Consider the following 57671-nt stretch of genomic DNA (forward strand, 5'->3'; position numbering starts at 1 on the left):
CGATCCGCACCGGCGCCGATCTCGTGATCGAATATCGCGTGACCTGGCCGGATGGCTCCGAGCATTGGGTGGAAGCCCAGGCCCGGGTGCTCAATGATCGCTGGGGCAAGCCGCAAACCGTGGTCGGGGTGTCCACCGAAATCACCGAGCGCAAGTCGGCCGAAACCGAGCGCGAAAAGCTGCTCTTTGCCCTGGCCTCGGAACGCGAGCGCACCCAGGAGGCCCTGCGCGGCGAACGGGCGCTGTCCGAATTGCTGATGACCGGGGTGCCGGCGGGCATCGTCGCTTATGACACGGCGCTGCAGGTGACCATCTGGAACCCGGTGATGGAGCGCTTGTTTGGCCGCGAAGCGGCTGCTGTGCTGGGCCGGCCACTGGTGGACGCCATTGGCGGGGCCGATGATGACAGCATCGAAGCCCGGCTGCGCGAGGCCCTGGCCGGAATTGCCGGGCCGGTGGAAGAAGTGGAACTCGCCACCGCCCAGGCCGGCACGGTGGTGCTGGAAAGCCAGCACGCGCCGCTGCGTGGGGGCGATGGCAGCGTGGTGGGCGGGGCGGCGTTTTTCCGCGACATCACCGACCGCCGCCGGGCCGAGGAGCAATTGCGCCAGGCCCAGAAAATGGAAACCATCGGACAGCTCACCGGCGGCGTCGCCCACGACTTCAACAATCTGCTTGCAGCCGTGCAGGGCAATCTCGAACTCCTGCGCAAGCGCCTGCCGCCCGACCCGCAGCTGCAGCGCTTCGTTGATGGCGCCATGCAGGGCGCCCAGCGCGGCGCTTCGCTGACCTCGCGCCTCCTGGCCTTTGCCCGCCGGCAAGACCTGCGGCCCGAACCCACCGATCTTTCAGCGCTTCTCGAGAATATGCGCGGACTGATCGAGCGCTCGGTTGGACCGCTGATCACGCTCGACATGGACATCACGCCCAATCTGCCGCCCGCAAAGGTCGACGCCAACCAGCTCGAACTGGCGATTTTGAACCTGACCGTCAATGCGCGCGACGCCATGCCCGAGGGGGGCACGCTGACCATTACCCTGACCGAACGCGATGGCGCTTCGGGCACAATGGGGCTGCGCGGCTCGTTTTTGCGCCTTTGCGTGCACGATACCGGCACCGGAATGGACGCGCAGACGCTCAAGAGCGCAATTGAGCCATTTTTCTCGACTAAACAACTCGGCAAAGGTACTGGACTGGGCTTGTCGATGGTGCACGGTTTGGCCGTTCAGCTCGGCGGCGCCCTGCACCTTGCCAGCCAGCCCAATCAAGGCACCACGGCCGCGCTGTGGCTGCCTGTTTCTTCTGCACCCGTCACGGAGGTTCTCCCCTTGGAGCCTGCTAGCTTCGAAACCCCCGCATCCACCATTCTCGTGGTTGATGACGACGCGCTCATCAACATGAACACTGTCGATATGATCGAGGATCTCGGCCATACCGCGCTTGAGGCTTATTCGGGCAAGCAGGCGCTGGAGATCATCGCCAGCGGCCGCCAGATCGACGCCCTCATCACCGACTTTGCCATGCCCGGCATGACCGGGGTTGAGCTGGCCACCAAGGCGCGCGAACTGCGCCCGGACCTGCCTATCCTGTTGGCCACTGGCTATGCGGACCTGCCCAATGGCACCCCCGTGGACCTGCCCCGGCTGGCCAAGCCGTACCAGCAGTCGGACCTCGCCTCACACCTGGCGCGCCTGCTCGCCTAGCGGTCAGAGCTTGCCAAATCGGCTGGGCTGATCATTATAGCCGCGCCAAGATGCTGTTGTTGATGTCGCGGGGCTCGGCGACAGCACGAATTGGCCGGAGGCCGTGTGTTTCGCGCATCAAGTTTTGCTGGGATCGACCTGGCGGCATTGTTCAATGCCGCCCCCAACCCCTATGTTGTTCTCGACCTCGACCTGACCATTGTCGGGGCCAATGAGGCCTATCTGCGCGTCACCGGCCGCACCCGCGAGGAAATCACCGGCAAGCAGCTGTTTGACGCTTTCCCCTCCGATCCCGCTTCCCTAGGCGGGCGCCTGCTGCGCGCTTCGCTCAACAAGGTTCTCGCTGACGGGCAGCCCGATCACATGGCGCTGGTGCCCTATGATACCAGCCGCCCCGGCGAGCCCGCGCAGGTCCGCTATTGGAGCGCCACCCATACACCCATCATGGGTGAAGACGGGCGCATGGCCTTTATCCTGCAGCACACCACCGATGTGACCGAACTGGAGCGGCTGCGCCAGGGCGATGGCGCGGGCAATCAGTGGCAGGCGGGCCTGTTGGACCGAGCCGCCGCGGTGCAGGCGCAGAACGACGAATTAGCGGCGCAGGCCAGCCATGTCCGGCGCCTGTTTGAACAGGCCCCCAGCTTCATGGCGGTGGTCGGCGGGCCCGAGCATGTGTTCGAGCTGGCCAATGCCTCCTATCTGCAGCTGGTGGGCCATCGCGAACTGCTGGGCCGGCGCGTTGCCGATGCCTTGCCCGAAGTGGTGGAACAAGGCTTTCTCGAGCTGCTCGACACCGTGCGCCGCAGCGGCGAGCCCTATGTGGGGCGCGGCGTGCCGATCCGGCTGCAGAAAAGCCCGGGCGCGCCGCCTACGGAAGCCTTTCTCGACTTCATCTACCAGCCCATTCGTGGGGCGGATGGGGAAGTGGTGGGGATTTTTGCGCAAGGCCACGACATCACCGAGCTCAAGCGCGTGGAAAAGGCGCTCGAGCGCGAAACCCAATTCCTGACCCTCGCGCAGGAAGCGGGCGGCGTCGGCACTTTTGAATGGGACCTCGCCACCAATCTCGTCAGCGGCTCCCCCGCCTTTTTGCGCCTTTATGGCCTTGATCCCAACCGGCCCGAGCTGCCCATCACCGAATTTGCTGAAGTGGTGCATCCCGAGGATCGCGAACTGCTGGTGATCGAGCCGAGCCCCGGCATGGATGAGGGGTTCCGGCGCACCGAATACCGGGTGCTCACCCCAACAGGCGTGCGCTGGATTGCCCGCCAGGCCGTGGTGGTCCGCAACAAGGAGGGCGAGCCCGAGCGTGTGCTGGGTGCAGCCTTCGACCTGACCGAGCGCAAGGATGCCGAACTGCAGTTGTCGCTGATCGCCCAGGAATCAGCGCACCGGATCAAGAACATGCTGGCCATGGTGCATGCCATCGCCACCCAGACCCTGCGCACGGCGCCGTCCCTGCCCGAAGCACGCGACGCGATCGGCGCGCGGCTGGTGGCGCTGGGGCAGGCGCAGGACCTCTTGACCCATGGCAGCGTGGCCGCCGGCATTGCCGATGTGGTCGCGGCAGCAACGCAGCTGCACAGCGAAACCTTTGGGCGCTTCCGCGTCGAAGGCCCCAATCTCGAGCTGACGCCCAAGGCCGTGCTGGCCCTGGGGCTGATGCTGCATGAACTGGCCACCAACGCGCTCAAATATGGCGCGCTGAGCGTTCCGGGCGGCGGGGTCGACATCACCTGGAGTGAACGGCGCGAGGACCTTGAAACGGGGGTGGCGTTCGTTGATTGGGAATGGCGCGAATGGGGTGGCCCGCCGGTGCAGGAACCCACGCAAAAAGGCTTTGGCTCGCGCCTGATCGAGCGGGGCTTGGCCAGCAATCTGGGCCGGGCCGAGTTGATCTATGCACCCACGGGCCTGGTGTGCCGGGCGCGGATCGCCGTCGCACGGGTGGCGGTGGGCTAAAGATGGGGGAGTAACGCCGCGCCAGCGCGGCGTGGGGCGTTAGCGCAAGCCCGCTTCTTCGAGCAGGCCCTGCCGCTTGGCGTCGTAATAATAGCCGCTGGCATAAAAGCGCATGGCGCGGTCTTCGCTGCGCCTGGCGGTGATATAGGCGCCGGCCAGATATTTCACTGCATAGCGCAGATTGGTTTCGGCATCGAGCAGGCCCGCGGCCGAGCCGCGATAACCCATGCCTCGCGCCGTGGCGTGGCTGATCTGCATCAGGCCCATATAGGGCCCGTTGCGGGCGGCGGGGTTATATTTGCTCTCGCGCACGATCACCCGGTGCACGAGGCGTTCGGGCACATCATAGGCCCTGGCATAATAGCCGATCATGCCATTGAGCCCGCTGCCACTGCCGGCATAAGCCAAGGCGGCGGGGGCGGGGGGAATGGCATCCGCCCGGGGCACATGGCCGGCCTTGGTGGGCGCGAGCGCCGCAATCGCCGCGGTAGCGGGGGCCGGTTTGATGGAGCCCATGGAACAGCCCGCCAGCAGCAGCGCCAGCATGAGGGCAGCTCCGGCTGAAGCGGCGCGGGCGCGCGAACTGGCCTGTCGGGGAGCGGAAAGGTCGATCATGGCGCCATCTTACTGTTTTTGCTCAAATTGGCCATAGGGCCCGAAAAGGGCAGCTTCATGGCAGTTTTTGGGCGGAGAGGGTGGGGAGATAGTGCTGATGCGGCATGCTGCGCCCAAGCGGCAGCGTTGCCGGAGCCTGTGACCCCGGCGTGGTGTGGCCCAAGGGCGAGGAGCAGCCGTTACGCGGCGCGGCGGCAGAGGCAGGTGGAGCCGGCTGATCGCGAACGCCATCTGCACCTAGATTGGGAAACCAGCAAGCAGCTTGGCTCAGCCCAGGCAGGCAAAGGGGATTTAAGCTGCAGCTTCGCTCGGCCCATGCAGGTAAAGGGGATCAAGGAGATGGGCGACTGGGATGGGCGGCGGGGTTCCGGCCCGGCAGAATTGTTGCGACACCCCGTTGCGCCGCCTGCCGGCATTGGCTAGGTTGCGCCCTGTTCAGCCGGGGCTCCTGAGTCCCGCCCCACGGATGCACCCGTAGCTCAGCTGGATAGAGCGCTGCCCTCCGAAGGCAGAGGCCACACGTTCGAATCGTGTCGGGTGCACCAACAACTTCAATAACTTAGCGGGATTTTAGTTCTGCTTCAAGTCTATTGCGGAAGCGGTACGGAAGCAGTCTTGGCCCCATGCCCGGCAAACTTGGCTAGTGGCAAAGGGACAATGAACGAGCGCGGGCGGTCGTGATGTGCGCCTCAATCAGGGCGGTGGGCGGCCCGACAGCTCTCGGCAATAAGCATATAAAGGCCGCCCATCGTATCCTTGCGCACCCGCAGTGCTAACTGCGGCGGCGAAGCCGGGCTTTTCCGATTGCTCTGGACGTGGCAGGTTGCCCTCTTCAGACTGCGGTGCCCTTCCCGATGGACTACCCTGCTTGACCATCTTTGACTTCGATGAGCTCCACAGCGCGGACCTGCAGATCGACGCAATCTATGAAGGCGGCTCTCGCGGCAATGCTGGCGATGAACCCCTTGTCCGATTGCTGCGTGTTAGCAATAGCGGGGGTTTTCGCTACCGCGGCAACATGGATAACTTCAGCATGCTGGTGCTGACGACCGGTATGTCTGAGCCGGACTGGCCGGACAATATCGACCGGGAATCTGGCGTGTTCACTTACTACGGCGACAACCGGAAGGCCGGACAGGCGCTGCACGCCACGCCAAGGCGAGGGAACGAGATTTTGCGGCGCATCTTCCGTGATGCACATAGCGGGCCCGATGGGCGACAGCGCGTTCCCCCGATCTTTGCCTTTGCTACCTTCCGGCCCGGGCGCAATGCCCAGTTCCTGGGCCTGGTGGTTCCAGGAACTTCGGGACAGAGCACGCTGGAGGACCTTGTTGCCGTCTGGCACAACACTGCCGATAGTCGCTTTCAGAACTACCGGGCACGCTTCACCATACTCGATGCTGGAACGGTATCGCGGCAGTGGCTGGACGACATTATCAACGGCAATGACGTCATGACGTACGCGCCCCAGGCATGGAAAATCTGGCGTGAGACCGGTCAGTACCGAGCCCTACGAAGCCACCGCTCAGTGCCTTGGCGAAGCCGTAACGAACAACATCCTGAGGACGACGAGGGCCGCGCCATTGTTGCTGGGATCCATGCGCACTTTGCGGACAGGCCCCAGCACTTCGAGTACTTCGCTGCCCGTTTGGCCGAGCTGTTGTTACCGGGCGCGCATGACCTCGACGTGACGCGACCCTCGCGGGACGGCGGGCGAGATGCAATTGGGAGCCTGCGCATTGGCGAAGGGCCGAGTTCTATTGCAGTTGAGTTCGCGCTCGAGGCTAAATGTTACGCGCCGAGCAATTCAGTTGGTGTTCGCGAAATGTCACGTCTGATCTCACGACTGCGCCACCGGCAATTTGGAATACTCGTCACAACTAGCCATCTCGATCAGTACGCCTATCGTGAAATTACTGAGGACCAGCACCCCATCTTGGTTGTCGCGGGACGCGACATAGTTCGGATCCTGCGAGCAAACGGCCGGGCTGATCGTAGATCGGTTTCGCACTGGCTCAATGTTGAGTTCCCGCAGGACATGAAGACTCATGAGTAAGCAAACAGCCTGGATTTTGGTTGAGCGAGACTGAGCCAGAGCCCATATGTTGCGTATGGCCGGAGGGGGAAGCATGGCAACGCGCGGATTCGCCGCATGAAGTTCCTTATACTTAGGGCGCTCACCCACAGTGAGCTCGGCATGTTTCACGAGTATCGCCGTCAAGGCAAAGAGGGCTCGAAACAGCGCGCAGTCAATTTCGACGGAGACGTCGTCGACCGCGTGTTTCCCACCGCCTCTGACACGGACCGCATTCCGCTCGATCTGCGCTTTGACACGGACGCCGGAACAGTGACGCTGCAGCATTTCCTCACGAGACAGGGGAAGAACTGGCGACTCGAAGGCAATTGCCCGCGGGACAAGCTCTACGAATTTGTCGAACCGGGTTGTCTGTTTGTTATGGAGATCGATGCCGGGCGCCGACCGGCCGAAGGATCCTGGATAGTGCTTGCGGAAGATGATCCGGTCGCCATGATGATCCGTGCGGACGGTGCAACCGCCGGACTGACCAGGGCCGGGATGATTGCGCTTCACGACGAAGAAGGACGGCGTATCCGGGGTTTTCTGCAAAATGCGCGACCCGACATGTTCAGCGCTCCCACGACTAAGGAACACACGATGACTGATGCGCCTGAAGCTGACGCCGGCGGCAGGAGGCTTCCGCCGAGACCGCAGCGGCTCGCCGAGATCATCGCCAACACCGGGCATACGTTAGCGAGCGCCGTGGCGGACATAGTCGACAACTCGATAAGTGCCGACGGAACCGAGATTGACATTGATTTTGCTGCCCCTGACAGCGGTCACGGGCGGTGGTTAACCATCCGTGACAACGGAAAGGGCATGAGCCCGGCGGAACTGGACGAGGCAATGACGCTCGGAAGCCTCGTCGACTATGAGGGCAACAGCCTAGGCAAATTTGGATATGGACTGAAAGGTGCCTCTTGGTCGCAGGCGCGCGTGTTCACAGTGGTCACCCGCAAGCGTGGCGGTCAGGTATGCAATCTGAGCTGGGACCGCGAGAACCTGCGGGACTGGGTCGCTGGCGACGGACCGCTTGAGCCGTGGGAGCAAGAAGCCACCAACCCGGGCGAGCATGGCACGGTCGTCTTGTGGAAGGACATGAAACCTCCGGCGGCCGCACAGACCATCAGTGGTATTCCGCCTTGGTCGACTGAGATTCTGGAGCTCGGGCGTCATCTTGGACTAGTGTTTCATCGGTTCCTTGACGGTGATGCCCGCAACAGAAAGAAGGTGGCAATTCGGATAAACGGTGTTTTGGTGCTTTCCAATAATCCGATCGGTCACCCTCTGACTGTGCCCTACGATCTCAAGACAATCCGGATGGTCACACCGGACGGGGATCAACCCGTAACGGTTCAACCGTTTCTAATGCCCTCAGAAGAGGAGTTGCGGCAACACCACAAGCCGGAGGGGCCAGTTGTCACTAATGAGGTACTCGGCAGGGTCGGCCTTTACGGACGGCGCAACGAGACCCAGGGGCTGTTTATCTACCGCAATGATCGCCTGATTAGCTGGGGTGGCTGGCACCAAATCTGGCTTACTAGCGATGAGAAGACCAAACTGGCGCGCGTCATCGTTTCATTCGACACCAAGCTTGATGAGATGTTCGACATCAACATTACCAAGCGCTCGGTGAGCCTGCCATCCTATCTTCAGGAACATATCAAGAAGCTTGCCACGCCGACCCGGAACGCCAGCAAGGCCAAGTATAAGAAGCCGTCGGCCATTCCAGTCCCGACTCCAACTCCCGCACCCGCTCCCGTTACGGTGCCGGCACCAGCGCCTATTGGCGGGCTTGTTCCTGCGACCACAGGTAGCCCGATTTCTAGTGGCCCGGAGAATGGCCCCTCGGTTGCTGGCTCCCTTGAACAGCCCGAGGACAAGCCGCCAGTCAATTACCGCTCAGTAACGGCCACTAAATTCGCATGGAAGCAGGGGATCAATCTCACCGGCGGCCGCGATCTTCAGATCAGTGGGCGCATCACTCCATTAGCTTCCCTCGCCGCGCGGCTCGAAAAAGACCCGGAAGCGATGCAGGATCTCGCAGCCTTTCTCATTTTGTTGGATGAGAAAGGCCTGCAAACACCCTTGTTGGCCTCCGGAGACGACTGATGTCGCTTCTGCGCATTTTGTCGACACCGCCCTCAGCACCAGTCTGGACCAGTCGCATTGGTCCAACAGGCTGGCGTAACTGGGACCGCCTCGAGCAGCTGCTAACGGCAGGCGGCCGCTGGCAACAGCCGCAGATCGATTCCCTTTCGGCTGAATCGCTGCGAGTGGTGCGGGCACTGCGTGATCCGCTTACAAACACGGACTTTGCGGGTCGAGGCCTTGTGGTTGGCTATGTGCAAAGCGGAAAAACAGCAAACTACACAGCGGTTTCGGCGAGAGCTGCTGACGCTGGCTATCGCCTATTTATTATCCTTTCTGGCATCCATGACGCACTCCGAAATCAGACACAGGCGCGTCTGGAGCAAGAGCTCGTCGGCATAAGCGAAGATGGCAAAGTGCCTGAGGGCTGGACGCTCCTGACTTCTAAGAATGCAGACTTTGCAGGAGGCGACCCCGAAACGCTAAGCCATCCGGGCGCCTTTCTACTGGTGGTAAAGAAGAATACGCGCATTCTCGAACGACTGATTGGCTTCCTAAAAGCAGCCGGACCACAGCTGGCAGGGTTGCCGACACTAATTATCGACGACGAGGCCGATCAAGCATCCATCAACACAGGCTCCAATCGTCCAGATCCGGCGCTTGACAATGGCGAGGACGCCGAAGATCAAGAGAACGCCCCGTCACGCACTAACGCAGCAATTCGCACTCTGCTTGGGGTACTGCCTCGTGCAAGTTACGTAGCGTATACAGCTACCCCGTTCGCAAATATATTCATCAACCCCAACGCGCTGGACCGCGAGGTTGGGGAGGATCTTTTCCCGCGCGATTTCGCCCTCCAGTTACCGCGTCCGGAGGGATACACCGGAACCGAAGAACTGTTCGGCGTGTCCGCTCTGGGTCGCGACGTGCTGCGTCTTGTTGCAGAAGATGATGTCACGCTGCTTCGCCGTAGTCAGGGTAAGCGCAATGTTGGAATTGTAGCCGAACCACCGCTGGTCACCTTGCCAGCCTCGTTGTCACAGGCGTTTCTTACCTTCTGCCTCGCTGGTGCGATCCGCGATCACCGGCCCGGACTGCATGGCCAGCCGCACACGATGCTAATTCATATTAGCTCTCGCACGGATGACCAGGCTCGGATCGCCGGTGCGCTTCGCGAGCAACGTGAGCTCTGGCTGGGCGCGATCCGCCAAGGGCAGGACCCTGCTCAGATCTTCGAGCCGGTCCTAAATGCACATCTCTCCGGCGTTGAGTTGTCTGCAGCGCGAGAGGAGCTGTACATCCGTGCTGCAGATATACTCGCAGGGCTCGATGTCCTTGAGCTGAACAGCGCTGCAGGCGAGAATCTTGCCTATGACAGCAGGGTTGCACGCCATATCGTTGCGGTTGGCGGCAATCGCTTGTCACGGGGCCTAACGCTGGAAGGCCTTACCGTCTCATATTTTCTGCGCACCACCAGTATGGCGGACACTTTGCTGCAGATGGCCAGGTGGTACGGCTTCCGCACAGGTTACGCCGATCTGATCCGGATTTGGACAACGGACGGGATTGCCCACTGGTTCAGCGAACTGGCGTTGGTTGAGCAGTCGCTGCGAGATTCACTCCAGGCGCTGACGAGGGCAGGTAAACGACCGGACGAGATGGCAATCCGCCTGCGGGCGCACAGCGGACTGTTATTGACTTCTCGTAACAAGGCCGGGCTCTCGTCGGAGGTCAGGGATTCCTGGTCAGGAGAGCATCCGCAGACTGTTATGCTTCCGCTGCGGAGCCCTGATCGGCTTGCGGAAAATCGCCTGCTTGCCGAGCGACTGATATCAGCCGCCGGTCCTGGTCGGGAGACAACAGGTGGTTTGCTGTTCCGGGATATCGTGCCCGAAGTAGTTTGCGAATTCTTGAGGCTTTACCGCACCCATGATGACGTCGTGGCCTTCCGGGGACATGAGCTAGCCGACTGGGTTGAAACACGTGTCGCGACAGGCGAACTTACCGAGTGGTCTGTCTTCGTGGCCGGCTCTGAAAAAGGCGCCGACATTCGATTAGCAGGTCATCGTACCGGCGTGGTCACGCGATCACGGATCAGTCAGGAAAGCATAGGCACCCTAATCGATCCCCGCCATGAAGGTGTTGATCTTCCAGGCGGTCCTGATGGGTATCGCCGTCGCAACGGTGATTATGACGCCGGTGCAATGCGCGCCGCACGCCCGGCATCTGAAGCACTACTGCTGGTGTATCCTCTAGACCCAGGACCTCTGGGCGTGCCTGACACAGATGCGGTCATCGCAGTTGCTCTCAGCCTTCCCGTCACATCCGATGCCGTTGGGTCATCGGTCGTCAACCTTGGTGTGACGAATGGCTGAAGTGCCAGGCCCGGAAATGTGGGCGACACTTCGGTCGCATCGTCCGCTCAGTGACGGCAGTGTAGTGACCCAGCCGGTTTCTTGGGCCGGACAGCAGACGGCACTGCTCGTCGGGGTCAGCGCCGACAATGAGCTTCACCTAATGATCCCCCTAGCCGATGAGCAAGCACGTCGCGTCATCGGCGACCTCAACGGCCTAAAGGTCCGAATGCGGATTACCGACACTGGTCCTTATCTTGACCTTGTTGCCAGCCCTCAGCATGAGCGCGTGTTCTCCCCAGTTTGCCGCGAAGTGATCGAGGCGGTCCATGCGCAGGGCCGTGAGCCTTGGGCTGCGACAGACGCAGTCATCCGGCACTGGCAATCGGCCTGGCGGGCGAGCCGACAACAAATGAGCCAAACCGTTCAGATCGGCCTGGTCGGCGAGCTCATTGTGTTAAGTCGGATCATGATTCCGGCGCTTGGTGCGAGCGCAGTACTTATGTGGAGCGGCGCCGATAGCGAACGGCACGACTTCATTGCCAATGGGCTTCATCTTGAGGTCAAAACTACAAAGGGCAGCCGGCACGAGCATGAGATTTCCAGGCTCGATCAGCTTTGGAGCGAGGACGGTCAGTCGCTGCTACTCGGGTCGATACGCCTGGAATCAACGATAGGTGGTTCGCTAAGTGTTGCGACCCTGATTGACGAGACCATCGAGCACCTTCGCGCCGAGCCGGCGCTGGTTGATGATTTTCAGCGTAAGTTGCTCCGGCTGAACTGGGCCGAAGAAATGCGCCGATCGGGCGAGCTGCTGCTGTTCAATCTTCTGGACGCCGGCTTCTATCAGGTGGACAATGACTTTCCGAGGCTCCCGCACGACTTTAGCAAGCCATCCGGTGTAATTGCGGTTCGATATACGATCAGTCTGGCCAATCTTCCCGCTCTGTCACTTGGTGAGGTAAGTGACATGCTTACTGACGCTGCTGCTGCCCCGTAACTCAGCGGCGGCAAGGCTATGCGATTGCGGGGCCATGTGTAGGGCAGCCGCTTCGAGATCTGCGTAAATAATTTCGGCCAAAGCATTGGCCATCAGTGGCGGAACGGCATTGCCAATCTGACGAAAAGCAGGATTCATCGTCCCGGAGAAGCGGAAGCCGTCCGGGAATGACTGGAGCCGGGCTGCTTCACGTACAGATATAGTCCTAGCCTGGTCAGCGTCATAGTGAATGTGTGAATATGTATCCTTGCCGATATGGGCCATGAGCGTCCGAACGGGAAAGTCTGGTCGAAGCTTCCACCAGCGATTGGGGAACTTTGTCACGTCATAGGGTGGCACGATAGAGTTGTACAAAGCCTCATATGCCGTAGTTCCGGCCAGGATAGCTCGCTCTCCAGCAATACGGTCCACGATACGACGGGCTGTGGCTTGCGCTTCGGGATATTCCGCGCCCGACCGCATCTCAGCAAAGGTTTGATGGTCACGCGGCAACGCGCGAATGACATGGTCCCAAACCCCTTGGTCCGAAGCAAAACCCGGCCACTCGCGCATGATCCTGGCATATGCTGACGGTTGGCGGTCGCTCCGATACGCATAAAGGGTGTCGAAGCGGCGCGTACCCCTTTTCACAGTTCGCCCGTTCACTGCAGGCAGGTCACCCACCGCCTCCTCTGCGCTGACGGCGTGGGGAAGTTCCGGAGATCCGAGGTCGGGGGCTATATAGCCTCTGCTACCGAGGCGGTCGACGTAACGCAAGGCCACGGCACGTGTACCGGCATATCCAGACGGCAGCTCCAAATGATGCGTTGCAGCGGGAAATCGTACCCTAAGGCCAAGCTCACGGCGATAAGCCATTAAAAAAACCCGGTCTCGCATCTGCGGGACGCCGTGAAAGGCGGAATTGATCAGCGAATAGCCGGCGACATAACCAATATCTTCCAGCGCCTCGACAATCTCTTCAGCGACGTTGTGATGGGCGTAGTGAAGGATGTCGGGCACATTCTCAATGAAAACGGCGAGCGGCTGGAACGCTCGCACATATTCAAGGTAGCGCAGATAAAGATTGCCGCGGGGGTCGACACGGAAGGCTTCTGGGTGATCGGCTACCTCGCGCAGCTTCGCCCGCCCGACGCGGGCGTACGCCTGACATGGCGGCCCACCAACCAGAACGTCGATCGCCTCGTCGACCGTTCCGAGGCCAAGTTCATCGCATAGTGCTGCCGGATCAGTGAGCGTAATGTCTCGGGCATGAGCATGAGCTGCAAAACGGACTGAATCTGGATGGAAATTCAGAGCGTGGGTCAGTGCCGCATGCGGATCCATCTCCAGAGCGCCTTCGATGGAAAATCCGGCCCGCTGGAACCCAAGGCTTATGCCACCCGCACCTGAGAAAAGATCCATGACACGGGGCGGGGCCCCCGTTCTCAGGCGTTCAAGTTTTTTGTCAATTCCTGCAGCGACCTTGGTGTTCAAAAATTCTCCGCGCATCTGCTTGTCTCGACTAGGCGACGCCCTGAAGACTAGGTGACCAACCCTCAGGTTGGACCACTAGCACATTCGCGAAATCGTGCGAGTCCGGGAGGCCCTAAAGCTACCCTGAATTTTGACTGCAAGGCAGCCTCATTGCCCAGCGTGCACTCCCAAACAACAAGAACATCCCAGCCAAGCTCCTCGAGAGCCGCAATATTTTGGGCGTCGCGCTCGACCGTACGGTTGAGTTTGCCTTCCCACCACTCGGTTCGGATCTGGGGGAGGACTGATTTATTGCAACCATGGCGGTGCCAGAAGCACCCGTGAACGAAGATCACTAAGTGCCGCCCCGGCAGTACGATGTCGGGAGTCCCTGGCAGGTCGCGCCGGTGAAGCCTAAACCGATAACCGAGTCTGTGAAGCAAGCGTCGGACCCGAAGCTCCGGACGGGTATCCCGCCCCTTAATCGCTGCCATGTTTCGCCGTCGAGCTGCCGGAACATCTTGAAAATCGGGCCGCTTCGCGCTGCTTCCTCCTTTGGGCAATGCTTATCTCCTTCAATCATGAAGTGACCAGAAGCCGCTGTGCTGTGTCCAGCGGCACCGATGGTTTTAGAACAGCCGCCTCGGGTATCTAAGCGAGCGCCATGTAACAACGACCGAACAAAATTTGCGTCGAACACCGCCTACGCGCATCAACATAAAGGTGTTTGATGACCCGTGATAATGGAGATTATCCCAGCTGAATTTAACGCCTTCGCGGGGGAAAGCGCATCTTCAGGTTCTTGAGGATTACGCGGTTATCTAGGAACTTGGGGGCCGATGCGCTCATAACTAGGACGTCCGCGTCATATCATCGCTCGCAAAGAGCGGGGGGGTCACTCCGCTACCGCAATTAGCTAATGCTTCGGTTTCTTAGGGATACTGGTGACATTATCGCCGGGCCAACTATCTGGCTTCCAATCAATTACCAAGGTTCGCGGCACCGATCCGTCTTCCGACGCATCAACGATTTTCACCCGGCGCGAGTCGCCGGCATAAAGCAGCCCCAAGCCCATCTGGCCCGGGGATAGCTCGGAAAGGGTGGCAGCCTTGCTCTTCCGTACAGTGAGTGACGTGCTGCAACTGACGACGAACTGAGATCCTGTCTTTCGGCCAAGTTCAATGGAGCGTTGATGCGTCCAGCGCCCGGGCTCCTGACTGATATCGAGGACTGGCGTGAGCACCCAATCAGGTCGCGTGGCCATAACTATTTCGCCGATCGGACTTAACTGTTCCAGGTCTTCGCAGATTGCTACCATCGTGCGTCCCATGCCAGTAAGGTCCCGCACTTTGATCTCCGTGTGGGGTTCAATGTCTTCCATGTGGGGCCTGTTCTCGAACCCGTCGGCGAAGGGAATGCCGCACTCTCGCATTCGCTGATCACCCATGTTGAAGGGGTGAATCTTTCTTTGCCGAAAGAGTTCTAGACCATGGCCGTTGAGCACAACCGCCTCGTTGAACCGTAGGCCTGTGGCGCCTGCTAGTGTGGTTAAGCCGCTCCCACAGACGATCATCGCATCCGGTCTGGGGGCCGGGCGAGCCTGTAACGCGGCGGCCAGCGCATCGGCCGTTTCCTGCGGCACAACGAGTTCCGGCAGTACGATCAAGTCTGCCCCGCGATCTAGAAGCGTCACTACACTGTCAATGAGGCGTTTCTGGAGGAGGGCAACATCGCGAGGATGCGCGTCCAGATAGGGGCGCCCTCCACGCTTCTGAGTTGTGAAGTTAAGATCGTCAGCGTCTTCGGCTATCGGTGCCAACCCCACAATCTTCGGTGGCTCGCTGAGAGGGCTAAGCCTCGGCGGTACTACCTCGATCTGGATGGAATAGTGTGCTGTTGCGGGCTGAAGAACCGTCAAGTATTCGAACTGCGTCTCTAGGTTGGCACCACTGGCCCAATCGACCTCGGGGTCGCCGCGTTGTTTCGACAACCGACCCTTCGGGATGGTTCGTCGGCCGCTGTGCTCGCCATACACGCCGTTTGCAGTTCGTACTTGCTTCATTCTCGCTAGCAAAGGCGAGAGCACAATGGCCCTTCCGCCCGCGCGAGTGGGCATTGATGGATGTATATCCATAGCGACTGAATCAAGCGCACACATCACGACGAACGCTCGTTGCTCTAAATTATTCGGCGGAGCGTCACATGCGCAGCCCAGATTGCCACCGCTCAGATAGTCTTCGACCTCTTGGGGGACATCGAAAGCGTCAGCTGCAATCAAAATAGCCCTCAGCCGACCTTGTTCGCGAGCCTGCTTGCCTGGCCACGGGACAGAGATGATCGCACCGGCTTTTCCGTCAATTTGGGTCCAGAGCTTTGCAAACAACTCTCCCGGCGTCACGGTTGATCAACACCCCGCGTTACGGTTCGACCGTGTAAATCAACAGCGAGGTGCTTCTTGAGCGCCCGTATAATTTGCGCGCTCTCCTCCGGCAGAATGCGCGCAACGCGATCCATCATGCGGAGTAGATCCTCACTTTCGGCCGGGCTTCTTCTGGCCGATCTTTGGTTCAGTATCATCTCCATTAGAAGCACTGGGTCTTTTGTGCCAGTCACCACACGCTCGATCGAGGTAAGCGCGCTCGCCGACAGGGAAGCGCCTCCTCGCGATACCGCTTCCATAAGGAAGCGCTGAGCCTCTTGCGGTCGATCCAAATCCAAAAGGATCGCGGCTCGCGTTTCCAAGGCCGCGACTGAGCGACGGTTCTCGTCATCCAAGGCGTCCAGCGCGCTTAGCGCCTCCATCGGATGGCCGGATCTTCTGAGCCCTTCCGCCTGGGCCATGGCTAGTCGACGTTCTAGCGCGGCGCGGGCCCCACGCGTTTCGGCGATCTCAGGGAGGTATTGTCGTGCGCGCGTCATCGCCTCGCGGCCTCGTTCGAGATCGATTGCCATCGCAGCTTCCACGTAGAGCCCTACAATGTTGGCGACTTCGGCGCTGTCGCGCAATCGCGACCCATTTCGATAAACAGGAAGGCGCCGAATAGCTGGCTCCAACACCGAGAGTGCTTCATCAGCCTCTCCACGCGCCAGCAATTTTTCAGCCAGCAGCCGCCGCGCCCTCAATCCTTCGACCTCCCCACCCAGCGGCAGCTCTCTGCGGTTTAGGCGCTCGGAACGCTCCACCATCATGCGATAGGTGTCAATCGCTTGGCCAGATGCGCCCAGTGCGTCCTGCAGCTCCGCCACGCGCTCTAATGCCCTCAACTGTCGCCATTGAGCTAAGCTAGTCTTGTCCCGCCCATATAGGGACACCGCTTCCTCGGCGATTCCCAGGGCACCGATGAGGTCACCACGCTGTTGCATATAGTCGGATCGGCTCTGTAAAACGTATGCAAAACGAGTTCTAAAATCGCGGCCTTCTCGCTCGTGGACGATGCGAGCCAATTCAACTCCAGCATCACTAAGGAAGTCGGCTGCGTCAGGGTCCATGGCTTCGCCCAGCGCAGCGGTGCGTTCGACGCAGGCCTCTGCCAAATGGCCGAGCCAGTCCACGCGATCTTCCGGAGTGTCAAGCGCTTCCTCAAGCCAGGGCACTAGTTTTGCCACGACCTCAGACGCCGCCGAGTTCGACAGATCCTGCAGTTCTGCTAGGCGAGGGTCGTCGAAGGCCGCTCGGCGCCAGTAGCGCTGAATGGTTTCTTCATCGAAAGTCACGGGTTTAATTTTGCGCCGTGCGTCTGAGCCCGCGACGCGCCAAGCTAGAATATGCATGGCGTCAAGGAGTGAGCCGCGCTCATCCGGTTCGTCTTCAAATACGGCAAGCTTTTCTTCGAAAGCGCACCACGGGTAGTGGCGAATTTCATTGCGCCGAATATCATTGGTGAGTGGCGCACGTGGACGCTGAAGAGCTGGCGCAAGCCGATTAACAGTGTATCGTCGCGCTGACTCTACTGTGCCACGCTCTTCGACACGGGATGGGCATACAAGCATCTCTATCGGGGGCTGCTGACTTTCCCGCCGTGTCCTAACGATCGACTGGGCCACCGCAGCCGTACCCTCAATACTTTGGCGATTATACACAAGAAACAACACCAAGCTGTCTGGCAGTTGGGTGGTGCACACTCCTGCAGTATCAGCAAGTCCCGTACGGCTGTCGATTAGGATGTGAGTGTAATGGTGGCGCGCCCAGTCGAGCATGGCGTCAAGATAGGTGCGCCCTCCAAATCGCCCGTAGAAGGTAGACCAGTCCAGCCCTCCTACCTTTGCGCTGTAATGTGCGTCTTGCCGTCCGGCACCAATGAAATGCAGCACACCTTTGGATTTTCGTAGCGGAAGGTCGAGTTCCTGCACGATCCCATCCGCCTTCGCTAAGTTAGGCAAGTCGCTGGGTTCGATTGAGGTATTTGCTCGATACTGGATGTAAGACCAGATGTGGTCGACCAGACCCAGCGTCTCCAACTGCTCAGGATCTCTCAGAAACGGGTGGAAATAACGATGAAGCCCCGGCGCCTCAAGGTCCCAATCTATAGCAAGTACCCGCTCGCCGTTAGTGGCAAGGGCCCACGCCACATTGGCCATCGACATACTGCGACCATTCCCACCCTTAAACGAGTAAAAGGTTGTGACCTTGCCGCTCATTACCTTGCTGCCACCTTCAAGCGCGGCAACTCAGTCCCATCGCCTAGGTCGTTAGCCGCTTCCAGCGTGGTCAGTTGATAAATGGGTGACTTCGGCCCTGAGACCGGCACCTCGATCCCATCTGTCATCCTGTCTTCAGCCAAAAGACGACCCACAGGCGTCAAAACGTTGAAGGCGTTGCGTCCGCGTCGCTCGGTTGTGATGACTTCTGCTTGACGCAACTCTTTTAATTGGCGGCAAACATGTTCCTCTGATCGTCCAACTATGCGGCTAAGGTCTGTGTTACTCAAAGCACCACCGGCCAAAGCCCGTATCAATGACGCATAGGACGGGCGAGAAGCTAAAGCGACAGCCTCGTCACCGGCAGCGCGCTCCGCTGCGAAGCCTAGAACGTCGGCTGCCGCCGCTAACTGGCCCGCCGCAAAGCTTGTTGAGTAGTGCTCAACGCCGGCCAACGCCTCCAGGGCTCGCTTTGCGGCCTTTGCTCCGTCGCGCAGCACGGCTTGATTCGCCGTAGGAAGTGCGTCGGCTATGGTTTCGCTTAGCGCAGCCAACAAGCTATCAACCTTCCGATCAACCGTCTTGTCACTCGTTGATGCGAGGAAATCGGCAATTTCTTCGATTATGGTCCAGATACTCATAAGCTTTCCCTCACCCGCATAACTTAATGGTTAGGGGGCCCGCGTCAACCATTGCATCAACCTTTTAATGAAGCCTTAGTCCGCCAAGGACGCCCAGGTCGTATCGTGTCAACGAGGCCGCCCTTAGGGAAAGCGCTGATGACCGCCAGATAATTGCAATGCCCGAAAGGTGTAGCTCAAAGTACCCGGGCAATTGCAGGATCATGGAATAAATCCACGTGTCTTAAGTAGCGGGTCATCGAAGCATCACTGCGGTGGCCGGTGGTTTCGCGGATCTTGTGAGATGGCGCACCAGCAAGTGCGGCTGCGGTCACGAACCCAGCGCGCAACGAATGACCTGAAAACCCCGCTGGATCGTATCCAGCGTCGGAAAGCCGAGCCTTGATCACGTGGCTGACAGCTTCACCAGAGACGCCTCGAAGATGGATTTTGCCGTGCCTATCGACACCCCGGAAGATTGGTCCGTTCTCAAGTTGAGCGAACGCCACCCACTCCTTGAAGGCCGCAACGGGGCAGTGACGAGTTCGGCCCGGTGGCACGGCGATCTGGCGTCCGCGCCCTTCCTGATCCGTTTTAGAGCGTCTAACTGTCACCATCAGGCCACGGCTTGTAGTCTCGACATCTTCTACGTTGAGCGCGACCAACTCTGACCGGCGCATCGCTGTTGCGAAACCGATCAGCAACATTGCTCGATCCCGCATATCTTTTGGACGGTTGCCCAGCCGGTCAAGTATGGCGAATAGGTCATCGCGCAGCAGCGGTCGTGCCTGTTGTTGGGCAGTGCCGAGGCGGCGGCGGATGCCCCGCATCGTGGCGGATACCAATTCGCTCCCGCAAGGATTATCATGCCCGGCAACAGCATGAGCCTTCGCAATGGCTGCAATCCGCCTGCTGATTGAGGCCACTGCATGGGTAGTGGATAGGTCGGCTAGGTGACGGGCTAGGCTAGCGGAGTCGGTGGGGATACTCCCGCCCCACATCTTGAACTGGGCAAGGTCCGAGGTATAAGCGCGGCGGGTGTTCGGTGCCACTCCATCTCGTATTAGGTCGGCGACAGGCTGATCGATGATCACATCAAGTGGCGGTTTCTGCGGGTGGGCTGTGGTTGCAGTTTCTGCTGGCTGTAACTGCGGCTGGTGCCACCCTTCATTGACAAAACGAGGGTCGATAATCGGCGATTTAGAGGCTGAGGCGGTGCTACTTATCGTGCTCACGTTGGTTCACCACTCCCGGCCTGTTTCGGTAGGTGATTTGCTTCGGCCAGCTCGTCGACTGCGGAACGTTGCAGGTCAGGTTTTTCCTTTGTAGATGTCAATTGGAGTTCGTTGACATGGCCAGTTGCCAGGGTGTCGAGAGCGCTGGGCGAGCAGTTTGCAACTTCATTGATTGAGACCAGTTGGAGGTCTCCGGCCTCCCAGCAGAACTTGTTGCTGATGCGAGTGGATTGCCCACTTTCTGCAGCCATTACGCCGTTTCCCCTCGAAGGCGAAGTTCCTGCTTTCGGTAACCCTCCGCCACTCTTTGTTCTCTATTGCTGAACAAGTCGGGCTTGCTACGCAGTCGAGCAATCAATTGCTCCTCCGCATCATGTTGTGTCGTTGTGGTGCCGTCCCGATGGATGTGTTCGACCTTCACTCCACAACCCGCAAGATACCGTGCGACTAGCAGAAGCCGGTGGCATTCCAGCGGCTGTCCTTCTGAGCACATGATTGCAAGTCGGGTCCGTGGCGCGATTTCCAGCAGACGTTCAATGCCCGTGCGGAAGAACGGCGTCTGGGCCATCTCCTCGTATCTGTCCGGCCCAGATCGAGGCCGCCCCCCAAGCTGATCGCCAAGGAAGACGTAGCTAACCCCGACCCTGTTCAGCAGCACTCTTATGGCAGGGCTAGAGAAGTGAGCATATCGCGACCTTGGGTAAGAGCGAACGTCAGCGATACAACCGATGCGATGTTGCTCAAGCAAACCTTGGAATTGATCCCAAGGGAGTGTGGAATGGCCAATTGTCCAAAGCATCTTTTGAAGTCTCCTTATAATGTAAAGAATACCATGAGAGCTTATGGCAATGCAGTGTTTTCAGAGACTTAGCTCTTTTTGACGTTGGAAAATGCTCCTTTCCATTGATGCCAAGGATTGCCGCTCGCGAAGTCAGCGATGTAAGTGACCGTGATGGTTTCCGATAGCGACTGCGAATGGCCGGGCACCTTCGTCCATGCCTGTTGGGAACAGAACCAACGCCACCAATATTCAAGACCGGCGTCGATAATGTCCACGCTCGACATCTGAGCCGCAACCAACGTGGCTTGGAGCTTGCGCTTGAAGCGTTCTAGGCGCTTTGCCCCCGGCTTCACATGAACCGGGTTCTTGCCGTAGCCGTTACCATGCTAAAGGCGATAACCTAGGACGGTGACGCTCCTTCTGTGCCGCACCTTGGTATCATGAATAATAATTGCTCCGGCAGGTTGCTGAGACAGGTATTCGGCCAACGTGTTGACCCCCGTCTCAACGGCGATCTCTGTTTTTCCCCCTATGGCCAAGTCGTCCACGTAGGACTGAACATGGAGGTGATCACCTAACCCAGCGCCCTTAACTGCCTCGCTCAAGAACCACCTGGCCAAGAGAGGGGACAGCACGGAGCCCGGGACTAAACCCTGCCGGAGTGCTTGCGCGGTTATGGACCGTATGGACATCACATCCATAGGAGAGTGAGGGTCTACCAAGTCAGGGTACTTGCTCCTGATCGCATCCTTGATCCGATTGATCTCAGCTACGGGGAACTTGACCTTGATCGAGGTCTCCTCGTTCAGGAACGCCACATTGCAAATCACCCTGTCATTGATCGGCAGTTCCTGCAGGTGTCCCGGACGAATGGACAGGTAGAAGTTGGTAGCGTCCGGCGTGGCCCAGAACTTGAAGCCCTGCGCCATTCTGTTGGTGATCCCGCGAATGTACTCGCGCTCACCGCCCCCGCCAGTTCTGGCAAGGTCAATGTCACTATCGACGCCCAGCGCGGTTAGCACGTCCCGCACCATTAGGCTCATTGCTGTTCGCCTAACCCCGGGGATGCACAGCAGTCGCGGCTTGCCCGAACCATCCGCTATCCAACGTCCTGTTACCGGCTCTGTACAAGGTGCCCAACAGTCGATGCGCTCGGCCACTCGTTCGAGCCGGATGAGGTCGCGGTGATACCCCCGCCTTGTGTCAGCTCGGAGTAATGCAAGCACACGCCCCGCCAAAGATGTGATGGTGAGTGACACGAGATGACTCTTGGAGCGCGTACGGCTGAGACGTCGAAGGATATCCAGATATTGACGCTTGTAGCGATTGAGGGTTGTGATCTGGGCTTTGCATGTCGCGGCCCCACCCCGGCTAGTGAGACCATAGAGCTTAATTGCTTCATCTATCTGCCTGCTTGTGCAGCGGACGCTGCTGGTCAATCTGGCTGGAGCAAATGTTAGCGGGGTCATTGGCCGGTCCGTGCAATTAATTGCAATTTGATTTAGGCTTTAAGCAATGTGGGCTCGGCGTCGGGCTGCATTGCCGGCGCTTCTAGAGCATTCATCTCAGCAATGAGCCATTCGCCGAGAGAACCTCCGCCGAGCTTCACATTACTTTGCAGTACGTACTTCGGATAACTTTCCTCGAAGATGTCCGAGGTGCACATTGTTTCAATTCGGATATCGAAACGCTGTTGCCGCATGGCCTCTACGTATTCTGGCCAATTGGGAGCGGGGTGGGTCACGACGCTACAGCCGTTTACTCCAGACCGTATTAGCTGAAGTAACGCCCATGCCACCCGATCATGAACTTCGGTCATCAAGCCCCCCGAAGCTCGGGCGACGAAGTGAAGCTTTCCATTAAAGGCTGGCTGGGTCATGCCAACACCTCAGACGTGGAGTTCCGCTTACGGCGGGCCAACCATTCATGAAGGTCTGGCGAATGGTAGAGAACAACCTTGAGGCCCGACTTCACGTATGGGGGGCCATCGCCGCGTAGCCTCATCTTTGCCAAAGTGGACGTCGAAAGACGCAAAAAGTCAGCGGCTTCTGAAGGGCGCAAGTAGTCTTCTTGGGTCATCTTGGTACTCATCGAGTGCTTACGATGGACCGACGTTCCCACGTTTTAGTCGCCTGCAGAATGTACGTGATGAAGCCCTTTAGTGGCATTGACAGCGGAACGGGCAAGGCTACGCCAACCAGCATAGTACCGGAGAGCCTCTGACTTACTGTCCAAGGCCTTCAGCACGACGTAATACGATTTCTTGACGGCATCCTCACCGGCGAAGAAGGGGGATTTGGAGAGAGCCTCGCTTACGGCGTAGCAGGCGTCAGGCACGTTGTAGCCTTTCTCCAATCTCTCACGCACAAGAAGGTGACGTACTAGGTGCTTCTTTCGGCTGAAGGTCTCGTTTGCCTCGCTAGAGTGCGGACCTTTCTTTTCCGTTACGGCGCCTGCTGCAATCCTTTGCACAGCCAGCTGGTGAGACGCCTCTATGACCCACAGTGGCACCCCAATAATGGTGTTAGGGCCAAGCTGGTCGTCTTCACCCTTGGTAGTGGGCTCCGTTGTCGTGATCTGCAGCGATAGTTCCCTGCACAGCGCAATTGCGTCGCGGAGTGCGTCCACCACTCCCGCTTCATAAAATGCCCGATATGCTTGTAGCCGCTCCCCTGGCCTGAACCACAAGCGAGCGACTAGAACGTATTCTGGAGGGAATTCAGCTACCATTTTCCGTCGCAACCGCCGACCGCCAGGCCGACTGTATGACCACTGCCGCTGCTTGCGAAGCCCGGCGTTGCGCGTCATCGACAAGGTGGGCGTAAATCTGCGTTGTTCGCAGGTCCTTGTGGCCAAGCAGCGAGCCGATTACTAAGAGGCTATGTCCACTGCTGGCCAGCGTAGTAGCAAATGAATGCCGCAGGTCGTGGATACGGACGTCGTTCAAATCAGCGGCGGCGCGGATTGTAACCCAACCCTTCTGTAACGCTGTGAAGTGCCCTGTCCCAGAAGTGGCTGGGAAAACATACGGGTTTCCGGCGATCCGCCGCCGCGCACCGAGAAGGTCAAGCGCCGCCTGGTTCAGTGGCAGCTTTCTAGGGCCAGTTTTGCTGTCCAATAGACGCAGAGAACCAGTCTCGAAATCTACCTCGGACCATCGAAGTTTTACTATTTCACTCTTCCTGCAACCAGTCAAAGCAAGCAACTTGATTATTGTCACAGCCGATTGGTTCAGGCTCATGCCTTCGGGCGCACCCAGCACTCTGCCGAGTCTGGCTAATTCCTCTTTAGTCAGGAATCTGTCGAGCTGCCGATCCTTCGGTTTTGTTACTCCTCTGACCGGGTTATCAGCACGAAGCTGCCGCCCAATCGCGAAGGTGAACATGGCCCCAAGTAGTCCGAGTGTTCTGGCGGCGGTGCCAGTCCCACCCCTGACCCGTGCCAAACCATGTCGGCGGGTCTTTATATCGCCGGCAGTGCGGCCTGCGATAACGTCTTTCATAAACAGCTCCACATCCGCTTTGCTGACCGAGCGAACAGGGAGATGCCCAAGAATGGGCCTTATATGACGAGCTATTCGCCGTCTATCTGTGTCAATAGTGGACTGTTTCTTGTTCCCACAGCCTTCGACTAAATAGATGTTACACAAGTCTGCAACCGAGATGTCTGCAGCAAGTTGGTGACGCTCTGTAGACGGGTCCTTCCCGTCGTTTACCTCATCTCGGAGCTTCACCGCTCGCCGGAGCGCCTTTTCAGGTGTCCAAGCGCCATGCAGCCCAATAGCGATACGCCGGGTGCGACCTGTGGCGCGGTACTGGAAAACATAAGACTTCTTTCCTGAAGGAAAGACCCGCAGTCCGAAACCGGGGAAGCCGTCATCCCAGATGATATACTCTTTGCTTTGCGCCTCAGCGGCGTCCACCGTCTTCTTGCTTAGCCTGGGCATCGAAAAACCTCCGTAATGGTGAGCGTTGCGGAAGCACCACGGAAGCATCCGAGTGGAAAGTGGCGGAACCGAAGAGATATTACCGGTAGCTCGTGCCTAGGGTAAATACCTGATTTGTCTCGTCAAATCCCTTCAGCGGCAACCAGGGGAAACGATCGCTTCACCCCTCCGAAGGCAGAGGTCACAGATTCGAATTCTGTCGGGTGCGCCAACAGTTCTTTCCCTGATCTTGATGTAGACCTCAGGGTAGAACCAGTTCTGGGACAACGCATCTCTTCATTCTCGATTGTGCCTTGCCGGAGTGTCGAAGAGCTTTTCGTCGATCTCGGACAGTTCGACGCCTGCCATCAAGCGAGCTCGTAGGCGATACTCAGATTTATGACCCGGATCTCGGCAGATGGTCGCCTGACCTCCTGTCAGGTCAATGTCCGCTGTAGAGGGTTTTTGCCGGGAACCTGGCAATTTGCGAGCGCCGGCTGGTGGATGGAGCGCGCATTTCTTTGCCCGGTTCGGCTCAGCGCCCTTGGGCTAGACGCATTTGCCGTCGGGTGCGCAGATGGGCTCCCAACGCCGCTTACGGCGTGATGGCGACCTTGAGGACGCCGTCGCGCTGATGGCTGAAGAGGTCGTAGGCCGCCACGATGTCATCGAGCCGGAAGCGGTGGGTGACGAGTGGCGTGAGGTCGGCGCGCTTGAAGGCGATGACATCCATGAGCCTGGCCATCCGCTCCTTGCCGCCGGGGCAAAGCGTAGTGACGATGCTTTGATTGCCGAGCCCAGCCGCAAAGGCATCGAGCGGTATGGTCAGATCGGTGGAATAAACCCCGAGCGAAGACAAGGTCCCGCCGGGGCGCAGGCTGCGCAGCGCCCCTTCGAAGGTTTGCTGCCGACCCAGCGCCTCGATCGCGACATCGACCCCGCGGCCATCGGTGAGCCGCATGATTTCTTCGGCGGGATTGACCTTGCTGAAGTCCACGATGTCGTCGGCACCAAGCTGGCGGGCAATCTCCTGCCGTGCCGGCACACTTTCCACCGCGATGATGCGGGTTGCTCCCATCAGCTTGGCGCCGACAGTGGCGCAAAGACCAATCGGCCCCTGGGCAAAAACGGCGACGGTGTCACCGATACGCACTTTGCCGCTTTCGGCGCCGGAAAAGCCCGTTGACATGATGTCGGGGCACATCAGCACCTGTTCGTCGCTGAGATGATCGGGAATGGGCGCCAGGTTGACCATGGCGTCGGGCACCAGCAGATATTCGGCCTGGGCGCCATCGATCGTATTGCCGAAGCGCCACCCGCCCATCGCCTTGAAACCGTGCTTGGTGTCGGGCCCATCCTGCGAAAGGCAGCCGCAAAGACAGGCCATGGAGTGGCCCGAAGGGGTGATGGCACCGGCAATCACGCGCTGGCCCTCACTGAAACCCTGCACGGCCGAACCAAGCTTTTCGATGATGCCGACCGGCTCATGGCCGATGGTCAGCCCTTTGGCGACGGGATATTCCCCCTTGAGGATGTGCACGTCCGTGCCGCAGATTGTGGTCATGGTGATGCGGATCAGGGCGTCGAGCGGGCCCACATCTGGAACGGGTTTGGACTCGAGCTCGATCCGTCCCGGCTCAACGAACACCGCCGCCTTCATTTGGGGGACCTGAGTCTTGCGCGCCGGCGCGGCGACCGTGGATGGGCTTGAGCTGGCAGCGACATCATCGTCCATGGCACTTCTCCCCTTGTGGTCTGCCAGAATAGCGTGGACGGGGGGCAGGAGCTTGATGGCCGTCAATTTTGGCGAAGGTTTCCCAGGAGCGGCCATGGATCTAGGGGCGTGCGGCAGGGGGCGTCACCCTAATGGGGCACATTGCTTGCGGGCAGTGTTTCGGCACCCAAACGGATGTTCGAGGCGCCGCTGGTTCTGCTTATCTCCGAAGAACGCAAGAAACAGACAGTCGCTACCCAAGCCCGCAAGCGCTCGACTGCTGAAGTGAACTTGACCCCAACCGGATGCGGTCACTGCGCGACATAGTCCGGCAAGAGGAGCAGATCGTCCTCTGCAAGGTCGGCCGTCAGGTTCGCTCCGGAGATGGATATGGTTCTCCACTCCACGGTGAACTGCCGGTCGGTGCCGGCACCCTGTCGATCTACGACAAGGGCTTGCACCCGACCGTCAGCGGTTATCAGCACATTGGAAATGTCGCCGAGCGCCTGGCCGGATTTGCCGAGCAATGGCCTGCCGATGAGCAGATCGGCCTCCGCCGTCAGGTCCGTTACGCGCAAGACCAGCTCGTACATATTGGACGCGGCTGCCTGCCGATCGGTATCCAACAGCAGGCGAGCGGTATCGACCTGCTTGGACAGACTGGTCGCCAGCTCCAGCGGAACATAGCCGGGTAATGACTGGTCCAGCTGCTCGAGGCTGACGTCGAACTCCTCAAGGGCGTTCCTGGCGGACCGGAGCGCGTCCTCAAGCCCGGTTTCGTCCTCGAGGTCCAGCTTGTGGGCCGCGCGCTCGAGTTGGATCCGGGCCTCCTTCATCAGCTGCTGGGCTTGACCGCCTTGTTCGGGCGGCTGCGTTTCGGTGCGGGCTTCGTCCGGCAGGGTTACCCCGTGTACTTTGGCTGAACCCACGGGCTGCGGTGCTTGCGCCCAAACGGATGAGGGCAGGCCGCAAAGCATCACGGCGAGTAGGACGGCTTGGTATTTGCGCAAGTGTGGGCCGATCTGCGTGTTAGCATGCGGTCGGGCGCCGAGCGCCGGAACGCGGCAGGCAAGGCCTGCACGGGATGACCGCAACGCTTGATGCCGGTGATCGTTGCCAGCCGAGTGATACCCGATGAATAACGGGCAAAGGCCACTCGCTCCCGTGAGTTCAAGCAGCGCAGGCTTGCGGCGTTCATACAATCTTCAGGAACGAGGGCGCTCTTGGCGCTTAGGGCGTTATCGTCCGCGAACTAGGAATATAGATGCGAATTACTCAACCCATTCTCGGTGCCGTGCTGGCTGGCGCAATCCTTTTTGGAACGGCAGCTGCGGCGCTCGCCGCACCGGCAGTAGCGACGACAAACGTCAACGTCAGAACAGGCCCCGGCACCGGCTACGCAGTTGCCGCCACGCTCAAGCGCGGCGAACGCGTCAATGTTGAAGGTTGTCGCGCTGGCTGGTGCTATGTCAGCAAAAGAGGGCCGGCTGGCTGGGTCTCCTGGCAATACCTGGCAGAGTCGAGCCGCCCGACACGTCCTTCGCCGACGTTTAAATCCGACTTCGGCAGCCCGCCCCGATTTGAGGCGCCCCGCCGCCATGACCCGGTCCGGCCAGGCGCAAGCCGTCCTGGTCCCCACAGGCCCGGCGACGATGGTCCCGGCCGTCCCGGTAGCAACAACGGTCCTGGGAATGCAGGCCCGGGTAAAGATGGGCCCGCAGGACATGGCAACAACGATGGCCGCGGCAACAGCAGGCCCGGCCCGAACACTGGCCCCGGCCCCGGCGCATCCAACGGGCAAAAGCCCTGTGCGATAGGTGCCCCGGGCTTCCCTTTCTGTCGTTAGACACCACTGCTTGAAGGTCCGCCACGGCGGACCTTTTCCGTGGCGAGAGTGGAAAGGTCCTGGGGCCAATTGAGACCGGAGTAGGAGCGTAGGCAGGCCCCGCTAGAAGCCCACATACTCCTGAGCAATCAAGCTGCCGCAGAGCGCTTCATTTCGGGAACCACGGCGTCAACGAACTTGTCCATCGTTGCTTCTCCAAGATCCACGGCCTTTGCGCCTTCGCCATGAATGATCGTCACGTCCGTGATGCCGAGAACGTTGAGTATGGACTCAAGATATCGCGGCGCAAAATTGAGGTGCTCGATTGGTGAGGCGGCTCCATAGATTCCGCCGGACGCGATGATCACAGTGGCCTTTTTGCCGGTCAGCAGACCCTTGCCATCAAATCCGAGCGTCAACCCCTTGCGCACGATATGGTCGATCCAGGCCTTGAGACTGGCGGGGATATTATAATTGTAGACTGGCGTGGCAATGACCAACTCGTCGGCCGCAAGCAGTTCCTCAACCAAAGCATCTGAGAGACGAAGCTGCGCTGCCATGTCCGGCGTATGAGTATTCGGTGGGGTGAAATAAGCCGATAGCCACGGCATGGTAACATGGGGCAGCGCAGCTACTGCCAAGTCGCGCGTTATGACTTCCCCATCCTGGTTCAAGAGCCGCCAGTTAGAGATAACGCGTTTCGTAAGCTGGCGGGAAATCGACGCCTCGCCCCGCGGGCTGGTTTCGACAACGAGAATTTTGGGCATTGAAGTTGGTCCTCGAGTTTGGCTGAGACAGCCGGAAAATTCGAGGCAGGTTTTAGTGCCCTTGCCCTCACAGCAGGAGCGATAATAAACTGATACAAACCATCGGCTGGAGAGATGGACCTTGATTGGCAATCTTAGTCTCGACCAGCTACGTATCCTGGTTACCATCGCGGATGCCGGCAGCTTTTCCGCCGCTGGGCGGCAATTGAGCCGTGCGCAATCGGCAATCAGCCAATCTGTGGCGACTTTGGAAGCGGCGCAGGGCGTATTGCTATTTGACCGCAGCGGCCATCGCCCGCGCTTGACGGAAACCGGCTGGGTGTTGGTCAGTCAGGCGAGGATGGTGTTGTCGAGCGCAGCACGCTTTGAAGCCGTAGCCGCTGGCGCCCGAGGCGGGATCGAGCCCGAGCTGGCTCTGGCTATCGACCCACTTGTGCCCACTGGCCCGCTCATCGAAAGTTTGCGCGCCCTACATCAGGCCTATCCGCATCTCCCCATCAGTTTCTCCACCGAAGGCCTTGGCGGGGCCCTGCGCCGTTTGCGCAACGGCGATGTTGCGCTGGCGTTTTGCCTTTTGCTGCCGGTTGTGCCCCCTGACGTGGTGGCTTCATCATTGTTTCGCGTCGCGCTTACGCCGGTCGTCGGGGCCGAGCATCCCTTAGCCAAGCTCGATCGGCCCGCAACTCGTGCCGACCTGGAAAGCCACATCCAGCTCGTCCTTTCGGATCCGGTTGAGCGCGATGCAAACAACTACGGCCTGACGGGCGCTACACCCTGGCGTTTCGTCGATCTGGGGCGCAGGCTGGACTTCCTCCTGGCCGGGTTCGGCTGGTGCCGAATGCCCGAACATCTGATTGCCGACCATGTCGCAGCAGGAGATTTGGTTCGCCTGGATCTGGCCCAAGATGCCCAGGCGCCCGGAGATGCGTTGACCATCTATGCCGCGCGCATGGTTGACAAAGTGCCCGGCCCGGCCGGGCAGTGGCTACTCAAGGATTTGCAGGCTCGACTGTCGCTCTGATGGTGTCGGGCAAGCCGCGGCTCCATTGCGGTTCAAGCTTGGAGGTGCTGCTATCGCCTATCCCCGTCCGTTTGCGGGGGCTACTCTTTGCTCCGCAGATCACGAATGTGATCGAGAAGCGCCCGCAATTTTGGAGAGACCGTGCGTCTGCTGGGGAAGTAGATGAAGAAACCTGCGAAGGGCGGCAGCCAATCGTCCAGCACCGAAACCAATTCCCCTCTCTCCAAGTAGGGTTGGAAGGTTTCTTCGATGCCGAAGGTGATGCCGCCACCCGCCAACGCCGTGCGAACCATCAACAACATGTCATTGGTCGTCACCTGAGGTTCCACGGCAACGTCGAAGGCCTGACCGTCCCGCTCGAATTCCCACCGATAGGGCGCAGATTGTGGATGTGGCCTCCAGCCGACGCATCGATGATTGGTGAGTTCTTTGGGATGCCGGGGCCAACCGTATTTCTCGAAATACTTCGGCGATGCTACGGCCACTTGCCGTTGCTGTCCGGTCACTGGAATGGCGACCATGTCCTTTTCGATCACCTCACCGAGACGGACACCAGCGTCGTATCCTGCGGCAACGATGTCGAATTCATCGTCCGAGACCGTCACGTCCAACGTGATGTTCGGATAAGCTTCCGCGAATGAAGCGATAAGAGGGCCCGAGAGGAACCGCTCGGCGATGGAGGTGGCGGTGATCCGCAAAAGGCCCTTGGGCGCTCCAACCGCGTCCATCGCAGTCTCTAGGGTGGCTGTGATCTCGGCCAGGTGAGGGGCAACTCCCTCAAGCAGCGTTTCTCCAAATTCCGTCAAGCGGACGCTTCGTGTCGAACGCTGAAACAAGGGCTGAGACAAGATGTCTTCGAGCCGCTGAATGCCTTGGCTCACGGCAGAGCGCGTGACGCCGAGCCGGTCGGCAGCGGCCCGGAACGTGCCGCCCTCGGCGACGGCCACAAAGACACGCAAAAGGTTCAGATCAATGGCCATTGGTTAGCAAAGCTAACCTCAGCATAGGGCAGAAGGCAAATTGTGTTTGCGGACTAAATTGCCATTCTTCAGGCCGACGGCAGCGTGGACAGACCGGTCGGGGACTTGCCGTCGGCACCACAAGCGGGAAGAAGGAGAACACCATGGGTCGCGAAGGCAAAGTCATTCTGATCACCGGGGCCAGCAGTGGCATCGGCGCCGGTATCGCCCGAGAACTGGGAGCAAGTGGGGCCAAGCTTATGCTCGGCGCCCGCCGAACGGACCGGCTCAAGGCCTTAGCAGAGGAAGTCAGGGCGATTGGCGGTCAAGCCGAGTTCGCTGAACTCGACGTCACCGACCGCGAGGGCATGGCGCACTTTGCCCAGACTGCGCTGGGCAAGTGGGGGCGTATCGATGTGCTCGTCAATAATGCAGGCGTAATGCCCCTTTCACCGCTCGATGCTCTCAAGCTCGATGAGTGGGAGCGCATGATCGACGTCAACATCAAAGGTGTGCTTTGGGGTATTGCGGCGGTGCTGCCCGCGATGAAGGCGCAAGCATCGGGTCAGATCATCAATGTCGGCTCGATTGGCGCGCTCGCCGTCACTCCGACGGCCGCGGTCTATTGCGCGACCAAGTTCGCGGTACGCGCCATCTCGGATGGTCTCAGGCAGGAGAGTGACACAATCCGGGTGACCTGCGTCAATCCTGGAGTCGTGGAATCCGAACTTGCATCCTCGATAACCGACCCAGCCACGGCAGAAGCGATGACCGAATGGCGGAGGATCAGCCTCCAGCCAGAGGCCATCGCCCGGGCGGTCCGGCACATCATCGAAGCGCCGGACAATGTCGACACCAATGAGATCACCATTCGGCCCACTGCGGCGGCGCACTGAGGAAGGCGACAATCATGAGATTGGCGCCAATTTGCCTGGCTATGACTCTCGTCCTGGCCAGTACCCCGACATTTCCTCAAGACGGAGCAGACGCTATGCAGGCTCACCCCTATGTCGGCATGTGGGTTACGAAAGATGGATATGTCCGTCACCAACTGCTGCCTGATGGCCGGTATGACGAAGCCCGGGGAAACCGCGAAAGTGCCTATCAGGGTCGCTATGAGATCGAGGGCGATCATATCGAGTATTGGGACGATACCGGTTTCACCGCCGATGGCGATTTCCTCGATGGTGTTCTCCATCATGGCGGAATGGTGCTTTACCGCCTCTCCGAGAACTGAGCCAGGTACGGCCGCCTCTGGGAGCCGCATCCGGCGCAGCAATCACCCATGTGTGGCTTTGGACTAGGGAGGTGATGCGGTAGGAGTGGCTCACCTCGAACGAGGAGCACGGCCTTGCCCGCGACCGACCGGCCTATCCTGCCGCCCCATGTTGAGCCCCATCGCAAGCCCTTATCTATCCTCCAGTCGGTGCGGGCTGCACGCCGCAGCGTGCTCGAGATCATTCCCGCCATTGCTTATCAGCAACCTATAGTGTCGGGGCGAATGGGCGCGGCGCGCTGGCACATGGTGCAGGATCCGGCGTCCCTGCGGCGGATCTATCTCGACAATGCGGCCAACTACCCTAAGTCCGAGGTCATGCTGCGCATGCTTCGCCCAGCCATCGGCAATAGTCTGTTCACCGCCGAAGGCGCCGACTGGCGTTGGCAACGCCGCGCCGTCGCGCCGGTTTTTGCGCAGCGCAATGTTACAGCACTCGCGCCAGTGATGACGGCAACCGCGGAACGCGCCGCACAGCGGCTGCACACGGCAGGGCCGCATGCCGAAATGCTGGGAGAAATGCTGACCGCTACCTTCGACGTCATCTGCGAGGTCGCCTTGTCGGGCCGTGAGCATTTCGATGCACGAGCCTATGGCGCGGCCATCATTCGGTATTTCGAGACCGCCGGACGGGCATCGCTTCTGGACTTTCTGCGCGTCCCCAGCTGGTTTCCGCGCCCAGGAGAACTGCTGGGGTATAGCGCCGTCCACACCATGCACGACATGGTCGCCAAGGCCATCGAGGCTCGCCGCGAGCAAGCCACCGGCCAGGCTGATGATCTACTCGACTTCATGCTCAAGGCCAATGATCCGGAGACCGGGCGCACAATGTCGCCTCAGGATGTGCTGCACAACATGCAGTTCTTCATCGTCGCGGGCCACGAAACCACCGCGCTCGCGCTCAGCTGGGCCTTGCAGCTCCTGGCCATCTCCCCTCAGATCCAAGAAGAAGCCAGCGCGGAGGCACGGAGCGTTCTTGGCGATCAGCCTGCAGGGCTTGATCATCTTGAAGCCATGCCGCTGGGCCGCCGCATTCTTGAGGAATCCATGCGGCTTTATCCACCAGTGGGGTTGCTGGCCCGCGAAGTGCTCGCCAGCGACCGTTTGGCGGGCCGCGATATTTACGCCAATGACGTGATTTTCCTGCCGCTCTATGCGCTGCATCGCCATGCCATGCTGTGGGAAGACCCTAATGTATTCAACCCGGACCGCTTCCTGCCCGAACAGGTCAAGGCCCGTGATCGCTATGCCTATCTACCCTTTGGTGCAGGCCCGCGCGTATGTGTCGGCGCCAATTTTGCCATGATGCAAGCGCAGATCATTCTGGGGACCCTACTGTCTCGTTTCCACTTCGACCCGGGCCCGCGTGCGCTGCCTTCCCCGACCATGCTGATGACCATTCGTCCCGACACGGGGATCAACCTGCGTGTGACACCGCGGTATGCATGAGGCACGGACTAGCCGCCCATTTCATAGAAGTACACCAATGTCACGACGCACGCCGACGACGTTTATCGCAGCCGCAATCTGTACCGCGCTCTTGTGGGTAGGGCCTGCTCAGGCGGCTGGCGAAGCCGCGCCTGACTTCGAGCTGTGCAAGTCGCAGCTGGAGCTTTTAATCTCAGGTGGGAAGTTGACGTCGGACGAGGCTGAGGCCTTCAAGGCGCAGTGCGACTGCCTCGCCGAAAAGGTGCACGAGCAGGTGAGCAAGGACGAGCTTTCCTGCGTGCGCGACTGGTAAAGCGCTGGCATTGGTCGCCCCCGGCAGCCGGGCATTGCATCCGTTCTGAATCGTTCAGGCTGGTAAAAGAGAGTGTCGTCTATCCGTTACCTGCGTCTACGTCGCTGTTCGGGCGCCACCAAGGCTTGGTTCCAGGGCTGAGCGGGTGTCAGGCGACCGGCGCAGGTTATCGCAGTACCCGTCAGTAGCGCCTTAGCGGTGAGCCCTGTGCCCCCAGGCGCCACTGGCGCTAATGGTGATCGAGAGTTGGGTGCGAGCCTCATGCCACCTTCAACTGGAACTAGCCCCCCGTAGCCGTGGCGGGCATCCTGCTGCCCATTGATAGGGCGCGAGGCTGGTTGAGACCCGTGAACTCCCGGGCGAGCGCCTGGGGGGCTTTGCAGGTTACGGGATGAAGGAGGCCAGTTGCTCCTGGAGCATGGGATACAGCTGCTCACCTTTCATGTTCAGCATGGATTTAAGGCCTCGGGTCGGTTCATCGGCCAAAATTTCGAGCGCGCCGGCAGCAATACCGTCGTAGGCTTGGGCGACGACGCTTGCGGCGGTCACCTTGGGGACATCCCAGCGCGACGACATGGGGGTGTCGATCATGCCCACCAGCAATCCAACCACTTGCGTATTTTGTCCCTGCAACTGCGAGCGCAGGCCATTGGTGGCTGCCCACATCGCCGTCTTGGAAACGGCGTAGCCCGTCGACAGGCCGCTCCAGGCGGCAGCCGAGAGGATGTTGAGAATTGTTCCGCCACCGTGTTGCGCCAGCACGGGCGCGAAAGCATTGGCGGTGGCCAGGGTCCCAAAGAAGTTCGTTTCAAAGATATGCCGCAACGCGTCTTCTGGGCCCGCGAGGGAGTCATTTGCGGGTGCAATGGCGGCATTGTTGATGAGCAGATCGACATCGCTGGCCATGGCTGCGGTGGCAGCAATTGCCGTCGCATTGGTGATATCGAGCGAAACCGGGGTGACGCGGGGGTTGTCCCACTGGCGCGGGGTTCGCGCTGCGGCATAAACCTTACGGGCGCCCCGGTCCAATGCCTGGATCACGAACTGCTCGCCCAGACCCCCGTTGGCGCCCGTAACCAGGATTGTACGGCCCGCGAGTGACTTTTCCATGTGAACTCTCTATGTAAGTGGGGATGTTCCCCACAAAACTTATATGGGGACTGTCCCCACTTTGGCAAGGAGGGCCGATGGCGCATGTGACAGGAAAAAACGAGGGCGTGGAAAACGAGCGGCGGCTGCGCCGTCCGCGCACCGATGCCCTGCGCAACCGTCAGGCGATCCTTGATGCAGCGCGCCAAATTTTTGAAGCTGAAGGGGTGTTGGCGCCGCTGGACGGCATTGCCGTGCTCGCCGGGGTTGGCAATGCCACGCTGTACCGCAACTTTCCCACGCGCGACGACCTGCTCGCCGCGGTGATGCAATCAAGCTTTGTTGACGCTCTCAACTATGGAAAGTCGCTCTCCGACAGGCTCGAGCCAGCCCAGGCGCTGGCGGAATGGCTGGTCGGACTGGCGTGGCGGCTGCATATCTGGCACGATCTGCCTTATTGTCTGGCTGCGGCCCATGCAGATCCCTCCGGTTCGTTGAACGACTCTTGTCAGCCCATCATCGAGGAAACCGGGCGCTTGTTGCAGGCCGCCCGGGCGGAGCACCGAGCGGTCGCCGATGTTGCCGCCGAAGAGGTGTTCGAATTGGTTCTCGCCTTGTCCTGGGCGATTGATCGCTATGGGGATACCGAAGAAATGGCGCGACGTCGGGTGCAGTTGGGGACCGCCGGCGTCTTTGTGCAACCCGACCTGCAGGGCCAGCGCTAACAGCCTGTCTTGGCGACATCGAGCACTGCCCGAACAGGTCGGCAACACCTCCGATTTGCGCTAAGTCGTTGTTCGGCAGACTAGTCGCGAGTGAGAATATGACCATGCAGGAGACTGTAGAAAGCGTCTTGGAGCGGGCGGGTGCGGGTCGCTTTCAGTGGCACCTGCTCGGCATTTTTGGGCTGGTCTGGGCGGCTGATGCCATGCAGGTCCTCGCTGTCGGGTTCACCAGCGCGTCCATCGCCGCGACCTTCGGCGTGTCCATACCCGAAGCGCTCCAGACCGGAACGCTATTTTTCCTGGGCATGCTGATTGGCGCAAGCCTGTTCGGACGGCTCGCCGACCGCTTTGGCCGCCGCCGGGTGCTGCTGGTCACGGTGATCTGCGATGCCGTGTTTGGCCTTCTGTCGGTATTCGCACCCAACCTTGCCGTGCTGTTCCTGCTGCGGTTCCTGACCGGCATGGCCGTGGGTGGAACGCTGCCGGTGGACTATGCCATGATGGCCGAGTTCCTGCCGGCCAAGAACCGTGGTCGCTGGCTGGTGATGCTGGAAGGGTTTTGGGCCGTGGGGACCGTCGCAGTGGCGGTGGCGGCCTGGGCCGCCAGCATCTTTGTGACGAGCGATGCCTGGCGCTGGATTTTTGCCGCCACCGCAGTTCCTGCGCTGATCGGTATCTTCCTGCGCTTTTGGGTGCCCGAATCCCCGCTGCACCTGCAACGCACCGGCCAGGATGCGCAATTGCGCCGGACCCTCAACCGCGTGCTGCGCACCAATGGCAAGCCGGAGCTGAGGCAAGACCAGACCTTGGCGCCCCATGTGGTGGCGACCGGCGGCAGTTTGTTCTCGCCCACGCTGCGCCGACGCACATTGGCCATTCTGAGCGTCTGGTTTCTGGTGTCGATCTCGTATTATGGCGTGTTCACCTGGCTCCCCGGTCGCCTTGCCGAAGAGGGCTTTGGCTATGTGCGCGGCTATGGTTTCCTGGTCATCGTCGCCTTGGCGCAGTTGCCCGGCTATGCCTTGGCCGCCTATGGCGTGGAAGCGATCGGCCGCAAGCCGACGCTGATCGGCTTCCTCCTGCTCAGCGCCGCGGGCTGCGCCTTGTTCTTCCTTGCCGGCAGCCCGGTGCTGATCGGGGGCGCCATCCTGCTCATGAGCTTTGCGCTACTGGGCACCTGGGGCGCGCTTTATGCCTTCACGCCCGAGCTGTTTCCCACGGCGCTGCGCGGCACGGGCATGGGGGCCGCGGGGTCGGTTGCGCGGTTTGGCGGCTTGCTAGCACCATCGGCCCTGGCTGTTGTGATCGCGCAGGATTTCTCCCTGGCAGTAGCGCTGTTCGCGGGCCTCCTCATGCTTGGCGCCGTTGCCGCCTTGTTCGTTGATGCCGAAACCCGCGACGCGGTTCTCACCTAAACTTGTCCACTGCAAAGTGCTGGAGAGTGCCCAGCATTAGCGTTTTGTTAACCATGAAATCCCTTGATGCCGGGGAAGCTCAACCCCGAATTGGAGTCGACGAATGGCCGAGGGCGGCGCGCACATCATTGCGGTTGGGAATGAAAAGGGTGGCTCGGGCAAATCGACCACGGCCCTGCACTTGGCTGTTTACCTGCTGCATCAGGGCCATCGCGTCGCCACCATCGATGTGGATAGCCGCCAGCAAACGCTGACGCGCTATATGCGTAACCGGCGCAACACGGCTGACACCAGCGGCCGTGACATCCTCATGCCCAAGCATGTCCATCTTCCCACCGCTTGGGGCGATTCCGTGAGCGAGAACCAGCGGGTGGAGCTAGACATCTTCAACCGGGCCATGGATGGACTGCGCGGTGAGGTCGATTTCGTGGTTATCGACACGCCCGGATTTGACGGCAATCTCGCGCGCCTTGCCCATGGCTCCGCCGATACGCTGGTGACGCCCATCAATGACAGCATGATCGATCTCGACGTTCTCGCCCGCATCGATCCCAAAACGGGCGAGCCGCTCGAGGCCAGCCCTTATTCGCGCAATGTGCAGAAGGCGCGGGCGGAACGCCAGCAACGCTCGGGCCGGAGCATAGACTGGGTTTTGGTGCGCAACCGCGTCTCCAATCTAAGTTCACACAATGCCAGCCGGGTGCAGGACACAGTGGAGCGCCTGGCGCAGGGTCTGGGCTGCCGCGTCGCCGATGGCATCGCCGAGCGCGTCATTTTCCGTTCGCTGTTTTTAAGCGGCATGACGGTGTTCGATCCGCTCGATGCAGGCCTCCTCGGCGGGGCACCGTCGATATCGCATGTCAACGCTCGCCACGAATACCGCGCGCTGGTTGCTGCCCTCCAGCTACCTGAACGCCGCTCACTGCAGCTTTCTGCATAAAGCGGCACGGCCCGGTCCCTGCTGCCTGGTTAAAGCGCCAGTACCCTCTCCACTTCAAGCGATGGGCGAAGACCCATCGCCGCGCCGATCGCGATGATGATAGGCTGGCTCAGATCCAGCTGCGCCATGTCCGAAGGGGCGTCGGCAAGGGACGAGTGCACGATGACTTGCCCCGGTCGGCTGATATTGCTCGCCAGGACCATGGGCGTTTGCGTCGGCATGCCGTGGCGCAGCAAGCCATGGACGAGTGTCGAGCAGGTGCGTCCGGCCATGTAGTAGATATGGGTGGTCGATGGATCCGAGAGTGCCGGCCAGTCAAAGTTCTCCGGCAGCTGCCCGTTGCGGGCATGACCGGTGACGAAGCGCACCGACTGGGCGCAATCTCGGTGCGTGAGCGAGAGCTTGAGTTCGGACGCAAGCGCCAGCGCGGTGGTGATGCCAGGAACCACGTTCACGGCTACGCCCGCAGCCTCAAGCTCGGCTATCTCTTCGCCAGCCCGACCGAAGATCATCGGGTCGCCTGACTTGAGCCGCACCACGTGACGCCCCGCCTTGGCGAGGGCAATCATGGTGCGGTTGATGTCTTCCTGCCGGCAGCTTTCCCGGCCACCGCGCTTGCCCACGAGGATGCGCTTGGCTTCCCGGCGGGCCAGTTCCAGCACCTCGTCGGAAACGAGATCATCAAAAAGGATGACATCAGCCGCCTGGAGCGCCCGCAAGGCTTTGATTGTGAGAAATTCGGCATCGCCCGGGCCCGCCCCGACCAACGTCACGCCCCCGACTTGTGCGCCCCGAGCCTGGTTGATCCAGTCGTCGATCTTGGCGTGTTCCGGGCTCGTGCGGAAAGCCTCGTCGGCCAAACGCTGCCAGAACCAGCGCCGTTCGGCTCCGGGCCGGAGCAGGTCGGTGGCGCGTTGGCGCACCCGCCGAGCCAGCCCCGCCCACTCGCTCAGCGTGGCCGGCAGCATGGTTTCGATGCGCTGACGCACTGCTTGACCGAGGATCGGGGCAGCACCGCTCGTCGAGATACCGACCACCAGCGGTGAGCGATTGACCACGGACCCAAACTGGAAGTCGCAGAAATCGGGTTTGTCGATGACATTGACCGGCACGCCCAGGCGGCGTGCGGCAGCAGCGAAAGCGGCGGCTTCCGCCTCGTCCTCGCAATCGCCCACGGCCATGGCATAGCCCTGCCAATCGGCGGCGCCCCAATGGCCTGGGACAAGTCTGACCTGACCGGTCCCGGCCAAGCTGGCCATTTCCTCGCAGAGTTCGGCTGGCAGTGCATGAACCTCGACGGCAGCGCCAGTTGCGGCCAGGAGTTCGGCTTTCCAGGCGGCAGCCTCCGAACCACCGGCAAGCAGGATGCGCTTGCCGGCGAGACGGTAAAAGACTGGGAGAACAGCGAGCGGAGCCAGTCGCGGGCGGGGAGCAGGGCTGGGTTGGCGTGGAACGATGTGCATCTGCGCCTCCCTTTTACTCGGCCGCGACGGCATTGACGTCGATCTCGCGCAGCACTGCTTCGGGCTGCTTGCGCGATGGGGCGGTGCGGCTATGGGTGGCGTATAGGGTAAGGCCCACAAAGGTCAGCCCGCCCACCAGATTGCCGACAACGGTGGGGATCTCGTTCCAGACCATGTAATCCCAAAAGGAGAACTGGCCGCCCAGAAGAATGCCCGAAGGGAACAGGAACATGTTCACGATGGAATGCTCAAAGCCCATATAAAAGAACAGCATGATGGGCATCCACATGCCGAGCACCTTGCCGGTCACCGAGTTGGACATCATGGCCGCCACGACGCCTGTTGAAACCATCCAGTTGCAAAGAACGCCGCGGATGAAAAGTGTCAGCATGCCCGCAGCGCCGTGTTCGGCATAGCCAAGCGTGCGGCCTTCCCCGATATGGCCAATGCGTTCGCCCACCGCATCGGGTGCCTGGGAAAAGCCGAAGGTGACGACCACGGCCATCATCAGCGCCACGGTGAGGGCGCCCGCAAAATTGCCGGTGAACACCAGCCCCCAATTGCGCAACACGCCGCGCATTGTCACCCCGGCGCGCTTGTCGATCAGGGCCAGCGGCACCAGCGTGAACACGCCGGTCAGGAGATCAAAACCCATGAGGTAAAGCAGGCAAAAGCCGACGGGGAAGAGAATGGCACCGGCTAGCGGCTGGCCGGTCTGCACGGTGATGGTGATGGCAAAGGACGCGGCAAGCGCCAGAATGGCACCGGCCATGAAGGCGCGGATCAGCGTGTCGCGCGTCGACATGAAGACCTTCATCTCGCCGGCGTCGATCATCTTCTTGATGAAGTCTTTGGGGGCAACATAGTCCATGATGTTCTCCTGAAGGGTGCGGGTGAGATTGGCGGCGGTCAGGCTGCGGTGGTGGCGCGCAAACAATGCGCGTCAATAAGGATGCGGCCGTTGTGGAGGCGCAGTGGATAGGTGCGGACGGCGCCCGCGTCGGCGCCCTGGGCTATGCCGGTTTCGAGCGAAAAAACCCAATTGTGCAGCGGACAGGTGACCTGCGCGCCGTGGACGATGCCCTGGCTCAACGGTCCGCCCTTGTGCGGGCACTGGTCATCAATGGCGAAGACTTCGTTTTCGGCGGTGCGGAAAACGGCGATCTTGCCCAAGGCGGTGTTGAGGCACCGGGCGCCCCGCGCGGGAATGTCGCCGAGGCCGCCAATATCGATCCAATCGGTCATGGCGCTCACTCCGCTGCCTGCAGCATCTGGAAATCGGCCAATGCTGCAAATTCATGGGCATCCTTGCCGTTGACCCGCTCTTCCCAAGGATCGATCTGGGCGAATTTTTGCGAATAAACGAAGCGCTCGAACAGCTGCCGCCGCCTGGAAAGGTCCTCCACCACATGGGCCTTGATGGAAGCCGAGCCGACGCGCTTGGCCCATTTGTAGATGCGCTCGAGATAGCGGCCCTGCTCGCGATAAAGCTGGGTCAGGGCGGCGATGATTTCGACAGTCTCGTCTTCGGTCTTGGCGTGGCAGAGAATTTCCGTGCCCTTGATGTCGAGACCTGCGGCGCCGCCGAAATGGATCTCGTAGCCGGAGTCCACGCAGATGACGCCGATGTCCTTGCAAGTGGCCTCGGCGCAGTTGCGCGGACAGCCCGAGACCGCCAGCTTGAGCTTGGCCGGGGTCCAGGAGCCCCACATGAACTTTTCGATTCTGACACCAAGGCCGGTGGAATCCTGGGTGCCAAAGCGGCACCAGTCCGAGCCGACGCAGGTCTTGACCGTCCGCAGCCCCTTGGCATAAGCGGCGCCGGACACCATGCCGGCCTTGTTGAGATCCGCCCAGACGGCGGGCAGGTCCTCCTTCTTGATGCCGAGCAGATCGATGCGCTGGCCGCCGGTAACCTTGACCGTGGGCACGTTGAACTTGTCGGCCACGTCGGCAATGGCGCGCAGTTCGGCTGCGTTGGTGATGCCCCCGAACATGCGGGGCACCACAGAATAGGTGCCGTCCTTCTGGATGTTGGCATGCACGCGCTCGTTGATGAAGCGCGACTGGGCATCGTCCTCGTATTCCCCCGGCCAATTGGCAACGAGATAGTAGTTGAGCGCGGGACGGCACTTGGCGCAGCCGCAGGAGGTTTTCCAGCCCAATTCCTGCATCACCGCGGGGATGGATTTGAGCTCTTGCGCGATGATCAAGCGGCGCACTTCGTCATGGCCAAGCTCGGTGCAGGGGCACATGGGCTGGATCGCCGCCGGATTGTAGCGGTCGCCCAGGGTCGACATCAGCAACTTTTCCACCAGCCCCGTGCAGGAGCCACAGGAGGCGGAGGCCTTGGTGTGGGCGCGGACCTCATCGAGCGAGGTCAGGCCCCGGGCGGCGATGGCACCGGTGATGGCGCCCTTGCACACGCCGTTGCAGCCGCAGATTTCGGCGTCAGCAGGGAGGCTCGCAACCGCAGCCAAGGGATCGACGGCAGCGCCGCCCCCATAGCCTTGGCCATAGATCAGCGTATCGCGCATCGGGGCGATATCGGTGCCGCGCTTGAGGAGGTCGAAGAACCAGTTGCCGTCGGCCGTATCGCCGTAAAGCACCGCGCCCAGCACCCGATTGTCCCTGAGCACCACCCGTTTGTAGACGCCAGCCGCAGCATCGCGCAGCACGATCTCCTGGCGGTCGTCGGCCTCGGCGAAGTCGCCGGCCGAATAAAGGTTCACCCCGGTTACCTTGAGCTGCGTGGCGGTTTTGACCGGGCTGAACCGGGCCGGCACGCCGAGGAGAGAACTGGCCGCGACTCTGGCCATCTCATAAAGCGGCGCGACCAGGCCGTAGACTGTCTGCTGGTGCTCAACGCATTCGCCCACAGCGAGAATGTCCGGGTCGGAAGTGGCCATTGCATCGTTGACGACAATGCCCCGGGCGACCTCGATGCCCGCATCGGTCGCCAGCCGGGTTTCGGGTCGAATGCCGGCCGCCATGACCACAAGGTCTGCCGGGTAAACCGTGCCGTCCTCCAGCAACACGGCTTCCGCCCGGCCATTGCCCAGAATGGCCTTGGTTTGCGCCTTGCAGTGGACCTTGATGCCGCGTCCTTCCAGCTCGCGCTGCAAAAGATAGCCGGCGGCTGCATCGAGCTGCCGGTCCATGAGATGGGCCGCCAGGTGCAGCACCACCACATCCATGCCGCGCCTGCGCAACGCCGCCGCCGCTTCAAGCCCTAGCAGGCCCCCGCCGATGACCACGGCCTTGGCGCCGGGTTGCCCGGCGATCGCCACCATGGCGTCTACATCATCGAGGTCGCGGAAGGCGCGGACGCCCGGCAGGTCTCGGCCTGCAATGGGAAGGATGAAGGGGGCTGAGCCCGTGGCGATGACCAGACGGTCGTAGCGGGTCTCGACGCCTTCGGCCCACACCGTCCTGGCTTGGCGGTCGATCCTGGTGACCGCCTGGCCGAAGCGGCATTGGACGCCATGGCTGGCGTACCAGTCTGGAGCGTGGGTCACGATATCTTCATAGCGCTTCTCGCCGGCCAGCACCGGCGAAAGCATGATGCGATTGTAATTGCCCCGCGGCTCGGCGCCGAACAGGGTGACATCGAACCGGCCAGGCGCCGCCTCGAACAAATGTTCCAGCATCCGGCCAGAGGCCATGCCGGCGCCTATGATGACGAGTTTTTCGGCCATGTTCTTCCCATCAAGCTTGGGTCGTGATCGGACCCGGAAACCAAAAACGAAAACGCCGCCAACCAGCAGGACCCCCGTCGCAAGACGAGGCTTCTGAAGGTTGGCGGCGTTGCCAAAGATGTGGCGCCCTTCATTGGACGCCGAAGTCAGTGCGCCGGAGCGCTCGAAAATGGTAGTGCAGGAAACGTGCCAAACAGTCGGGCGGCACAATACGAACGCTGGATCAGGTGCTTAGCTGAACTCCGCCGGTTTGCGATAATCCAAGCACAGCCCTGCCTTTGCCCGGCAGTTCAGCAAGCTGCATCTTTCTTGGTCAACTTTGTTGGGCGGCAATGTAATCGTCCAGCCGGTCCGGATCGAACTGCGCCGCATCGAAAAACATATCTGGACCCAGCGTCAGGCGACCGCCGATCGCGCCCATTTCGGTCGGCTCGGCGAGGGCGCCTTCGATCTTGCTGCTCGCGCCAGGCACGGGCATGTTTATACCCGAAAGCGCGGCGCGGTAGAGGTCGGGCCGGTAGCTCGCTGCGGCACGCGCCGCATGCTCTGGCTTATGGGCGACCTGACCCCAACGCACCATCTGCGAGTAGAACCACAGAGCGTGGCTGACCCAGGGGAAGTTGGCCGCGCGGGAATAGGGCACGAAGAATTCGGACATTGCATGTTCCTTGCCCGCTTCGAATTCGAGCCGGCCCGTGATGGCCCGCAACAGCAGGTCCCCCTCCACACCCAGCCGGTCATCGCGCGCCAGCATGCTTGCGAGCGCCGAGTGGTTGGCCGGATCCTCGCACCAGCGTGCCGCTCGCGTCGCGGCGCGCAGCAATGCGGCGAGCTGTTCGGGGTAGCGCTGCGCCCATTGCAGCCTTGTGCCCAGAACCTTGTCGGGACTCATCTGCCAGATCTGCCCCTTGGTGGTGACAATGCGTCCGACCCCGCGCGCGACAGCCATCGAGCCATAGGGCTCCCCGACGCAAAAACCATCGGTGCGCTTGGCTGCGAGGGCATCAGCCTGGAGGGGCGGGGGCACGATGACAATGTCGACCTGACGATCGGGGTCGATACCGGAAGCGGCCAGCCAGTAGCGCAGCGCATAATTGTGGGCGCTTTCCGGATGCACCACCGCCAGGCGCAAGCGCGGCTCGCCCGCGCGGTGCCGCCGCAAGACAACTTCGCGCAGTGCCGCGCCGACGGGCCCCGGCGAGCCATCTTCGGGCGCGCCGGCCGCGGCCATGGCGGCCCACACCGCCATGGACATGGTGATTGCGGCGCCGCCCAAGCCCAGCGCCATGGGTGCAATCACGGCGGCATCGAGTGGCGTTAGCCCCAGATTGGCGCTGATCGGCATCGGCCCCAGCATATGGGCGACGTCCAGATGTCCGATGGCGACGCGATCGCGGATATTGGCCCAGGAGGTTTCGCGCACCAGATGCAGGTGCAGCCCTTCGCTTTCAGCAAAGCCGAATTCTTCCGCGGCCAGCAGCACGGCGCTGTCGAGCAGCGGCACATAGCCGGCAACAATTTGGGTCAGGCCCATGCTGTGTCCCTCTTCATGGTCCCAGGAGCTCGGAAGCCGTCACCAGCGCCTGCGCGATTTCGAGGATCTTGCGGTTCTGGTTCATGGCGGTGGAGCGCAGCAGCCCATAGGCCTCTTCTTCGGAAAAGCCACGGGTCCGCATCAGGATACCCTTGGCGCGCTCGATTATCTTTCGCCCCTGAAGTTCCGAACGGGCGGCTTCGAGTTCGTTGCGCAACCGGGAATAGGCACGGAACCGCACAATGGCCATGTCGAGGATCGGCTTGATGCGCTCCTTGCGCAATCCATCAACCACATAGGCCGAAACCCCGGCCTCCACCGCAGCCTCGATTTCGGCGGGGTCCGATTTGTCGACGAACATGGCGATGGGCCGCTCGATCGTGCGGCTGAGGGCAAAGAAATGCTCGAGCACATCGCGATTGGGATTTTCGAGATCGACAATGACGACATCGGGCGCAAACGCGCGAATTCGGCCAGCCACATCTTCCATGTCGGTGACGATCTGCACCGTTGCGTGTCCCGCTTCGCGCAAACCGGCCTCGATGATCGAGGCCCGAATGGCGTTGTCGTCAATCAACAGAATGGAGAGCGACTCAGCCATGGCCTCTGAGGTCAGTTGTGGCAGCACCAAATTCATGTGCTGCCGATCCTTGGATGTCTACACCCCGCAGCCAGGTTTGCGCGCGTGGTGTCGGCTCGATGATCAGCTTGGCACGGGAGGAAGCTCGGGGGCAGTGGTTCCCGCGAAGGGATCTCGCCATGCCTCGATGGCCTCCATCCGCCGGTACCAGCGGCTCACGGCCGGGTAATCCTTGATGGGCAGTCGCGCGATATCGTTGAAGGGCAGGAATGTGCCCATGCGGAAATCGGCGTAAGACACAGCGTCCCCGACGAGCCAGGTGCGATCCGCCAGCTCAGCCTCGAGCAGCTGCGCTGCGGTGTGAAACCGCTCGAGCCCCTCCGCAACTGCAGCGGCATCGTAGGGCCCGAGACCGTAACGGAGCTTGGTGCCGCGCTCCCAATGTACGGTGTCACAAGCTTTGACGAAGTTGTCCTTGCCCCAGCTGATCCAGCGGATCATCTCGGGTTCGTCGGCATCGGTGCGCCAAAACTGCGATCCGACCTGTCGCGACAAAAAGCAGGCAACTGCATCCGTTTCCCAAATCGGCCTCGGGGAAACCTCGAGAATGGGCAAAAGCAAGTTCGGGTTGAGGTGCAGATAGTCCCCGGCTCGGCTTGGATCCCGGGGTGCAGCGAAGTGGAACTCGATATCCGCGCCCAGATATTTGGCGACGGCCACTGCCAGCCTCGGATTGGGGTTGCGACTAAAATGCAGTTTCATCAGAACCCGTTCTCGTTTTGCCGCTCGGTCCTAGGACGGATCACAGTCGAGCTCTTCGACAGCGGGAGAAAAAAGGCTGCCGCCACTCCCCCGGTAAGGCCGCTGACATCATCGCCAATAGCGGGCGGCCAGCGAGGCGCGGAAGGGGCCGGCAGCGGCGGCGAGGCTCGACCAAGGGACGCCGGGCCGGCCACGGAGAACCGTGCTCGTGCTCGCTAGACGGCCGCGGCCGGGATGCGGGCGATGACCTTGATTTCGAAATCAAAGCCGGCCAACCAGTTCACCCCAACGGCAGTCCAGTTGGGGTAGGGGGTGGTGGTGAAATTTCGTTGCTTCACCGCCATGACGGTCGGGAACTGCTGTTCCGGATCGGTGTGGAACGTCGTCACGTCAACGATATCGTCCAAACCGCCACCCGCGGCTGCGAGGATCGCCTTGAGATTGTCAAAGGCGAGTTGGACCTGACGCTCGAAGTCCGGCTCCGGGCTGCCATCGGGCCGGCTGCCCACTTGTCCCGACACAAACAGCAGGTCACCCGAGCGGATTGCTGCGGAATAGCCATGCTGCTCGTAAAGGGCGTGCCGGTTGGCCGGGAAAATTGCTTGGCGTTCAGTCATCTCGATCTCTCTTTCCTGTGGGCCGTCCGGCACTTGACGAGGCAACAGCGGTTTCGCCGGACGCTGATTTGATATACGGTGCGTATGCCCTGATATTCGACATGCATTCCGTATGTCAACTGATATACGCGGCGTATGCAAAAAGAGATGACGAGAAATGGCGAAAACCCGCGCTGTTGCGATGGAAGAAACGCGCAGCAAGCTTGTTGCCGCAGCCCGCAAGGCGTTTGCGCAGAAGGGCTATAGCGCTGCCTCCATGGATGATCTGACCGCCGATGCTGGCCTGACGCGGGGCGCGCTCTACCATAATTTTGGCGACAAGCGGGGCCTGCTGGCGGCCGTGGTCGACCAGATCGACAGCGAGATGGCCGGGAAGGCACAAGCCATCGGCGAGCGCGCGGGTGACGAATGGTCGGCCCTGCTGGCGGAGGGGGAAGCCTATATCAAGATGGCGCTCGACCCAGAGGTTCAGCGCATTGTGTTGCTTGACGGCCCGGCCGTGCTGGGGGATCCCTCGCAATGGCCCAGCCAGAACAACTGCATGCAGGTGACCAAGCGCGCGGTGGAAAACCTCATGGCCGCCGGGGTTCTCAAGCCCGTTGATCCCGAAGCGGCCGCCCGGCTATTGAGTGGCGCTGCCCTCAATGCGGCGCTCTGGATCGCCGCCTCCGACAATCCTCAGCATGTCCTGACCAAGGCCGTCGATGCGTTCCGCTCCCTGGCCTCGGGTCTGCTGCTGCGGCCAGACTGAACTGTGCGTCGCCCGTCCTCAGGGTTCCTCCGAATAATCCTGGAAGGCTGTGATGCCGATATGCAGGTGTGATTGCAGCGCATACTGGTAGCGGATCCGGTCCCTCTGCTCCAAGGCGTCCACCACCGCCGCGTGCTGCTCGAAGGTTTCGCCGGTGAAGTTATGCAATTGCTTGGCGCGCTCCATGATGCGGATGATGATCGGCTTCATGATGCGATAAACGTCGGTGACCGCACGATTGGTGAGGATCGACACCAGGCGCAGGTGAAAGCGGAAATCCAGCTCGGACGCTTCCACGATCGAGCCGGCGGCGCGAAGTTGATCGTTGACCTTGCGCATCTCGAGGATGTCCTCGGGCTGCATCTGATCGAAGATGGTGTCCACCGAGCCCACTTCGATGAGCCGGCGGAAGCCCTGGATGTCGTTGAAGGTGCGCCGCGAGATGTCGAGCGTGTTGAACGAGAACAGATCGAGTGCCCGCTCCATCCGGTCATCGATAATGGTGGCGCCAACCTTGGGACGCACCGAGACCACCCCATAGGCCTTGAGGATACGCATGGCTTCGCGCACTGTGTTGCGGCTGGCCTGGAACCGCTCGCACAACTCCCGCTCCGTCGGCAGGCTGTCACCCACGCCCAATCCGCCATCGGAGATGAGGCCGCGGATCTTGAGGACCATGCCGTCCACCGCGGAGGGGATGGAGCTGCGCACCACGGAGGCGTTCAGCGCTCCGCTTGCCCTTCCGACCCGCGATGCCTCGTTCACCCCTTTACCGCCCCCACTGTCAGGCCCTCCGACAGGAAGCGCTGCGCATAGATATAAAGCACGGCAACAGGAATGGCGGTCAGCAGCGAGGCTGCCATCAGCTTGCCCCAAGGCAGGATATCTCCCACCACCATGGATTGCAGGCCGATAGGCAGCGTGCGCAGCGACTCGCTGGTGATGAACACAAAGGCGAAAAGGAACTCGTTCCAGGCATTGGTGAAGGCAAACAGCGTCACCGACAGGATTGCGGGCGCGGCCAAGGGCAGGGTGATGCGCCAGAAAATATAAAGCCGGCTGGCGCCATCGATCCGGGCTGCTTCCTCCAGTTCCACCGGAATGGAGCGGAAATAGCCCATCAGCACCCAGGTGGCGAAGGGCAACAGGAAGGTCGGATAGGTGATGATCAGGGCGGCGTGGCTGTTGATGACGCCAAGATTGGTCAGGGTCTGGTAGAGGGGAATAAACAGCAGCGTGCCCGGCAGCAGATAGGTGATGAGCAGCAGCGTTGTCAGCAAGCCGGCGCCACGAAAGCGCAGCCGCGTCAGCGCATAGGCCGCCAGCGACGCCAGGGCGACGGACACCAGCGTGCTAAGGGCGGCGACAAAGGCCGAGTTCATCAGCCAGGTGAGGAACGGCGTATCCTGCAGCAGCGAGGAATATTGCTCCAGCGTAGGTGGATCGGGCCAGAAGATCGATCGACGCTCACTGATCTGCGGCGTGGATTTGAGCGAGGTCGTGATGATCCAGTAGAAAGGGAAGATCACGAAGGCGAGGAACGGCACCAGGACCAGCAAGCGGGTGAGCGGGCCGGCATTGGACCGTGCGGTGCGTCGCAGGATCGGCTGGGCGGCAGGGCGCCCGGTGGCAACGCGAATGCGGCGGACCATCCATTCGAGCCCGGCGAAGATCAGCTCGATGGGGAGGAAAACCAGATCAAGGATGATGTTGACGAGCCGCGCCGCGCCCGCCAGCAGCCGGTCGGTCAAGCCGGGGCCCCGCTCGGCACTGCCGTCACGCCGGTCGTCCTGGCGCATGAAGCGAGCCAGGAGCCAGATCAGGATCGCCATGAGCGGCGCGACGCTGAAGGCGACGGCAATGCCAGGACCATATTGCAGCGAGCCCAGCGCCTTTTCATAGGCGAGAATGGAATAAAGCTTGGTCGCCCCGCTCGGACCACCGCCGGTCATCAGGAAGGGCAGGCCGAACTGGTTGAAGGTGGAAATGAACGACAGCAGCAGGGTGACGACGATCACATAGCGCAGGCTGGGCAGGGTCACATTGCGGAAGCGCTGCACCGCATTGGCGCCATCGACCTGCGCCGCTTCGATCTGTTCGCGATCGACGGCCTTGAGGCCCGCCAGCAGCAGCAGGACGAAAAACGGAATGCCTTTCCACACATTGACCGAGATGACGCTGCCCATCGCCATATTGGGATCGGACAGCCAGCCCAGCGGCCGGTCGATGACACCAACGCCCTGCAGGATCGGATTGAGCCCGCCAAACAAGGGATCGTAGATGCTCTTCCAGGCCAGAGCCGTAACGATTTCCGGGACGATCCAGGGCAGGAGCATGATGCCGCTGAGCAGGCTGCGGAACGGCAGGCGGCTGTTGAGGATCAGCGCGACGGTCATGCCGATAACGAATTTGAGGCTTAGCGACCAGAAGGTGAACTGGATGGTGTTCTGCATGGCCTGCAGGAAGTCGCTGCTGGCCCAAAGCCGCTGGTAATTGCGCAGACCGACATTGGTGGTTTCGCCGGTCAGGAAATTGAGCGAGGTCATGCTGATGAAGATGGCACTGACAAAGGGCCAAAAGATCAGCAGCGCCATGATCAGCACCATGGGCAGAACAAACAGATAGCCGACCTTCCAGTCCATCCCCAGGATGCCATCGAGCCGCTTGCGCAGGCCGAGCCGGCGGGAAACAGGTGCCATCGTTACACTCATGCGGTCGTCCATGCGCACCTCCATCGGGCCGGACGCTCCCACCTGCGGGTGGCCGCCGATGTCCGGAATGTCCAGCATTGGTAGCGTTGGTGCGACGGGCATTGTTGGACACCCGTCGCCGGGGGCCGGCTAGAGAATGCCGCCTTCTTCGAAGATCTGGACGATCTTGTTGTGCGCGTCGGTCACTGCTTCCTGCGAGGTCATGCGGCCCGAGATCACATTGCCCATGGATTGCTCCAGCACGCCCTGAGCGCGAATGGCGTCGATCTGCGCGGCCGGTGGTGCTGGCCAGGAGGCCCCGATAAAGGGATCCTGGGTGTCCACCTGCTCCTTGATGATCGCGTAGTTTGGATCGGCGGCGAGGAGTTCCTCGGTCCACAGGCTTTGATAGGCTGGCATGAAGAGCCCGCCGGCGACCGTGGACATGGGCGTGAAGTTAACGGGATCGAGCAGTTCGAGCGCCAGTTTCTTGGACAGCTCCACATTGGGAGCGCCCTTGAAGATGGTGAGCCAACCGCCCACGGCGCCACCATTGCGGTGATCGCCATTATTGGCGGTGGGCTGTGGCAGCATGACCGTGTTGGCAAAGACCGGATTGTTGTCGCGCTTTGCTGCCGCGTAAAGCGAGTATTGATTGTGGGTATAGCCGGTGCTGCCAGCGAGCCAGGCTTCGTTGTTGGAGATATCACCCCAGCTTTCCACGCCCGGCGGCAACATGGCGGCGTATTTGCCGTTGCGATCATAGGTTTCGCGGACGAACTCAAAGGCTGCCACGGTTTCAGGCGAGTCGAACTCAACCTTGATGCCGGTTTCGTCGGTAAAGTGGCCGCCAAAAGCGTTGAGGATCGAGGTTGCCACCCCCCAGCCATCGCCGGACTGGTTGACCGTCAGGCCCCAGCCGTAAAAGCCGTTGGCGGGATCGGAGATGGCCAGAGCGGCCTCACGGCGCTGCTCCCAGGTCTGCAAGGTTGCCGGGTCGATACCCTTTTCGGCCAGCTTGTCCTTGCGGAAGAAGGCGCCCGTGGTGTTGGCTATAAAGGGAACCGCAACCCAGCGACCATCGATCTTGCCAATACTTTCGGCATTGATGCCCTGCATGACATTGCCATAGCGGCTTATGGCGTCCTCGACCACGTCATTGACGTCTTCGAGCAGGCCCAGCAGGTGCATCTGGGGAATGGAAACGGTGCTGGTATAGGCCAGATCGGGCGGATTGCCGGCCCGCACGGCTGCCGACATCTTGCCCAGGAAATCGCCAAAGGCCTCGGGATTGGTGGTGGAGATATCGAGTTGGGCGTTGTTGGCGGCAGCGAACTTGGCCACGGCATCGCGGAACAGGTTCTGTGCCGCCTCGAAATATTCGGTGCGATGGATCACCGTCAGCTTGCCGGCGCTCCCTTGGGGCAGCTCGGCCTCTGGCTTCTCCTGGGCAAAAACCGGCAGGCCCTGGCTTGCGGCCCAAAGGCCAACGCCAGCCGCGCCGCCCCTTCTCAATATGTCACGGCGATTGAACTTGTCCGACGTCATGTTTCCGTTTCCTCCTGTTGGAACATGGCCAAGCGCTCGCGAAGCAAGCCTATGGGTCAGCAATCATCGCAAGCTGTATTATCCTCCTTGGGGCTGAGCTCTTTGGCTCTAGCGCCCATCACAGTCAAAGCAGGCTTTTGTCCCATCATTGACAGCGAATACTCTAGAGTTAGGACAGATATTGCGGCGGAGTCAATCTTTTGTCCCACAATATACTTGAACCGGCTGCCCCTTGGTTCTAGACAGGATTGCAGGCAAGGCGTGCAGACACTGTTTCGTCGAGGAGGGCGGAACGCGTGTCCACACGCGCCAGCCCTTGGCCAGCTGTCTTGAAACTGCTGGCTCGTGACCGTTGACCATCGATCTGGGAGGGACAGATGGGCGCCGTGACGATCCGGGACGTTCGCAAAAACTATGGCAGCCTCGAAGTGCTCCATGGCGTCAACATCGACATCAATGACGGGGAGTTCGTAATTCTCGTCGGCCCGTCGGGATGCGGGAAATCCACCCTGTTGCGCATGATTGCCGGGCTCGAGGACATCACCGGGGGCGAGATCGCCATTGCCGGCAATGTGGTCAATGACCTGGCGCCCAAGGACCGCGATATCGCCATGGTCTTCCAGTCCTATGCGCTTTACCCGCATATGACCGTCGAGGAGAACATGGCCTTCTCGCTCAAGCTGGGTCGTGTTCCGAGGGACGAGATCAAGCAGCGGGTGGCCAGTGCTGCAACCGTGCTCGGCCTCGATCCCTACCTGCAACGCTATCCGCGCCATTTGTCGGGCGGGCAGCGGCAGCGCGTGGCGATGGGGCGGGCCATTGTGCGCAGTCCCCAGCTTTTCCTGTTCGATGAGCCCTTGAGCAATCTCGATGCCAAGCTGCGCGTGCAGATGCGCAGCGAGATCAAGCTGAACCACCAGCGTCTCAAGACGACGACCGTTTATGTCACCCATGACCAGATCGAAGCCATGACCATGGCCGATCGCATCGTGGTCATGCATGCCGGCAATATCGAACAGATCGGCACGCCGCTGGAGCTCTATGATTATCCCGCCAATCTGTTCGTCGCCGGCTTTATTGGCTCTCCGGCAATGAACATCATCGCCGGCTCGCTTGCCGGCTCCGCCTTTCGCTTCCCCGATGGAACGACTATCGACTTGGGAGCGCTACCGGCGGGGGTAGAGGATGGCCCGATGACCCTTGGCGTGCGTCCCGAGCATTTGCGTCTCGATCCGGCTGGAACCATGGCGGAGGTGGTCGTGGTCGAACCGACCGGCTCAGAAACCCAGGTTACACTTAACCTGGGCGGGCACGATCTCGTTGGCGTGTTTCGCGAGCGGATCCGCGCACAACCCGGCGAACGGATCGGCATTGCCTTTGACAGCAGCCTTCTGCACCTGTTTGACGGCGGCACGGGAAGTCGCATCATCCGGTGACCGCCCGAACGCGTTCCGGTTGGCCCGGCAAGGGCGAGCATTCGCCGCTGCTAAGAATCCTCGAACAGGTAGCGCTGCAATGTGGCGCCAATGGCTGCGACCGCTTGCGCCGGGTCGAGCTGATCATCGCCCAGGTTCAGCACGTAACGGCAATAAGCCAAGCCGAGGATTTGTGTAGCGATGAGGCTGGCGCGGTGCTGCGCGCCCTTTTCGCCGGCAAGCCGCGCCACCAGAGGCAGGATCTGGCCGTGCAGTATGGCGAGGATCTTTTCTGCGGCCCTGCTATTGGTAGCAGCGGTTCGGACTAGCACGCGGAGCAGGTCGTCCGCCTCTCGCCCTTCCCAGCGCTTGAAGAAGTGTTCGATCAAGTGCCGGCCGATCTCGGCCTTTGGCACCCCGCTGAGGTCAGGCAGTGCAAGATCGATAGCAACGGCTCGGGCGAACAACTCGTCCTTGCCGCCAAAATAGCGGCTGATCAGCGCCACGTTCACTCCCGCTTCGGCTGCGATATCCCTGACCGTGGTCCGTTCGAAGCCGTTCACCGCAAAGTGCCGCCTTGCTGCATCGAGCAGCCGCTCCTGAGTGGCTTCAGAATTCCTGACCATCATGCCTTCTCATGTAAACAAGTGTTGACATAGCGTGTGATCCATATGTAAGCAAGCGTTTACATACGGGAGAAATGCTATGACTACAGCAATAAACACCCTGATCGTCGGCGCCGGCCCGGCGGGCCTCGCCACTGCCATCAGCCTGGCGCAAGCCGGCGTGGAGTTCCGTATTGTCGATGCCTTGCCGCAGGCGCAAAACACCTCCAGGGCCGCGGTTATCCACGCCGCAACGCTGGAAACCCTGGGGCGGCTCGGGGTGGCCGAACCGCTGATTGCCCAGGGCATCAAGGCGCCCCAATTCAAGGTTCGCGACCGCGACAAGGTGCTGCTCGAGGCCGAGTTCTCGGTGCTGGACAGCCCGACGCCCTTTGCGCTGATGATCCCGCAGGACGAAACCGAAGCGATCCTGACCGCGCGGCTCGAACAATTGGGCCACTGCGTGCGCCGACCGGCGGAGGTCACCCAGTTGGTGCGTGATGGGGACAGGGTCCTCGCCACCTTCAACGATAAAGCCGGCCAGGCGGACGTTTTGGCGCGGTTCGTCGTCGGGGCCGATGGCGAGAAAAGCCTCGTCCGCGCAGCGGCGGGCATTGGATTTCCGGGGGAGACCTATGGTTCGTTCCTGCTGGCCGATGTCCACATGGACTGGCCCATCGCGACGAGCGAAGTCAGCTTGTTTTTTGCCCAAGGCGGCACGCTGGTTGTTGCCCCCATGTCCCGGTCCCGCTTCCGGGTGGTCGCGCAACTGGCAAACGCGCCGTCCCAGCCAAGCATCGCGGATGTGACGCGTGTGCTCGAGCTGCGCGGTCCCAGCAGTGGCGTCAAGGTTCATGAGGTGATCTGGGGCTCGCGCTTCCAGGTCCACCACAAGCTCGCCGATCGTTTCCGCGCCGGCCCGTTCCTCCTGGTTGGCGATGCCGCCCATGTCCATAGCCCGGCCGGCGGGCAGGGCATGAACTTGGGACTTCGCGATGCCGAAGCGCTGGCCTCCGCCTTGGCCGGTTTCCTGCATCAGGGCGGCACCGGGCTTGACGATTTTGCCCGGCAACGACGGGCAATGGCACAACAGGTCCTGAACCGCACGGGTCGGTTGACGAAGCTGGCGACCCTGCAAGCGCCAGCCCCGCGATGGCTGCGCGATCGCCTCCTTGCCGTAGCGGGCCAATCGCCATGGATCCGCAGACGCATCGCGCAAATGCTCGCCGGCTACGCCTAGGCAGCGTCTGGCGCAGCAGCGCTAGGGGAGCGGCATCCTCCTCGATGCTTGTGTGCTAAGCCAAGCGACCCTCGGCGAGCGAAGTGCTGATCGGTGCCGGTCGCTCCACGCTGGTGGTCATTTCCACATGCCGGCCGGTCTCCATGGAAGTGCCGAAGGCTTCCATCACTTCGAGCACATGCAGGGCCAATTCGCCGCTGGCGCGATGCGGCCGATTGCTGCGCAGTGCATGCGCCATGTCAGCCAAGCCAATGGAGCGGTAATTGGTGCCCTCGCCATAGGGAAGGGACGTCTCCACATTTTCCCATTCCCCGCCCTTGCGCAACAGCTCGACCTGGCCGCCGAAATGATTGGGATCGGGCACCAGCAGGGTGGCATTGGTGCCATAAAGCTCGAGCGGCACATGGCGGTGGCCAGCCACGTCAAAGCTCATGGTGATCTGCACCACCGCCCCGTTTTGGAAGATCAGCGTGCCGCTCACATGGGTGGGCACATGCACGGGGATCACCTCGCCGGCGCGCTCCTTGGCGGTGATGGTGCGGGTGCTGACCGGGGTGGCGGTAGCGCCGGCAACGCGCGCTACCGGGCCGAGGAGATTGACCAGATCGGTGATATAGTAAGGCCCCATATCGAGCATGGGGCCGCCGCCAACCTCATAATAAAAGGCGGGGTTAGGGTGCCAGCGCTCATGGCCCGGGCACATGAAATATGCGGTGCCGCCTACTGGCGTGCCGAGCACGCCTTGGTCCACCAGGGCCCGGGCGGTCTGGTGTGAACCACCAAGGAAGGTGTCGGGGGCGCAGCCAAGGCGCAGATTGTTGGAGCGGGCGGCGGCAACCAGCTGCTGGCCCTCGGCAAAGGAAATGCCCAGGGGCTTTTCCGAATACACATGCTTGCCCGCGCCCAGCGCCCGCAAGCCCACTTCCAGATGGGCTTTGGGGATGGTGAGGTTGAGTATGATGTCGACCGCGGGGTCGGTGAAAATGGCATCGAGCGTCGTGGCCCGCAGCCCATATTCATCCGCCTTGGCCTGGGCCACCGCGGGATTGAGGTCGGCCACTGCGGCGATGTCGAGGATGGGGAAGTGCTTGCTGGCCTCGATATAGGCCGAGGAAATCTTGCCCGTGCCAATGATGCCGATGCCGACGCGTTCCATGATCAATGCTCTTCTTGGGTGCTGAGGGAAGTCTCCGGCGGTTCAAGTCAGCAGTCGCAGGGTGCATGCAGATCTTCTCCCTGCGACTGAAATGCTGAATAGACAGACGGCGTTGCTTCCTTTCCTAGCACATGAGGAGTGTGCCGCAAGCAGGTGCAAGTAATCCCCGTGAACTAGGCTCGCACGGCCCTGGCGCCGGGGAGCAGCTTCTTGATCTGGGTCCAGAGCGGGGAAATCACATAGCCCACGACGGGGATCGCGACTGCACCCACAACCAGGCCGGCAATGGCATAGCCAAGTGTTTCGACCACCCAGCCGACCACGCCGCCAAGGGACGCGGCCGCGGCCACCGCTGCGTCGTGGATCAGGTCGCCCACCCCGTGCAGCCCGAAATCGTGCACCCCATGCACGATGATGCTGCCGCCCACCCAGATCATGGCAGCAGTGCCGACAATGGTCAGGCCGGTCATGAAATAGGGCATGCCCTTGACGATTGCACGCCCGATAGCTCGAGTGAAGCTGCCGCCGCGATGGGCCATCCAGAGGCCAGCATCGTCGGCTTTCACGATCAGCGCGACCGCACCATAAACGGCAGCCGTGATCCCGACGGCCACCAGGAAAAGCACGATGGCTTGGGTGACAAAGCTTTCGCCTGGCAGTTCGGCCAGAGCAATCGCCATGATCTCAGCGGACAAGATGAAATCGGTCTTGATGGCGCTGCCGACCTTGGTGTCTTCCATGTTGGTGGGGCTAAGGGCCACCGGTTCCAGCCCGGTTTCGTGCGCATGGGCGGCTTTGGGTGCCATCAGATGCCAGATTTTTTCGGCGCCTTCATAGCAAAGATAGGCGCCGCCCAGCATCAGCAGGGGCGTGATGGCCCAGGGCAGGAAGGTCCCCAGGATCAGGGCCGCCGGCAGCAGGAAGATCAGCTTGTTCTTGATCGAGCCGCCCGCGATCTTGCCCACGATCGGCAATTCACGATCCGCGGTAAACCCGGTGAGGTATTTGGGAGTAACTGCCGCATCGTCGATCACGGCGCCGCTGGCCTTGAGTCCGGCCTTCATCGCCATGCCCGCGACATCATCGAGTGACGCCGCCGCCACTTTGGCGATGCCGGCGATATCGTCGAGCAGACCGATTAAACCAACGCTCATTGCATGCGGCTCCTTTGCTAGTGGCTTGATGCCATCTCTTGCTGGCCAACTACAAAGCTCAACCGCGCGATACGTTGCCACCCGCGGCGCTTAGCAGCAGGCCCTCAGGCCTAGCATGACAGGAATGCAGCCTTTGCCCACCCCCAGGAGCGGCCCAGCCTCTTTTTGCGCGGACGCTTGACCAAATTAGCTCGAAGTGAAACCATCAGTCCGTAAGAACAACATATGTTCCACTGTTGTGGAACATGGAGGGATTGGAATGAGGCATTTTGCTCTAGCATTGGCGACCAGCCTGGTTGCCCTGTGTTCCGCCAACGGTCTGGCCTATGCCCAGACGGCTGGCGGGATCGTGGATGTGGCAACCATCGGGGAGCCGCCAACGCTCGATCCGATGGCTTCGACAGCCGACTTGGTCGGCATTGTCAGCCAGCATATGTTCGAAACGCTCTACACCTTCGATGCCCAGTGGGGCACCACCCCATTGCTCGCCGCAGCAATGCCCGAAATTTCGGAAGACGGCACCGTTTATA

The 57671-nt window shown here is 60.9% G+C and carries 50 protein-coding genes, 1 tRNA gene and 1 pseudogene (2 of these 52 only partly in view); 19 read left to right on the plus strand and 33 right to left on the minus strand.

Annotated elements, in window-relative coordinates; genetic code table 11:
* Together HRU92_RS16760 and HRU92_RS16765 are read left to right on the plus strand one after the other, a co-directional pair.
* On the plus strand, window positions 1–1703 hold the 3' portion of the coding sequence (locus HRU92_RS16760; RefSeq protein WP_172121983.1) for a PAS domain-containing protein. The gene continues 637 nt to the left of window position 1, outside the view; the window shows 1703 of its 2340 coding nt (coding positions 638–2340); the start codon falls outside the window, past its left edge; its stop codon occupies window positions 1701–1703.
* Window positions 1704–1808: 105 nt separating this feature from the next.
* Entirely contained in the window at window positions 1809–3668 is a 1860-nt protein-coding gene (locus tag HRU92_RS16765) for a PAS domain-containing protein (protein WP_172121984.1), read from the plus strand.
* Between the two features lie 39 nt (window positions 3669–3707).
* Here the strand turns inward: HRU92_RS16765 and HRU92_RS20635 are convergent.
* A pseudogene (locus tag HRU92_RS20635) lies at window positions 3708–4052 on the minus strand (lytic transglycosylase domain-containing protein); the annotation flags it as partial.
* 699 nt (window positions 4053–4751) lie between these two features.
* On the opposite strand from HRU92_RS20635, the gene HRU92_RS16775 reads away from it, so the two are divergent.
* The 5 genes from HRU92_RS16775 to HRU92_RS16795 all read left to right on the plus strand — a co-directional run bounded on the left by HRU92_RS16775 (window position 4752) and on the right by HRU92_RS16795 (window position 11805).
* Window positions 4752–4828, plus strand: a tRNA-Arg gene (locus HRU92_RS16775).
* A gap of 323 nt (window positions 4829–5151) precedes the next feature.
* Window positions 5152–6339 (plus strand): restriction endonuclease, encoded by a 1188-nt coding sequence (locus HRU92_RS16780; protein ID WP_173088721.1) that lies wholly within the window; start codon window positions 5152–5154, stop codon window positions 6337–6339.
* Between the two features lie 96 nt (window positions 6340–6435).
* Window positions 6436–8472, plus strand: a complete 2037-nt coding sequence (locus HRU92_RS16785) for an ATP-binding protein (RefSeq protein WP_173088723.1) — start codon at window positions 6436–6438, stop codon at window positions 8470–8472.
* Window positions 8472–10826, plus strand: a complete 2355-nt coding sequence (locus HRU92_RS16790; RefSeq protein ID WP_173088725.1) for a Z1 domain-containing protein — start codon at window positions 8472–8474, stop codon at window positions 10824–10826. Before HRU92_RS16785 ends, HRU92_RS16790 begins: the two co-directional genes overlap by 1 nt.
* A complete protein-coding gene (locus HRU92_RS16795) occupies window positions 10819–11805 on the plus strand; it encodes a PD-(D/E)XK motif protein (RefSeq protein WP_173088727.1) in 987 nt (328 codons plus the stop codon). The genes HRU92_RS16790 and HRU92_RS16795 overlap by 8 nt, the downstream gene beginning before the upstream one ends.
* Here the strand turns inward: HRU92_RS16795 and HRU92_RS16800 are convergent.
* From HRU92_RS16800 to HRU92_RS16885, 16 genes are all read right to left on the minus strand, one after another.
* Window positions 11755–13278: a DNA cytosine methyltransferase gene (locus HRU92_RS16800; protein WP_248307212.1), complete on the minus strand. Its 1524-nt coding sequence runs from the start codon at window positions 13276–13278 to the stop codon at window positions 11755–11757. The genes HRU92_RS16795 and HRU92_RS16800 overlap by 51 nt on opposite strands.
* Before the next feature lie 62 nt (window positions 13279–13340).
* Window positions 13341–13820 (minus strand): DNA mismatch endonuclease Vsr, encoded by a 480-nt coding sequence (gene vsr / locus HRU92_RS16805; RefSeq protein WP_282567793.1) that lies wholly within the window; start codon window positions 13818–13820, stop codon window positions 13341–13343.
* A 353-nt stretch (window positions 13821–14173) separates the two neighbouring features.
* Complete coding sequence (locus HRU92_RS16810; RefSeq protein WP_173088733.1) at window positions 14174–15640, minus strand: hypothetical protein; 1467 nt, start codon at window positions 15638–15640, stop codon at window positions 14174–14176.
* A gap of 11 nt (window positions 15641–15651) precedes the next feature.
* Complete coding sequence (locus HRU92_RS16815) at window positions 15652–17895, minus strand: hypothetical protein (RefSeq protein WP_173088735.1); 2244 nt, start codon at window positions 17893–17895, stop codon at window positions 15652–15654.
* Window positions 17895–18536, minus strand: coding sequence for a helix-turn-helix domain-containing protein (locus tag HRU92_RS16820; protein ID WP_173088737.1), 642 nt, complete (start codon window positions 18534–18536; stop codon window positions 17895–17897). The genes HRU92_RS16815 and HRU92_RS16820 overlap by 1 nt, the downstream gene beginning before the upstream one ends.
* 176 nt (window positions 18537–18712) lie before the next feature.
* Window positions 18713–19516 carry a site-specific integrase gene (locus HRU92_RS20640; RefSeq protein WP_173088864.1) on the minus strand — a complete coding sequence of 268 codons (804 nt, stop codon included), beginning with the start codon at window positions 19514–19516 and terminating at the stop codon, window positions 18713–18715.
* Window positions 19517–19746: 230 nt separating this feature from the next.
* Entirely contained in the window at window positions 19747–20001 is a 255-nt protein-coding gene (locus tag HRU92_RS16830; protein ID WP_173088739.1) for a hypothetical protein, read from the minus strand.
* Between the two features lie 616 nt (window positions 20002–20617).
* Entirely contained in the window at window positions 20618–20806 is a 189-nt protein-coding gene (locus tag HRU92_RS16840; RefSeq protein ID WP_173088743.1) for a hypothetical protein, read from the minus strand.
* A 111-nt stretch (window positions 20807–20917) separates the two neighbouring features.
* Window positions 20918–21574: a hypothetical protein gene (locus HRU92_RS16845; protein WP_173088745.1), complete on the minus strand. Its 657-nt coding sequence runs from the start codon at window positions 21572–21574 to the stop codon at window positions 20918–20920.
* A gap of 458 nt (window positions 21575–22032) precedes the next feature.
* A complete protein-coding gene (locus tag HRU92_RS16850; RefSeq protein ID WP_173088747.1) occupies window positions 22033–22410 on the minus strand; it encodes a hypothetical protein in 378 nt (125 codons plus the stop codon).
* The gene (locus HRU92_RS20795; RefSeq protein ID WP_173088749.1) at window positions 22407–22622 is read right to left on the minus strand and encodes a helix-turn-helix domain-containing protein; all 216 of its coding nucleotides are present in this window, start codon (window positions 22620–22622) and stop codon (window positions 22407–22409) included. Before HRU92_RS20795 ends, HRU92_RS16850 begins: the two co-directional genes overlap by 4 nt.
* Window positions 22623–22655: 33 nt before the next feature.
* Window positions 22656–23159 (minus strand): hypothetical protein, encoded by a 504-nt coding sequence (locus tag HRU92_RS16860; protein WP_173088751.1) that lies wholly within the window; start codon window positions 23157–23159, stop codon window positions 22656–22658.
* Between the two features lie 91 nt (window positions 23160–23250).
* On the minus strand, window positions 23251–24477 hold the full coding sequence (locus HRU92_RS16865) for a site-specific integrase (RefSeq protein ID WP_173088753.1): 1227 nt from the start codon (window positions 24475–24477) through the stop codon (window positions 23251–23253).
* Window positions 24478–25051: 574 nt separating this feature from the next.
* A complete protein-coding gene (locus tag HRU92_RS16870; RefSeq protein ID WP_210259540.1) occupies window positions 25052–26116 on the minus strand; it encodes an NAD(P)-dependent alcohol dehydrogenase in 1065 nt (354 codons plus the stop codon).
* 365 nt (window positions 26117–26481) lie between these two features.
* Complete coding sequence (locus tag HRU92_RS20895) at window positions 26482–27099, minus strand: PRC-barrel domain-containing protein (protein ID WP_172122213.1); 618 nt, start codon at window positions 27097–27099, stop codon at window positions 26482–26484.
* A 1045-nt stretch (window positions 27100–28144) separates the two neighbouring features.
* Entirely contained in the window at window positions 28145–28762 is a 618-nt protein-coding gene (locus tag HRU92_RS16885) for an NAD(P)H-dependent oxidoreductase (RefSeq protein WP_173088757.1), read from the minus strand.
* A gap of 121 nt (window positions 28763–28883) precedes the next feature.
* On the opposite strand from HRU92_RS16885, the gene HRU92_RS16890 reads away from it, so the two are divergent.
* Entirely contained in the window at window positions 28884–29783 is a 900-nt protein-coding gene (locus HRU92_RS16890) for a LysR family transcriptional regulator (RefSeq protein WP_173088759.1), read from the plus strand.
* Between the two features lie 80 nt (window positions 29784–29863).
* On the opposite strand, the gene HRU92_RS16895 is transcribed toward HRU92_RS16890, so the two are convergent.
* A complete protein-coding gene (locus HRU92_RS16895) occupies window positions 29864–30763 on the minus strand; it encodes a LysR family transcriptional regulator (protein ID WP_172122221.1) in 900 nt (299 codons plus the stop codon).
* A gap of 143 nt (window positions 30764–30906) precedes the next feature.
* Here HRU92_RS16895 and HRU92_RS16900 point away from each other — a divergent pair, with 143 nt between their 5' ends.
* The 4 genes from HRU92_RS16900 (at window position 30907) to HRU92_RS16915 (ending at window position 33759) form a co-directional block, all read left to right on the plus strand.
* A complete protein-coding gene (locus HRU92_RS16900) occupies window positions 30907–31638 on the plus strand; it encodes an SDR family oxidoreductase (RefSeq protein ID WP_172122223.1) in 732 nt (243 codons plus the stop codon).
* Between the two features lie 95 nt (window positions 31639–31733).
* Complete coding sequence (locus tag HRU92_RS16905; RefSeq protein WP_349236665.1) at window positions 31734–31979, plus strand: Atu4866 domain-containing protein; 246 nt, start codon at window positions 31734–31736, stop codon at window positions 31977–31979.
* Window positions 31980–32093: 114 nt separating this feature from the next.
* Window positions 32094–33467: a cytochrome P450 gene (locus HRU92_RS16910; protein ID WP_210258504.1), complete on the plus strand. Its 1374-nt coding sequence runs from the start codon at window positions 32094–32096 to the stop codon at window positions 33465–33467.
* A gap of 37 nt (window positions 33468–33504) precedes the next feature.
* Window positions 33505–33759, plus strand: coding sequence for a hypothetical protein (locus HRU92_RS16915; RefSeq protein WP_172122227.1), 255 nt, complete (start codon window positions 33505–33507; stop codon window positions 33757–33759).
* 384 nt (window positions 33760–34143) lie between these two features.
* Here the strand turns inward: HRU92_RS16915 and HRU92_RS16920 are convergent, their stop codons facing one another.
* Window positions 34144–34869 (minus strand): SDR family oxidoreductase, encoded by a 726-nt coding sequence (locus HRU92_RS16920; protein ID WP_172122229.1) that lies wholly within the window; start codon window positions 34867–34869, stop codon window positions 34144–34146.
* A 77-nt stretch (window positions 34870–34946) separates the two neighbouring features.
* Here HRU92_RS16920 and HRU92_RS16925 point away from each other — a divergent pair, with 77 nt between their 5' ends.
* The 3 genes from HRU92_RS16925 (at window position 34947) to HRU92_RS16935 (ending at window position 37928) form a co-directional block, all read left to right on the plus strand.
* Entirely contained in the window at window positions 34947–35573 is a 627-nt protein-coding gene (locus HRU92_RS16925) for a TetR/AcrR family transcriptional regulator (RefSeq protein ID WP_172122231.1), read from the plus strand.
* A gap of 104 nt (window positions 35574–35677) precedes the next feature.
* A complete protein-coding gene (locus HRU92_RS16930) occupies window positions 35678–36988 on the plus strand; it encodes an MFS transporter (RefSeq protein WP_172122233.1) in 1311 nt (436 codons plus the stop codon).
* Between the two features lie 103 nt (window positions 36989–37091).
* A complete protein-coding gene (locus HRU92_RS16935; RefSeq protein ID WP_172122235.1) occupies window positions 37092–37928 on the plus strand; it encodes a division plane positioning ATPase MipZ in 837 nt (278 codons plus the stop codon).
* 29 nt (window positions 37929–37957) lie between these two features.
* Here HRU92_RS16935 and cysG read toward each other — a convergent pair whose 3' ends face one another.
* The 8 genes from cysG to HRU92_RS16975 all read right to left on the minus strand — a co-directional run bounded on the left by cysG (window position 37958) and on the right by HRU92_RS16975 (window position 46582).
* A complete protein-coding gene (gene cysG, locus HRU92_RS16940) occupies window positions 37958–39391 on the minus strand; it encodes a siroheme synthase CysG (protein WP_172122237.1) in 1434 nt (477 codons plus the stop codon).
* 13 nt (window positions 39392–39404) lie between these two features.
* The gene (locus tag HRU92_RS16945) at window positions 39405–40262 is read right to left on the minus strand and encodes a formate/nitrite transporter family protein (RefSeq protein ID WP_172122239.1); all 858 of its coding nucleotides are present in this window, start codon (window positions 40260–40262) and stop codon (window positions 39405–39407) included.
* A gap of 38 nt (window positions 40263–40300) precedes the next feature.
* Entirely contained in the window at window positions 40301–40636 is a 336-nt protein-coding gene (gene nirD, locus HRU92_RS16950) for a nitrite reductase small subunit NirD (RefSeq protein ID WP_172122241.1), read from the minus strand.
* Window positions 40637–40641: 5 nt separating this feature from the next.
* The gene (gene nirB, locus HRU92_RS16955; protein WP_172122243.1) at window positions 40642–43089 is read right to left on the minus strand and encodes a nitrite reductase large subunit NirB; all 2448 of its coding nucleotides are present in this window, start codon (window positions 43087–43089) and stop codon (window positions 40642–40644) included.
* Window positions 43090–43402: 313 nt separating this feature from the next.
* Window positions 43403–44623 (minus strand): CmpA/NrtA family ABC transporter substrate-binding protein, encoded by a 1221-nt coding sequence (locus tag HRU92_RS16960; protein ID WP_172122245.1) that lies wholly within the window; start codon window positions 44621–44623, stop codon window positions 43403–43405.
* Window positions 44624–44636: 13 nt separating this feature from the next.
* Window positions 44637–45260 (minus strand): ANTAR domain-containing protein, encoded by a 624-nt coding sequence (locus tag HRU92_RS16965; protein WP_248307213.1) that lies wholly within the window; start codon window positions 45258–45260, stop codon window positions 44637–44639.
* Between the two features lie 66 nt (window positions 45261–45326).
* Complete coding sequence (locus HRU92_RS16970; RefSeq protein ID WP_127751812.1) at window positions 45327–45965, minus strand: glutathione S-transferase family protein; 639 nt, start codon at window positions 45963–45965, stop codon at window positions 45327–45329.
* A 215-nt stretch (window positions 45966–46180) separates the two neighbouring features.
* On the minus strand, window positions 46181–46582 hold the full coding sequence (locus HRU92_RS16975; protein WP_172122248.1) for a RidA family protein: 402 nt from the start codon (window positions 46580–46582) through the stop codon (window positions 46181–46183).
* Window positions 46583–46739: 157 nt separating this feature from the next.
* Here HRU92_RS16975 and HRU92_RS16980 point away from each other — a divergent pair, with 157 nt between their 5' ends.
* Window positions 46740–47333: a TetR/AcrR family transcriptional regulator gene (locus HRU92_RS16980; protein WP_172122250.1), complete on the plus strand. Its 594-nt coding sequence runs from the start codon at window positions 46740–46742 to the stop codon at window positions 47331–47333.
* Between the two features lie 18 nt (window positions 47334–47351).
* Here HRU92_RS16980 and HRU92_RS16985 read toward each other — a convergent pair whose 3' ends face one another.
* Genes HRU92_RS16985 through HRU92_RS16995 form a run of 3 tightly spaced genes read right to left on the minus strand, consistent with a single transcriptional unit; the run spans window position 47352 to window position 51571 of the window.
* Window positions 47352–48098 carry an FCD domain-containing protein gene (locus HRU92_RS16985; protein WP_172122252.1) on the minus strand — a complete coding sequence of 249 codons (747 nt, stop codon included), beginning with the start codon at window positions 48096–48098 and terminating at the stop codon, window positions 47352–47354.
* A complete protein-coding gene (locus tag HRU92_RS16990) occupies window positions 48095–50146 on the minus strand; it encodes an ABC transporter permease subunit (protein WP_172122253.1) in 2052 nt (683 codons plus the stop codon). Before HRU92_RS16990 ends, HRU92_RS16985 begins: the two co-directional genes overlap by 4 nt.
* A 27-nt stretch (window positions 50147–50173) precedes the next feature.
* Window positions 50174–51571 carry an extracellular solute-binding protein gene (locus tag HRU92_RS16995; protein ID WP_172122255.1) on the minus strand — a complete coding sequence of 466 codons (1398 nt, stop codon included), beginning with the start codon at window positions 51569–51571 and terminating at the stop codon, window positions 50174–50176.
* Window positions 51572–51948: 377 nt separating this feature from the next.
* On the opposite strand from HRU92_RS16995, the gene ugpC reads away from it, so the two are divergent.
* The gene (gene ugpC / locus HRU92_RS17000; protein WP_172122257.1) at window positions 51949–53007 is read left to right on the plus strand and encodes a sn-glycerol-3-phosphate ABC transporter ATP-binding protein UgpC; all 1059 of its coding nucleotides are present in this window, start codon (window positions 51949–51951) and stop codon (window positions 53005–53007) included.
* 50 nt (window positions 53008–53057) lie between these two features.
* On the opposite strand, the gene HRU92_RS17005 is transcribed toward ugpC, so the two are convergent.
* A complete protein-coding gene (locus HRU92_RS17005; RefSeq protein ID WP_172122259.1) occupies window positions 53058–53615 on the minus strand; it encodes a TetR family transcriptional regulator in 558 nt (185 codons plus the stop codon).
* A gap of 76 nt (window positions 53616–53691) precedes the next feature.
* Between HRU92_RS17005 and HRU92_RS17010 the strand changes: the two genes are divergently transcribed.
* The gene (locus HRU92_RS17010; protein ID WP_172122261.1) at window positions 53692–54831 is read left to right on the plus strand and encodes an FAD-dependent monooxygenase; all 1140 of its coding nucleotides are present in this window, start codon (window positions 53692–53694) and stop codon (window positions 54829–54831) included.
* 55 nt (window positions 54832–54886) lie between these two features.
* Here HRU92_RS17010 and HRU92_RS17015 read toward each other — a convergent pair whose 3' ends face one another.
* On the minus strand, window positions 54887–55987 hold the full coding sequence (locus HRU92_RS17015) for a Gfo/Idh/MocA family oxidoreductase (RefSeq protein ID WP_172122263.1): 1101 nt from the start codon (window positions 55985–55987) through the stop codon (window positions 54887–54889).
* Window positions 55988–56160: 173 nt separating this feature from the next.
* Entirely contained in the window at window positions 56161–57141 is a 981-nt protein-coding gene (locus HRU92_RS17020) for a DUF808 domain-containing protein (RefSeq protein WP_172122264.1), read from the minus strand.
* A gap of 259 nt (window positions 57142–57400) precedes the next feature.
* Here HRU92_RS17020 and HRU92_RS17025 point away from each other — a divergent pair, with 259 nt between their 5' ends.
* Window positions 57401–57671, plus strand: the 5' end (the start) of a protein-coding gene (locus tag HRU92_RS17025) for an ABC transporter substrate-binding protein (protein WP_127751823.1). The gene runs 1265 nt beyond the window's last position; 271 of the gene's 1536 nt are visible here — the first part of the coding sequence; it begins with the start codon at window positions 57401–57403; its stop codon lies beyond the right edge, outside the window.

This window comes from Devosia sp. 1635 (genome assembly GCF_013185955.1).
GTDB lineage: Bacteria > Pseudomonadota > Alphaproteobacteria > Rhizobiales > Devosiaceae > Devosia.

What these genes read in the sequence shown, in the direction of transcription:
- nirD (WP_172122241.1), bottom strand. Translation starts at nt 40,636, where the DNA reads ATGACCGATTGGATCGATATTGGCGGCCTCGGCGACATTCCCGCGCGG.
- HRU92_RS17005 (WP_172122259.1), bottom strand. Translation starts at nt 53,615, where the DNA reads ATGATGGTCAGGAATTCTGAAGCCACTCAGGAGCGGCTGCTCGATGCA.
- HRU92_RS20640 (WP_173088864.1), bottom strand. Translation starts at nt 19,516, where the DNA reads ATGTGGGGCGGGAGTATCCCCACCGACTCCGCTAGCCTAGCCCGTCAC.
- HRU92_RS16850 (WP_173088747.1), bottom strand. Translation starts at nt 22,410, where the DNA reads ATGACCCAGCCAGCCTTTAATGGAAAGCTTCACTTCGTCGCCCGAGCT.
- HRU92_RS16845 (WP_173088745.1), bottom strand. Translation starts at nt 21,574, where the DNA reads ATGAGCCTAATGGTGCGGGACGTGCTAACCGCGCTGGGCGTCGATAGT.
- HRU92_RS16970 (WP_127751812.1), bottom strand. Translation starts at nt 45,965, where the DNA reads ATGAAACTGCATTTTAGTCGCAACCCCAATCCGAGGCTGGCAGTGGCC.
- HRU92_RS16865 (WP_173088753.1), bottom strand. Translation starts at nt 24,477, where the DNA reads ATGCCCAGGCTAAGCAAGAAGACGGTGGACGCCGCTGAGGCGCAAAGC.
- HRU92_RS16820 (WP_173088737.1), bottom strand. Translation starts at nt 18,536, where the DNA reads ATGAGTATCTGGACCATAATCGAAGAAATTGCCGATTTCCTCGCATCA.
- HRU92_RS16790 (WP_173088725.1), top strand. Translation starts at nt 8,472, where the DNA reads ATGTCGCTTCTGCGCATTTTGTCGACACCGCCCTCAGCACCAGTCTGG.
- HRU92_RS17010 (WP_172122261.1), top strand. Translation starts at nt 53,692, where the DNA reads ATGACTACAGCAATAAACACCCTGATCGTCGGCGCCGGCCCGGCGGGC.
- HRU92_RS16930 (WP_172122233.1), top strand. Translation starts at nt 35,678, where the DNA reads ATGCAGGAGACTGTAGAAAGCGTCTTGGAGCGGGCGGGTGCGGGTCGC.
- HRU92_RS16920 (WP_172122229.1), bottom strand. Translation starts at nt 34,869, where the DNA reads ATGGAAAAGTCACTCGCGGGCCGTACAATCCTGGTTACGGGCGCCAAC.
- HRU92_RS16990 (WP_172122253.1), bottom strand. Translation starts at nt 50,146, where the DNA reads ATGCCCGTCGCACCAACGCTACCAATGCTGGACATTCCGGACATCGGC.
- cysG (WP_172122237.1), bottom strand. Translation starts at nt 39,391, where the DNA reads ATGCACATCGTTCCACGCCAACCCAGCCCTGCTCCCCGCCCGCGACTG.
- HRU92_RS16945 (WP_172122239.1), bottom strand. Translation starts at nt 40,262, where the DNA reads ATGGACTATGTTGCCCCCAAAGACTTCATCAAGAAGATGATCGACGCC.
- HRU92_RS16830 (WP_173088739.1), bottom strand. Translation starts at nt 20,001, where the DNA reads ATGGCTGCAGAAAGTGGGCAATCCACTCGCATCAGCAACAAGTTCTGC.
- nirB (WP_172122243.1), bottom strand. Translation starts at nt 43,089, where the DNA reads ATGGCCGAAAAACTCGTCATCATAGGCGCCGGCATGGCCTCTGGCCGG.
- HRU92_RS16885 (WP_173088757.1), bottom strand. Translation starts at nt 28,762, where the DNA reads ATGCCCAAAATTCTCGTTGTCGAAACCAGCCCGCGGGGCGAGGCGTCG.
- HRU92_RS16900 (WP_172122223.1), top strand. Translation starts at nt 30,907, where the DNA reads ATGGGTCGCGAAGGCAAAGTCATTCTGATCACCGGGGCCAGCAGTGGC.
- HRU92_RS16795 (WP_173088727.1), top strand. Translation starts at nt 10,819, where the DNA reads ATGGCTGAAGTGCCAGGCCCGGAAATGTGGGCGACACTTCGGTCGCAT.
- HRU92_RS16935 (WP_172122235.1), top strand. Translation starts at nt 37,092, where the DNA reads ATGGCCGAGGGCGGCGCGCACATCATTGCGGTTGGGAATGAAAAGGGT.
- HRU92_RS16815 (WP_173088735.1), bottom strand. Translation starts at nt 17,895, where the DNA reads ATGAGCGGCAAGGTCACAACCTTTTACTCGTTTAAGGGTGGGAATGGT.
- HRU92_RS16980 (WP_172122250.1), top strand. Translation starts at nt 46,740, where the DNA reads ATGGCGAAAACCCGCGCTGTTGCGATGGAAGAAACGCGCAGCAAGCTT.
- HRU92_RS16960 (WP_172122245.1), bottom strand. Translation starts at nt 44,623, where the DNA reads ATGGGCCTGACCCAAATTGTTGCCGGCTATGTGCCGCTGCTCGACAGC.
- HRU92_RS16925 (WP_172122231.1), top strand. Translation starts at nt 34,947, where the DNA reads ATGGCGCATGTGACAGGAAAAAACGAGGGCGTGGAAAACGAGCGGCGG.
- HRU92_RS16915 (WP_172122227.1), top strand. Translation starts at nt 33,505, where the DNA reads ATGTCACGACGCACGCCGACGACGTTTATCGCAGCCGCAATCTGTACC.
- ugpC (WP_172122257.1), top strand. Translation starts at nt 51,949, where the DNA reads ATGGGCGCCGTGACGATCCGGGACGTTCGCAAAAACTATGGCAGCCTC.
- HRU92_RS16785 (WP_173088723.1), top strand. Translation starts at nt 6,436, where the DNA reads ATGAAGTTCCTTATACTTAGGGCGCTCACCCACAGTGAGCTCGGCATG.
- HRU92_RS16975 (WP_172122248.1), bottom strand. Translation starts at nt 46,582, where the DNA reads ATGACTGAACGCCAAGCAATTTTCCCGGCCAACCGGCACGCCCTTTAC.
- HRU92_RS16895 (WP_172122221.1), bottom strand. Translation starts at nt 30,763, where the DNA reads ATGGCCATTGATCTGAACCTTTTGCGTGTCTTTGTGGCCGTCGCCGAG.
- HRU92_RS20795 (WP_173088749.1), bottom strand. Translation starts at nt 22,622, where the DNA reads ATGAGTACCAAGATGACCCAAGAAGACTACTTGCGCCCTTCAGAAGCC.
- HRU92_RS16905 (WP_349236665.1), top strand. Translation starts at nt 31,734, where the DNA reads ATGCAGGCTCACCCCTATGTCGGCATGTGGGTTACGAAAGATGGATAT.
- HRU92_RS17015 (WP_172122263.1), bottom strand. Translation starts at nt 55,987, where the DNA reads ATGGAACGCGTCGGCATCGGCATCATTGGCACGGGCAAGATTTCCTCG.
- HRU92_RS16870 (WP_210259540.1), bottom strand. Translation starts at nt 26,116, where the DNA reads ATGAAGGCGGCGGTGTTCGTTGAGCCGGGACGGATCGAGCTCGAGTCC.
- HRU92_RS17020 (WP_172122264.1), bottom strand. Translation starts at nt 57,141, where the DNA reads ATGAGCGTTGGTTTAATCGGTCTGCTCGACGATATCGCCGGCATCGCC.
- HRU92_RS16995 (WP_172122255.1), bottom strand. Translation starts at nt 51,571, where the DNA reads ATGACGTCGGACAAGTTCAATCGCCGTGACATATTGAGAAGGGGCGGC.
- HRU92_RS16965 (WP_248307213.1), bottom strand. Translation starts at nt 45,260, where the DNA reads ATGAATTTGGTGCTGCCACAACTGACCTCAGAGGCCATGGCTGAGTCG.